The organism is Kitasatospora cystarginea (genome assembly GCF_039533515.1).
Taxonomy (GTDB): Bacteria; Actinomycetota; Actinomycetes; order Streptomycetales; family Streptomycetaceae; genus Kitasatospora; species Kitasatospora cystarginea.
Window position 1 is genome coordinate 1 of the sequence record NZ_BAAATR010000014.1, and the last position, 57196, is coordinate 57196.

At 72.6% G+C, this 57196-nt stretch carries 50 protein-coding genes, 2 tRNA genes, 1 pseudogene and 1 riboswitch (1 of these 54 cut by a window edge); of the genes and pseudogenes, 30 read left to right on the forward strand and 23 right to left on the reverse strand.

Going from position 1 to position 57196, the window contains the following annotated elements:
* Window positions 1-588: 588 nt before the first annotated feature.
* Window positions 589-1881, reverse strand: a pseudogene (locus ABD369_RS17165) (PP2C family protein-serine/threonine phosphatase); the annotation flags it as partial.
* 337 nt (window positions 1882-2218) lie between these two features.
* Entirely contained in the window at window positions 2219-3577 is a 1359-nt protein-coding gene (locus tag ABD369_RS17170) for an NAD(P)/FAD-dependent oxidoreductase (protein WP_344637442.1), read from the reverse strand.
* 381 nt (window positions 3578-3958) lie between these two features.
* On the opposite strand from ABD369_RS17170, the gene ABD369_RS41160 reads away from it, so the two are divergent.
* Together ABD369_RS41160 and ABD369_RS17180 are read left to right on the forward strand one after the other, a co-directional pair.
* Window positions 3959-5305, forward strand: a complete 1347-nt coding sequence (locus ABD369_RS41160; RefSeq protein WP_425557639.1) for a TetR/AcrR family transcriptional regulator — start codon at window positions 3959-3961, stop codon at window positions 5303-5305.
* Between the two features lie 268 nt (window positions 5306-5573).
* On the forward strand, window positions 5574-7766 hold the full coding sequence (locus ABD369_RS17180; RefSeq protein ID WP_344637290.1) for a sigma-70 family RNA polymerase sigma factor: 2193 nt from the start codon (window positions 5574-5576) through the stop codon (window positions 7764-7766).
* Window positions 7767-7781: 15 nt separating this feature from the next.
* Here the strand turns inward: ABD369_RS17180 and ABD369_RS17185 are convergent, their stop codons facing one another.
* The 3 genes from ABD369_RS17185 to ABD369_RS17195 form a co-directional block, all read right to left on the reverse strand.
* Window positions 7782-8510, reverse strand: coding sequence for a DsbA family oxidoreductase (locus ABD369_RS17185; RefSeq protein ID WP_344637291.1), 729 nt, complete (start codon window positions 8508-8510; stop codon window positions 7782-7784).
* A 118-nt stretch (window positions 8511-8628) separates the two neighbouring features.
* Window positions 8629-9123 carry a universal stress protein gene (locus ABD369_RS17190; protein ID WP_344637292.1) on the reverse strand — a complete coding sequence of 165 codons (495 nt, stop codon included), beginning with the start codon at window positions 9121-9123 and terminating at the stop codon, window positions 8629-8631.
* Between the two features lie 150 nt (window positions 9124-9273).
* The gene (locus ABD369_RS17195) at window positions 9274-11553 is read right to left on the reverse strand and encodes an asparagine synthase-related protein (RefSeq protein WP_344637293.1); all 2280 of its coding nucleotides are present in this window, start codon (window positions 11551-11553) and stop codon (window positions 9274-9276) included.
* Window positions 11554-12511: 958 nt separating this feature from the next.
* Here ABD369_RS17195 and ABD369_RS17200 point away from each other — a divergent pair.
* The 9 genes from ABD369_RS17200 (at window position 12512) to ABD369_RS17240 (ending at window position 22467) form a co-directional block, all read left to right on the forward strand.
* Window positions 12512-13933, forward strand: a complete 1422-nt coding sequence (locus tag ABD369_RS17200; RefSeq protein WP_344637294.1) for an NsdA family TPR-like regulatory protein — start codon at window positions 12512-12514, stop codon at window positions 13931-13933.
* A 223-nt stretch (window positions 13934-14156) separates the two neighbouring features.
* Window positions 14157-14218: transfer RNA gene (locus ABD369_RS17205), tRNA-Ser, on the forward strand.
* 418 nt (window positions 14219-14636) lie between these two features.
* On the forward strand, window positions 14637-16214 hold the full coding sequence (locus ABD369_RS17210; protein ID WP_344637295.1) for a TROVE domain-containing protein: 1578 nt from the start codon (window positions 14637-14639) through the stop codon (window positions 16212-16214).
* 162 nt (window positions 16215-16376) lie between these two features.
* On the forward strand, window positions 16377-17615 hold the full coding sequence (gene lhgO / locus ABD369_RS17215) for an L-2-hydroxyglutarate oxidase (protein WP_344637296.1): 1239 nt from the start codon (window positions 16377-16379) through the stop codon (window positions 17613-17615).
* Between the two features lie 166 nt (window positions 17616-17781).
* Entirely contained in the window at window positions 17782-18612 is an 831-nt protein-coding gene (gene trmB, locus ABD369_RS17220; protein ID WP_344637297.1) for a tRNA (guanosine(46)-N7)-methyltransferase TrmB, read from the forward strand.
* A 377-nt stretch (window positions 18613-18989) separates the two neighbouring features.
* Window positions 18990-20342, forward strand: coding sequence for a PrsW family intramembrane metalloprotease (locus ABD369_RS17225; RefSeq protein WP_344637298.1), 1353 nt, complete (start codon window positions 18990-18992; stop codon window positions 20340-20342).
* Between the two features lie 74 nt (window positions 20343-20416).
* A tRNA-Met gene (locus ABD369_RS17230) sits at window positions 20417-20490 on the forward strand.
* Window positions 20491-20958: 468 nt separating this feature from the next.
* Window positions 20959-21183: a hypothetical protein gene (locus ABD369_RS17235; RefSeq protein ID WP_344637299.1), complete on the forward strand. Its 225-nt coding sequence runs from the start codon at window positions 20959-20961 to the stop codon at window positions 21181-21183.
* Window positions 21184-21318: 135 nt separating this feature from the next.
* Window positions 21319-22467, forward strand: a complete 1149-nt coding sequence (locus ABD369_RS17240; RefSeq protein ID WP_344637300.1) for a hypothetical protein — start codon at window positions 21319-21321, stop codon at window positions 22465-22467.
* 21 nt (window positions 22468-22488) lie between these two features.
* On the opposite strand, the gene ABD369_RS17245 is transcribed toward ABD369_RS17240, so the two are convergent.
* Together ABD369_RS17245 and ABD369_RS17250 are read right to left on the reverse strand one after the other, a co-directional pair.
* On the reverse strand, window positions 22489-23232 hold the full coding sequence (locus tag ABD369_RS17245; RefSeq protein ID WP_344637301.1) for a sensor domain-containing protein: 744 nt from the start codon (window positions 23230-23232) through the stop codon (window positions 22489-22491).
* Between the two features lie 70 nt (window positions 23233-23302).
* Complete coding sequence (locus tag ABD369_RS17250) at window positions 23303-23911, reverse strand: GNAT family N-acetyltransferase (RefSeq protein ID WP_344637302.1); 609 nt, start codon at window positions 23909-23911, stop codon at window positions 23303-23305.
* An 86-nt stretch (window positions 23912-23997) separates the two neighbouring features.
* Here ABD369_RS17250 and ABD369_RS17255 point away from each other — a divergent pair, with 86 nt between their 5' ends.
* A complete protein-coding gene (locus ABD369_RS17255; RefSeq protein WP_344637303.1) occupies window positions 23998-24861 on the forward strand; it encodes a hypothetical protein in 864 nt (287 codons plus the stop codon).
* A 108-nt stretch (window positions 24862-24969) separates the two neighbouring features.
* Here ABD369_RS17255 and ABD369_RS17260 read toward each other — a convergent pair whose 3' ends face one another.
* Window positions 24970-25848, reverse strand: coding sequence for a M23 family metallopeptidase (locus tag ABD369_RS17260; RefSeq protein ID WP_344637304.1), 879 nt, complete (start codon window positions 25846-25848; stop codon window positions 24970-24972).
* 11 nt (window positions 25849-25859) lie between these two features.
* Window positions 25860-26016, reverse strand: a riboswitch (cyclic di-AMP (ydaO/yuaA leader).
* A 171-nt stretch (window positions 26017-26187) separates the two neighbouring features.
* Window positions 26188-26391, reverse strand: coding sequence for a tautomerase family protein (locus ABD369_RS17265; protein WP_344637305.1), 204 nt, complete (start codon window positions 26389-26391; stop codon window positions 26188-26190).
* Between the two features lie 199 nt (window positions 26392-26590).
* Here ABD369_RS17265 and ABD369_RS17270 point away from each other — a divergent pair, with 199 nt between their 5' ends.
* The 10 genes from ABD369_RS17270 (at window position 26591) to ABD369_RS17315 (ending at window position 35411) form a co-directional block, all read left to right on the forward strand.
* Window positions 26591-27415, forward strand: coding sequence for an alpha/beta fold hydrolase (locus ABD369_RS17270; RefSeq protein WP_344637306.1), 825 nt, complete (start codon window positions 26591-26593; stop codon window positions 27413-27415).
* A complete protein-coding gene (locus tag ABD369_RS17275) occupies window positions 27415-27981 on the forward strand; it encodes a TetR/AcrR family transcriptional regulator (RefSeq protein WP_344637307.1) in 567 nt (188 codons plus the stop codon). The genes ABD369_RS17270 and ABD369_RS17275 overlap by 1 nt, the downstream gene beginning before the upstream one ends.
* A gap of 328 nt (window positions 27982-28309) precedes the next feature.
* On the forward strand, window positions 28310-28513 hold the full coding sequence (locus ABD369_RS17280) for a hypothetical protein (RefSeq protein WP_344637308.1): 204 nt from the start codon (window positions 28310-28312) through the stop codon (window positions 28511-28513).
* Window positions 28514-28688: 175 nt separating this feature from the next.
* The gene (locus ABD369_RS17285) at window positions 28689-29822 is read left to right on the forward strand and encodes a PP2C family protein-serine/threonine phosphatase (protein WP_344637309.1); all 1134 of its coding nucleotides are present in this window, start codon (window positions 28689-28691) and stop codon (window positions 29820-29822) included.
* A 319-nt stretch (window positions 29823-30141) separates the two neighbouring features.
* Window positions 30142-31440: a sensor histidine kinase gene (locus tag ABD369_RS17290; RefSeq protein WP_344637443.1), complete on the forward strand. Its 1299-nt coding sequence runs from the start codon at window positions 30142-30144 to the stop codon at window positions 31438-31440.
* Window positions 31424-31837, forward strand: a complete 414-nt coding sequence (locus tag ABD369_RS17295; RefSeq protein ID WP_344637310.1) for a roadblock/LC7 domain-containing protein — start codon at window positions 31424-31426, stop codon at window positions 31835-31837. Before ABD369_RS17290 ends, ABD369_RS17295 begins: the two co-directional genes overlap by 17 nt.
* Entirely contained in the window at window positions 31834-32208 is a 375-nt protein-coding gene (locus tag ABD369_RS17300) for a DUF742 domain-containing protein (protein ID WP_344637311.1), read from the forward strand. The genes ABD369_RS17295 and ABD369_RS17300 overlap by 4 nt, the downstream gene beginning before the upstream one ends.
* Window positions 32186-32788 (forward strand): GTP-binding protein, encoded by a 603-nt coding sequence (locus ABD369_RS17305; RefSeq protein ID WP_344637312.1) that lies wholly within the window; start codon window positions 32186-32188, stop codon window positions 32786-32788. Before ABD369_RS17300 ends, ABD369_RS17305 begins: the two co-directional genes overlap by 23 nt.
* Window positions 32785-34317: a cytochrome P450 gene (locus tag ABD369_RS17310; RefSeq protein ID WP_344637313.1), complete on the forward strand. Its 1533-nt coding sequence runs from the start codon at window positions 32785-32787 to the stop codon at window positions 34315-34317. Before ABD369_RS17305 ends, ABD369_RS17310 begins: the two co-directional genes overlap by 4 nt.
* Window positions 34278-35411, forward strand: coding sequence for a cytochrome P450 family protein (locus ABD369_RS17315; RefSeq protein WP_344637314.1), 1134 nt, complete (start codon window positions 34278-34280; stop codon window positions 35409-35411). The genes ABD369_RS17310 and ABD369_RS17315 overlap by 40 nt, the downstream gene beginning before the upstream one ends.
* A 164-nt stretch (window positions 35412-35575) precedes the next feature.
* Here the strand turns inward: ABD369_RS17315 and ABD369_RS17320 are convergent, their stop codons facing one another.
* Window positions 35576-36406, reverse strand: a complete 831-nt coding sequence (locus ABD369_RS17320) for an isocitrate lyase/PEP mutase family protein (RefSeq protein ID WP_344637315.1) — start codon at window positions 36404-36406, stop codon at window positions 35576-35578.
* Between the two features lie 120 nt (window positions 36407-36526).
* Window positions 36527-37006, reverse strand: coding sequence for a carboxymuconolactone decarboxylase family protein (locus ABD369_RS17325; RefSeq protein ID WP_344637316.1), 480 nt, complete (start codon window positions 37004-37006; stop codon window positions 36527-36529).
* Between the two features lie 50 nt (window positions 37007-37056).
* On the opposite strand from ABD369_RS17325, the gene pdxR reads away from it, so the two are divergent.
* The gene (pdxR, locus tag ABD369_RS17330) at window positions 37057-38502 is read left to right on the forward strand and encodes a MocR-like pyridoxine biosynthesis transcription factor PdxR (protein WP_344637317.1); all 1446 of its coding nucleotides are present in this window, start codon (window positions 37057-37059) and stop codon (window positions 38500-38502) included.
* A 17-nt stretch (window positions 38503-38519) separates the two neighbouring features.
* On the opposite strand, the gene ABD369_RS17335 is transcribed toward pdxR, so the two are convergent.
* Window positions 38520-38651, reverse strand: a complete 132-nt coding sequence (locus tag ABD369_RS17335; protein WP_344637318.1) for a DUF6126 family protein — start codon at window positions 38649-38651, stop codon at window positions 38520-38522.
* Window positions 38652-38703: 52 nt separating this feature from the next.
* On the reverse strand, window positions 38704-39288 hold the full coding sequence (locus ABD369_RS17340; RefSeq protein ID WP_344637319.1) for a helix-turn-helix domain-containing protein: 585 nt from the start codon (window positions 39286-39288) through the stop codon (window positions 38704-38706).
* A gap of 111 nt (window positions 39289-39399) precedes the next feature.
* On the opposite strand from ABD369_RS17340, the gene ABD369_RS17345 reads away from it, so the two are divergent.
* Window positions 39400-40176, forward strand: a complete 777-nt coding sequence (locus ABD369_RS17345; RefSeq protein WP_344637320.1) for a helix-turn-helix transcriptional regulator — start codon at window positions 39400-39402, stop codon at window positions 40174-40176.
* 284 nt (window positions 40177-40460) lie between these two features.
* On the opposite strand, the gene ABD369_RS17350 is transcribed toward ABD369_RS17345, so the two are convergent.
* From ABD369_RS17350 to ABD369_RS17375, 6 genes are all read right to left on the reverse strand, one after another.
* Complete coding sequence (locus tag ABD369_RS17350; RefSeq protein WP_344637321.1) at window positions 40461-42194, reverse strand: pyruvate dehydrogenase; 1734 nt, start codon at window positions 42192-42194, stop codon at window positions 40461-40463.
* Between the two features lie 195 nt (window positions 42195-42389).
* Window positions 42390-43625: a S53 family peptidase gene (locus ABD369_RS17355; RefSeq protein WP_344637444.1), complete on the reverse strand. Its 1236-nt coding sequence runs from the start codon at window positions 43623-43625 to the stop codon at window positions 42390-42392.
* A gap of 372 nt (window positions 43626-43997) precedes the next feature.
* Window positions 43998-46394: a glycoside hydrolase family 65 protein gene (locus ABD369_RS17360; protein ID WP_344637322.1), complete on the reverse strand. Its 2397-nt coding sequence runs from the start codon at window positions 46392-46394 to the stop codon at window positions 43998-44000.
* A 2-nt stretch (window positions 46395-46396) separates the two neighbouring features.
* Window positions 46397-47161: an HAD family hydrolase gene (locus tag ABD369_RS17365; protein WP_344637323.1), complete on the reverse strand. Its 765-nt coding sequence runs from the start codon at window positions 47159-47161 to the stop codon at window positions 46397-46399.
* A 113-nt stretch (window positions 47162-47274) separates the two neighbouring features.
* Complete coding sequence (locus tag ABD369_RS17370) at window positions 47275-48063, reverse strand: VOC family protein (RefSeq protein WP_344637324.1); 789 nt, start codon at window positions 48061-48063, stop codon at window positions 47275-47277.
* A gap of 101 nt (window positions 48064-48164) precedes the next feature.
* Window positions 48165-49349 carry a M23 family metallopeptidase gene (locus ABD369_RS17375; protein ID WP_344637325.1) on the reverse strand — a complete coding sequence of 395 codons (1185 nt, stop codon included), beginning with the start codon at window positions 49347-49349 and terminating at the stop codon, window positions 48165-48167.
* 586 nt (window positions 49350-49935) lie between these two features.
* Here ABD369_RS17375 and ABD369_RS17380 point away from each other — a divergent pair.
* Both ABD369_RS17380 and ABD369_RS17385 read left to right on the forward strand, forming a co-directional pair.
* Entirely contained in the window at window positions 49936-50436 is a 501-nt protein-coding gene (locus tag ABD369_RS17380) for a hypothetical protein (protein WP_344637326.1), read from the forward strand.
* Window positions 50437-50479: 43 nt separating this feature from the next.
* Window positions 50480-51805, forward strand: a complete 1326-nt coding sequence (locus tag ABD369_RS17385) for a hypothetical protein (RefSeq protein WP_344637327.1) — start codon at window positions 50480-50482, stop codon at window positions 51803-51805.
* A gap of 13 nt (window positions 51806-51818) precedes the next feature.
* Here the strand turns inward: ABD369_RS17385 and ABD369_RS17390 are convergent, their stop codons facing one another.
* From ABD369_RS17390 to ABD369_RS17405, 4 genes are all read right to left on the reverse strand, one after another.
* A complete protein-coding gene (locus ABD369_RS17390) occupies window positions 51819-52145 on the reverse strand; it encodes a hypothetical protein (protein ID WP_344637328.1) in 327 nt (108 codons plus the stop codon).
* Between the two features lie 5 nt (window positions 52146-52150).
* A complete protein-coding gene (locus ABD369_RS17395) occupies window positions 52151-52396 on the reverse strand; it encodes a hypothetical protein (RefSeq protein ID WP_344637449.1) in 246 nt (81 codons plus the stop codon).
* Between the two features lie 95 nt (window positions 52397-52491).
* On the reverse strand, window positions 52492-52986 hold the full coding sequence (locus tag ABD369_RS17400) for a TrmO family methyltransferase domain-containing protein (RefSeq protein ID WP_344637329.1): 495 nt from the start codon (window positions 52984-52986) through the stop codon (window positions 52492-52494).
* Between the two features lie 21 nt (window positions 52987-53007).
* A complete protein-coding gene (locus ABD369_RS17405; protein WP_344637330.1) occupies window positions 53008-54396 on the reverse strand; it encodes an NsdA family TPR-like regulatory protein in 1389 nt (462 codons plus the stop codon).
* A gap of 392 nt (window positions 54397-54788) precedes the next feature.
* Here ABD369_RS17405 and ABD369_RS17410 point away from each other — a divergent pair, with 392 nt between their 5' ends.
* The 4 genes from ABD369_RS17410 to ABD369_RS17425 all read left to right on the forward strand — a co-directional run.
* On the forward strand, window positions 54789-55169 hold the full coding sequence (locus tag ABD369_RS17410) for a hypothetical protein (protein ID WP_344637331.1): 381 nt from the start codon (window positions 54789-54791) through the stop codon (window positions 55167-55169).
* Window positions 55166-55741, forward strand: coding sequence for an ATP-binding protein (locus ABD369_RS17415; RefSeq protein ID WP_344637332.1), 576 nt, complete (start codon window positions 55166-55168; stop codon window positions 55739-55741). The genes ABD369_RS17410 and ABD369_RS17415 overlap by 4 nt, the downstream gene beginning before the upstream one ends.
* Window positions 55742-55997: 256 nt before the next feature.
* Complete coding sequence (gene rfbB, locus ABD369_RS17420) at window positions 55998-57008, forward strand: dTDP-glucose 4,6-dehydratase (protein ID WP_344637333.1); 1011 nt, start codon at window positions 55998-56000, stop codon at window positions 57006-57008.
* An 11-nt stretch (window positions 57009-57019) separates the two neighbouring features.
* Window positions 57020-57196, forward strand: the 5' end (the start) of a protein-coding gene (locus tag ABD369_RS17425) for an ATP-grasp domain-containing protein (RefSeq protein WP_344637334.1). Its footprint extends 804 nt past the window's final position; 177 of the gene's 981 nt are visible here — the first part of the coding sequence; its start codon is at window positions 57020-57022; its stop codon lies beyond the right edge, outside the window.

Below are 57196 nucleotides of genomic sequence, written 5' to 3' on the forward strand. Positions count from 1 at the left end.
GCGTCCTCGCTGTGTATTTCAAAAGGAATCTCCAACCACGAACCACAAGGATCCGAGGCCGGGGATGTCAACATATCTGGCGTTGACTTTTGGCACGCTGTTGAGTTCTCAAGGAACGGACGCTTCCTTCGGACCGCCTTCCAGCGGAACCTCCGGGCGCTTCGTTCTTTCGTATTTCCAGCTTATCAGATGTTTTCCGCTCCGTTTTCCAGAGCCTCATTCATCCGATTTGCTTTCCTTCGGCCTTTCGGCGCTTCCGACTCTATCAGATCCCTCTGACTCGTCTTTCACGCTTCCCGGCTTTCAGGAGGCTTTTCACCGGACCCGGCCTGACGGCCCGTCCGACGTTTCAAACCTTAGCCGATCCCCGCTCCACGAAGCGAATCCCGGCCGCAATCCAGAAAAACACAACAACAATTCGCACCGAGCCGCGACAAGGCACGACCCAGCCCGAACAGAAGAAGTGGTGTTTCAGAGGATTGGCCGCCCCGGGACCGTCCGCGCCGATGCGTGTCCGGTGCTCCCTGCCAGGCAGCTCGAAGAACTCTAGACCTCTGCTTCGGTCGAGTCAAGGAGCGGCTCGGGGCTCGCGGCCGGCGGAACGTGGAAGGCGAGGACCGCGACGTCGTCGTCGTGCTCCGAGGTGACACCCATGGCTCGGAGCAGGCGGGCGCACACGATCTCCGGGTCCCCGATGGCGCCGCCGAGAGTGCGGGCCAGCAGGTCGAGGCCCTGGTCGATGTCCTCGTCGCGGCGTTCGACCAGGCCGTCCGTGTAGAGGACACCGGTCGTACCGGGGAGGAGGCGGAGGGTGTGGGAGTGGTGGGTGCCACCGCCGGTGCCCAGTGGTGGGCCGTTCTGCTCCTCGCCGCGCAGGACGGTGCCGTCGGGGCAGCGCAGCAGTAGGGGGAGGTGGCCGGCGGAGGCGTAGAGGAGGGTGCCGGGGGCCGGGTCCCAGACGGCGTAGGTGCAGGTGGCGATCTGGTTGGCGTCGATCTCCATGGCGAGGCCGTCGAGCAGGGTCATGACCTCGTGCGGCGGCAGGTCGAGCCGGGCGTAGGCGCGGACCGCCGTACGCAGCTGGCCCATGACCGCGGCGGCGCGCAGGCCCCGGCCCATGACGTCACCGATGACGAGTGCGGTCCGACCGCCTCCGAGGCCGATGACGTCGTACCAGTCGCCGCCGACCGCGGCGTCGGCTCCACCGGGCTGGTAGGTGGCGGCGACGCGGAGGTCGGCGGGCTGTTCGAGTTTCTGCGGGAGCAGGCTGCGCTGCAGGGTGACCGCGGCCGCCCGCTGACGGTGTTCGGCCTCGCGGACGCGGCTGGCGGCCTGGACCTGGTCGGTGACTTCAGCGGCGAAGACCAGGACGCCGACCGGGGCCGGCCGCTGTTCCAAAGATGCCTTCGGCTGAGATGTCCTCGCCGGGGACGCCTTCTCCTCTCCGCCGCCCAACGGTACGCAGGAGATGTTGTAGTAGCGGTTGCCGCTGAGGCCGAGGATGCAGCGGGCCTTGACGCTGCGCGGCCGACGGCTGCGGATGACCTGGTCCAGAAGGGGGAGCACCCCGAGCGCGGCGAGCTCGGGAAGGGCTTCGCAGGCCGGGAGTCCGTTGGCGCGCTCGCCGAAGAGCTCACGGTAGGCGCGGTTGGCGTAGCCGAGCTGGTGCTGCGGACCGTAGGTGACGGCGACCGGCGCGGGGAGCCGGGCGAGTACGTCCCGGAGGTCGTACAGGTCCTGGATGTCGCGCGGATCCAGCAGGCCGGGTGTCGCACTGGGGTCGCGGGGTGCCGGGACGGTGACCGGGTCGCCGGGCGGGATGGTGGGAGCGGCACGCCACGGGGCTCCGGTGAGCCGGGCGCTCCAGCGCATGAGGTTCAACTCGGCCGCTTCCTCGGTCAGTTTCCAGATGGACAATCACACTTCGTGTGTACATCGACACGCGTCGTGATGACGCGGTTGGGCAGATCCTGTCAGGCCGGGACCCGGTTTCGGAAGTCGTATGACCATTGCGGCGCGTACGGCCCGCCACGGGGCCGCCGCACGAGAAGGGTGGTGCAGATCAACAGACCGGTTCCGCCGCCGGTCACTCGCCGGCTTCGCCGACAGCGCGGCCGGCAATGCAGACGACGGGCCGGTCCGACGGATCTACGGCCCGGTCCACGCCGGTCGACTCGCCCGGCCGGGACCGGGTACGGCGGAGCGGGTCCGACCGGTTTCAGTGCTCCCGGAAACCCGCCTCGAACTCCGCGCGCGGGTGCTCGATCGAACCGAGCGAAACCACTTCCCGGTTGAAGAGGCCACCGAGCAGCCAGTCGGCCAGCACCCGCACGCGCCGGTCCAGGCTGGGCAGCCGCTGGAGATGGCGGGCCCGGTGCAGCCACCAGGCCCGACGGCCGGTGAGGTGGCCGCGTTTGGTGCGCGCGACGCCCCGGCGCAGGCCGAGAGAGGTCGAGCAGTCCTGGCGGGCGGGCCGGTAGGGCTGCTGCGGACGGCCGGCGAGCCCGGCGGCGATGTTCGCGGCCAGCAGCTCGGCCTGCGCCGTCGCGTGCTGGGCGTTGGGGGCGCAGAGTTCCACGACCGCAGGGTCGGCGGTGCGGGCGACGGGGGTGCCGACGGCGGAAGCCGGCACGGCCGCGCAGTCGCCCGCGGCCCAGGCGTCCGGGAGCGGGGCGCCGTCGGAGCCGGCGATCTGGAGCGTGGGCAGGCAGCGGACCCGTCCCACGGCGTCCAGCGGGAGGTCGGTCTCGCGGAGGAACGGCGCCGGCCGGACGCCGGCCGTCCAGACCAGGGTGCGGGCGGCGAAGCGGCTGCCGTCGGAGAGGGTCATCACCCGGTCCGCGGCGGAGTCGAGGGTGGTGCCCAGGCGTACGTCGACGCTCCGGTCGCGCAGTTCGGCGAGGGTGTGGGCGGCCAGTTCCGGGGACTCCTCGGGGAGGATCCGGTCGGTCGCCTCGACCAGCACCCAACGCAGGTCCTCGACGGCCAGGTTGTGGTAGCCCTTGACGGCGTGGCGGGCCATGTCCTCCAGCTCGGCGGTCGCGCCGACGCCCGCGTACCCCGCGCCGACGAAGACGAAGGTGAGTGCCGCCTGACGGAGGGCCGGCTCCCGGGTGGAGGAGGCGAGGTCGAGCTGTTCCAGCACGTGGTTGCGCAGGCTGACGGCCTCGCCGACGGTGGCGAAGCCGAGGCCGTGCTCGGCCAGGCCCGGGACGGGTGCGGTGCGGGAGACCGCACCGGGCGCCAGCACCAGCAGGTCGTAGGCGAGTTCGGCGGGAGCGCTGTGCTCGCCGCGCGCGGCGGTGTCGATCCAGGCTCGGCGCGCTGCGTGTTCGATCCGGGTGACCCGGGCGGTGAGGACCCGGCAGTGCGGCAGCAGCCGACGGAGCGGTACGACCACGTGCCTCGGGTCGATGGAGCCGGCCGCGACCTCCGCCAGCAGCGGATGGTAGGTCAGATAGGGTTGCGGCTCGACCACGGTGATCTCGACCCGGCGGTCGTCGAGTTGGGGCCTGAGCAGCTGCTGGAGACGGAGTGCGGCGGACGTTCCGGCGCAGCCGCCGCCGGCGATCAGGATCCTGATGAGGGCACCTCCTGCCGATTGGCTGCCGATGTGACCTGCTTCCCGGATCCATGACGCCCTGTGGGAAGGGTTTTGTCCACAGGCCGTGCCGGAAGTGGTACGGAATGCTCCGTTACGGATGGGCGAGATCTGTCCTGGCATTCGGTTTTAGGGCCACTTCTCCCCCGAACTTCCTTGAACTATGGTCGGATTGTGCGCCAGCCCGGAATCGGCCGACGCCAACCACCGTGATGGCCGACTGCGTCAGGGCCAACCGGGGAAGGGTGATCCAGGAAGGCCGCCCTGTCCTGGGCGGCGGAACTGCGCGCACCGGGGGGTGCGAACTGGCCAGGCAGCGACGCCCGATGCCGGGCGCCTGCGGGGGGAGGTTTTGGGATGACGGATCAGGAACGAGTGCTCGGCCACCAGGTGGCACCGGGAACCGGGGACGGCAGCAGCGGTCTCGACGGCACCGGTGGTCTCGGCGGAATCTCTTCGGGCCGGGCCGGCCTGCACAGCGCCGGGCAGGACCCTGGCGGTAGCGGCGCACCGGACGGCCCCGGCGGTCTCGGCACGGCCGGCGGTGTCGTGCCCGAGCAGCGCGGGCCCGGCGCAGGCGAGTTGTACGGCTCCGCCGCGCACGGCGTACAGGGCGCATACGGTACGCACGGCGCGTACAGCGCGCAGACCGGGCACGGCGCGCCAGGCAGTCAGAGCGCGTACGGCGCAAATGGCACCGCAAGCGCCCCGGGCGCACACGGCGGTTACGGCGCATCCGAGGACTCACCGCGCGCTGGCGCACCCTCCCGGCTACGGGTGGACGCCCGCCGGAACCTGGAGAGCGTGCTGCGCGCGGCCCGCCAGGTCTTCGGTGAACTCGGCTATGACGCCCCGATGGAGGAGGTCGCCCGGCGGGCGGGGGTCGGGGTCGGCACGGTGTACCGGCGGTTCCCGAGCAAGGAGGTGCTGGTCCAGCGGATCGCGGCCGAGGAGGTCACGTGGCTGACCGAGCAGGCGCGCGAGTCGCTTTACGGGAGCTCCGAGCCGTGGGAGGCGCTGGCCGGCTACCTGGCGCGAGCGGTCGGTTCGGGCGCCGGCCGGCTGCTGCCGCCCTCGGCGTTCCGCTACGCGGAGGAACTCGGCGAGTCACCCGTACCGCACGTGTCTGAGCAGCGGCTGCCCGAGCACACCGTGCCGGAGCAGCACTTCGCCGAACAGCGCCTCGGCACCCCGGGCTTCCCGCCCCCGCAGGGCATCGAGGCAGCGCACCTGGGACCGGACGGCTTCGGGGCGAAGGGCTTCGGAACGCAGAGCCCGGACCGGCCGGGCTTCGGTGTTCAGGGCGGCGGCGAGCGCCGTGTCGGGGAGTTCGGGTTCACGGAGCCGTGGGTGCCCGAGCAGCGCGCCGCGGAGGCCGATGCCCACCCGGCCTACGACGCCGACCCCCGGCTGCTGCTGCACCTGCTGGCGGCGCTGGTCGCACGGGCCGGTGCCGCGGGTGAACTGCGGCCCGGAGTCACGGTGTCGGACGTGGTGCTGGTGCTGACCGCAGCCGTACCGGTGCATGTGAGCCAGGGTCATCCGGCCCGGGGCACGGCGGCCGGCTCCGGCGGTCTCGGGTCCGCAGGTGAGCGCGGCACCGGCGCGTGGGAGCCGGACGGCCGGGCGGCCGGGGAGTTGACGGAGGGTTCCCCAGGTGACCGGCTGCTGCAAATCCTGTTGAACGGTCTACGGGCCCGCTGACACACCACAGTTCCTACCCGAACGCACCCGCCAAAGGCTGCCCGGAAGGGTGGGGCGCGGACGGTCGGCTACCAGTGGCCGCTGCACTATGCCATTCTTTGGCCGTGGTTGGAGCCATTGTCCCGTTGCGTACAGTTCGCCCGACTGTGGGTGACCAGGATGCGCCCTCGGATCGGCGCACCGTTCCCTGCGGTCGCGCCGGGGGGCACGGCTCGCCGAGCCATGGCGGCGTCCGCGCCCTGGGCCGTGCCGAGCGCTGGAGGCCGCGTTGAGCGCCGAGGAGCAGAACGACCACGGCTACGGCCGCGACCTGCCGGGGCAGCAGACCCCGCCCCAGTCGTCCCAGCCGCCCCAGGTACCGGGGCCGGCACCGGAGCAGACCCCGCATCAGCAGCCTGGCCGGGGGCCCGGCCATGGGGCCGGCGAGGTCCCGGACCAGGCCGGTGCGCCGATCCGGGAGTCGCTCTCCGGGCGAGTGCCCGGACAGGCACCGGCCGGGCAGGGCGGCGTCACCCCGGAAGCCTTCGTCGCCGGCGGCCGGGACCGGAGCACGTCCGGGGACGGTGTCGCCCGCGCCGTGGTACCGGCCCCCGCCGACCCGGTGGACGGTGAACGGCCGCCCTCCGACGCCGAATTGACCGCCCTGGTACGGGCCGGCGACGACGGCGCGTACGAGGAGATCTACCGGCGGCACGCCGACGCGGTGCGCCGCTACGCCCGGACCTGCTGCCGGGACAGCTTCACCGCCGAGGACCTGGCGGGCGAGGTCTTCGCCCGCACCCTGCAGGCCCTGCGCTCGGGCAAGGGCCCGGACTTCGCGGTCCGCGCCTACCTGCTGACGGCGGTCCGGAACGTCGCCACCGCCTGGACCCGCAGCGAGCGGCACGAGCAACTCGTCGACGACTTCGGCGCGTTCGCACAGACCTCCCCCGCCACCGTGGACCTCGACCTGGCCGACCCCGGCGCGGACGCCTGGGCGATGGCGATGGCCGACCAGCGGATGGTCATGCAGGCCTTCGTCGGACTCCCCGAGGACGACCGGGTGGTGCTCTGGCACACCGAGGTCGAGCGCGAGTCCCCGAAGACCGTCGCGGTGATGCTCGGCAAGACCGCCAACGCCACGGCGGTCCAGGCGCACCGGGCCCGCGACCGGCTGGCCGTCGCCTTCCTGCAGGCGCATGTGTCGGGCAGCCAGACCCGGGACTGCGAGACGTACGCCAGCCGGCTCGGCGCGTACGCCCGCGGCTCGCTGCGCAAGCGGGGCGCGGCGGAGGTGGGCAGGCACGTCCAGGAGTGCGACCGCTGCACGGCCGCCTACCTCGAACTGACCGAGATCAACACCGGGCTGCGGGCGATCCTGCCCGGCGGCGTACTGGTCTGGGTCGGGGCCGGGTACTTCACGGCGGCCGCGGCCGCGGTCGGCCTGGGCGCCGCCGGTACGGCGGCGGTGGCCGGCGGCGCCGCGGCCGGCACGGGGGCGGCGGGTACGCCGGGCGCGGCCGGAGCCGGTGGTGCCGCGGGTACCGCCGGTGCCGGCGGGACGGCGGGAGGCGGCGGGGCTGTCGGGGCTGCCGCCGGTGAGGGCCTCGGGGTGGTCGCCAAGGCGGGCATCGCCGCCGGGGTCGCGGTGGCCGCGGCCGCGGTGGCCGCCTACGCGCTGACCGACTCGCCCACGCCGAAGGAGCCCAAGGCCGCGCCGGCGGTCTCCTCGCCCGCGCGTCCGCCGGCGGCACCCAAGCCGAGCCCGGCGCCGTCCGGCACTCCCTCGGCCGCGCCGGCGCCGGAGCCCACGCCCACCCCCGTCCCCAGCCGGAGGGCAGCGGAACCCACGCCCCGGCCGAGCCGGGCCGCCGTCGCGACGCCGGTCCCCGGACCGAGCGTGGAGCGGTCGCCGAGCCCGCAGCGGACGGCGTCGCCCACCCCGGCACCGTCCGTCCAGCCGACCACACCCCCGGAGACACCGGAACCGACTCCGACTCCGACTCCGACCGTCGAGCCGTCACCGCCGCCGTCGACCGACTTCTGGGTGAACGACCTCCCGTTCGGCCAGGGTTCGGACCGCCTGCCGTCGGCCGGGCCGAGCATCCAGGGCAGCGCGACCGACTGGGTCTGGCAGCGCGACCAGGTCTGGATCGGCGGTCAGCGCTACTGGCACGGGCTGAGCATGCACCCGTTCTCGACGGTGACCGTGGACCTCAACCGCGGCTGCTCGTCCTTCCGGGCCGTCGCCGGTCTGGACGACCTCACCGCGCGGTTCGGGGAGGTCGTCTTCAGCGTCCAGGACCGGGACGGTACGACGCTGTGGCGCTCGGCCGAGTTCGCGCAGGGCGACGACCCCGTCCCGGTACGGGTCCCGCTGGACGGCCGGCGGACGATCCGGCTGGTGGTCGCCCCGGTGCACGGCGGCTGGGGGCTGCTCACCCTGGCGGACTGGGCCGACGCGCGGTTCAGCTGCGGCTGAGCGCCCGGTCGGCCGTCAGATCGCGCAGGTGCCGTCCGCGCAGGCGGCGGTCCCGGCGGCATCCGGCCGGGGCTGCGCGGCTTCGGCGACGGCCTGCTCGGCAGCCTGCCCGGCCATCTGCTCCGTGACCTGCTCCAGGACGCGGAGGAAGGTGGACGCCTCCTGGCCGCCCTGGACGGCCCACCTGCCCTCGAAGACGAAGGTGGGCACGGCGGTGATACCGAGTGCACGGGCCTCCGCGAGCTGGGCACGGACCTCGGCGGCGCCCTCGTCCCCCGCCAGGTAGGCGGACACCCGGGCGCCGTCCAGGCCAGTGGCGACTGCGATCTCGGTGAGCCGCTCCCGGTCACCGACGTCCACGCCGTCGCTGAAGTGCGCCTTCAGCAGGCTCTCCTTGAGCTCGACCTGCTTGCGGGCGCCGTACTCGGTCTCGGCCAGGTGCAGCAGCCGGTGGGCGAGGAAGGTGTTGACGTGCAGCGCGGCGTCGAAGTCGTAGTCGATGCCGTCCGCCTTGCCGAGCTCGGTGACCCGCGCGTCCATCGCGACCGACTGCGGGCCGTAGCGCTCGGCCAGCCAGGCGCGGTGCCCGGTCGCCTGCTCGGGAGCGTCCGGAACCAGCTGGTACGGGCGGAAGACCACCTCGACCTCGCCCCCGCCCGGGAAGCGGTCGAGGGCCTGCTCGAAACGGCGCTTGCCGATGAAACACCAGGGGCAGGCGATGTCCGAGTAGATCTCGACCTTCATGACGTACGGCTCCTGTCGCGGGGCGTGGCTTGACGGAACGGGTGAACCATCAGTGACCTGCGGGAATTCCCGCTCGCTCCGGGAGTGTCCGGGAACCAGCGGAGCGCGGGCGCCGGTGTCAGCGCGCCGGCGGCGCCGGAACCACCAGGACCGGGCAGGCCGCGTGGTGGACGGCCGCCGTACTGACCGATCCGAGCAGCAGCCGGGGGAAGCCGCCGTTCCCCCGGGCGCCGACCACCAGGGTGTGCTGGCCCGGGGTGCAGGACAGCAGGACCTCGATCACGCTGCCGAGCACCACGTGCAGCGAGAGCACGCCCGTGTAGGGCCGGGTACGGGCCGCCTGGACGGTGGCGACGGACCTGCGCAGCCCGTCGGCCGTGCTGGCGGTCAGCCGCGTGACGCTCTCCCGCACCAGGTCGGCCATGCCCGGCGGGTAGCCGCCCGGGGACGGGTCGGCCACCGCCAGGACGTACAGCGGCAGGCCGAACAGCTGCGCCTCCGTCATCGCGCGGTCCAGCGCCCAGAGCGAGCCGTCCGAGCCGTCGCAGGCGGCCAGCACACCGGGCGGATCGGCGGTGGGGGGCGCACCGAGTACCGGGAGGGGTTCGGGCACGTGGGGCTCCTCTGACGGGTCCCTCCATCATGCTCGACCGCCGCGAAGCTGGGCGGAAGCACCCCCGGGGACTCGAAGGGGCGTGCCGTCGAGCCGGGGGACCGGTGCCACGCTCCCGGCGGCCCCCGCCTGCCGGGTGTGCCGCGCCGGTCAGGCCGGGCGCGGCAGGGCGGGCCGGTCGGGTTGGGGGAGGCCGGTCCAGCTGGAGCCGTGGCGACGGGCGTGCACGCGACGCAACCAGAGTTCGGTGGCCACCAGTTCGGCGAGGCCGGCCAGGGTGCCGGGCGGGAGGTCGGCCGATGGGTCGGCGGCGCGGGCGAGCGCGGCCCGGACGGCGGGCAGGTCGATCAGGCCGGCCTCGGCGAGCAGCGGGCTCCGGAAGAGTTCGCTGATCCCGTCGGCGGCCTGGCGCAGGCCGGTGCGGGCAGCGCCGGTTCGGTCCGGGCGCGGTCCCCGGCCCCAGTCGGCCGGCAGGTCGGTACGGCCCGCGCCGGCCAGGACGGACCGCAGCAGGGCGTGCCGTGCGCCGGGCTGCAGCCGTATCCGGTCGGGCAGCAGCCGGGCGGCCCGCACCACCTGGTTGTCCAGGAAGGGCGCGTGCAGCCGCTGCCCGTGCTGTTCGGCGGCCTGTAGCAGGGTGCGGTACCCGGCGGCGTGCCGGTGCAGGGCGAGCCTGGCACGGCGGGCGCCGGGCTGTTCGGTGGGCACCGGGCCCCGGGCGGCGAGCCGCAGGCGCTGCGCGACGGCGGAGAGGGCGTCGTCGGACAGGAAGCGTGCGGCCGGTCCGGGGACGCACCAGGCGAGGTCGGCGGCCGAGCTCTCGCCGGCCGTCCGGCCGCGCCGGGCGGGGCGGCGGGCGACCAGCCGGACCGCGATGTCGTCGAGGGCCTCGGCGTACTGGGCCCTGGCCAGCCGGTGCGCGGCGCGCAGCACGCCGACGGGTGTGCGGACGGCGCCGTCGAAGGCGCCCGCGGTGGCGAGGTCGGTCCCGGCCAGTGCGACCACCGGGGAGAGCAGTTCGCGGGAGCGGCCGTCCCTGACCAGGTCGGCGAGCCGGGCCGGGTGGCCGTCGAGGACGTGCCGGGCGCCGTAGCCGGTGAGGTGGTCGGCGCCGCCGAGGCTGAACCGGCCGTCCAGGCGGGCGGTGGCGATCAGGGCGGGCCCGGGTTCGTCGGTGAGCGGTCCCGGCGGCGGGTCGCCGGGACCGGCCGGTGCGGTGGAGCCCGCCGGCTCGGCACCGCCTTCCGTGGGCCCGGTGAGTCCGGCGTACGGGAGCACCGGGGGCAGCACGACATGGCGCAGGCGCGGGGCCTCCACCGCGAGCGCCACCTTGTGTTCGCCCACGCCGGTGCCTGCGCCCGCTCTCGCGCCGTCGGCTCCGTCGAGGCCGTCCTCGGCGACCGTGACGGCGGTGAGCGGTTCGCCACCGGGCTGCTCCCCGGCCTGCCGGCGGCTCACCGCGGCCGACGGGCGGGCCCAGGAGCCCTTGACCGCGCCGCTCCGCGCGGCGGCGGCCGGGTGGATGGGCCCCGGTCCGGCGGGGGCCGCCGAGGGCCCGATCGGCACGGCGGCGGCGAGCAGTGCGACGGTCGCGGAGGCGGTGCCGTACGAGAGGTCCACGCCGAGCCGGGGGCGGTCGCCGGGAGGTGTCGAGGTGCGTACCCGGCAGCGGACGGACTCCAGCAGCGTGCGGGTGAGTTCACGCACTGCCGGTGCCTCCTCGCGCCGTCCGGGGGCGGGTTCCGGCTCGTACGAGGCGGTGTGGGGTCGCCCGCCGCGGATGCCCAGCACGTGGCCGGGCGGGACGCGTTGCACGCCCAGGTACGGAGTGCTCGTACCGAGCGCCTCGGGCGACTCCGGGCAGGCCAACCGGGCGGCGAGGTGGCCGGTGTCGATCGGGGCGCCGATCAGGTCGGCGAGGGGGAGCGCGGCGGTGGCGTACGCCGTCCCGCCGTACCAGGGCGTGTGGAACACCGGGAGTGCGCCGGCGAGGTCGGTGAGCACCAGGGTGCTGCGGGTGCCGGTGCGCAGCACCACGGTGTAGCTGCCGGGCCAGCTGGTGAGGTGGCGGACCGCGCCGCCGCGGGCGGCGGCCAGGCCGGCGGCGAGTTCGGCGTCGGAGGCGGCGCAATGGCCGATGACCGCGAGGCGGGTGGTGGCCGGGGTGTCGTCCTCGGTGGCCTCGGGTGCGGTCGGAGCACTGGTGACCACGACCGGGGCGCCGGGCCTGAGGGTGACCAGGCGGATCTCCTCGGGGCGCCAGTCGCCAACCGCCCAGAGCGGGTTGGGCCCGGACCAGAGGGTGGTGGCGGCCAGCGGACGGACGGCACTCGGAGGCGCGGAGGCCGCGGGGTGCGCCGTGGTGGCACGCGGGAGAACGGGAGTTGAGGGTGTGCCCGTTCCTGATGCGCCAACAGGCGTGCGCGCCATGGAACGCGCCTGCGATCCGCTACCGGTTGCCTGGCGCACGCCACGTACCGCGGCAGCGCTCGCCGTGGACGCGCTCCCGCTCCAGCCCGTGAGCCACCGCATCGCGCCTCCGCCTGACGAGGAACCAGGTACGCCGTTCCACCGCCAGACGTCGACGCACCGCCTGGAGAACATGGTGCCACCGGATCCGCCCGGGTTGGCCGCTGTCGCCCGCAGAGCCCCCGGGAGCGGGACGTGGGGCCTTTCCGAGAGGGACGGGGAGCGGGCCGGGCCTCCCCCTCCGTGGCCCGGAACCGCCCTCGCGCGGCCTTCTGGCATGGACATCGACGGATGGCCGAAAGGCGTCGCACTGCCCGGGAGGGCATCCGCATGCCCTCCCGGACCCACCACCGCCCGCGGGGATGGAGGCGGCGGCGTCCCCCGGCCCGCCGGGTCCTCGACGACGGGCCGACCCACGGACACCAGCGAATCGCCCACCTGCCGCTCCGGCCAAGGGGCACAACCGGGCGCACGTCTGCACAGGACCGGAGCACGGCGATCCGCGGCGTGCGGCCTCCGGCGCCGGGCCTGCGGCGGGCCGCCCCGGAACCGCCGCCGACAGTGCGTGATCCCGCCATCCGGAATGCAGGCTCTTAACCCTCGGAACCCGGACGACTACTCTAGGTGCAAGCACCATCCAGGCTCAGTGCACCGCTTTTCCATACCCCGAGCGGACTTCCGTCAGCCGCATCGACCCCACCCGCCGCCGGGGCCGACGGAAGTCGCACCCGAGCCACCCCGGCACCGCGGCAGCCGCACCGCCGGGAGCACCATCGAAGAGTCGCCCGAGTACCGCCCGCACGGCGCCGGTTGACCGGCGGGGAGCACCGGGCACTACTGACGTACCACCGAAGCACACCGGGAAAAACCACCGAAGCCCAGCCGCCGCACGACGCCGCCAGGGGGTGCCGCCGCCACCATGACCATCAGCTCACGAGGGCCGAACGAACGGCTCGGCGCACTCCTCACCCTCGCCCAGATCAGCAACGCCGGCCTCGCGCGCCGGGTCAACGACCTCGGCGCACAACGCGGACTGACGCTTCGCTACGACAAGACATCGGTCGCCCGCTGGGTCGGCAAGGGCATGATCCCGCAGGGCCCGGTACCGCATCTGATCGCCTCCGCGATCGGCAGCAAGCTCGGCCGCCCCGTCCCGCTCGAGGAGATCGGCCTGGGCGACACCGACCCGACCCCCGAACTCGGCCTCGCCTTCCCGCGCGAGGTGCCGGAGGCGGTGCGCTCCGCCACGGACCTGTGGCGGGTCGATCTGGACCTGCGGCGCGGCCCCGGCGGCGGTCGGTGGAGCGACAGTCTGGCCGGCACCTTCTCGGTCGCCGCGTACGCCACCCCGGTCTCGCGCTGGCTGATCACCCCGGCCGACGGTTCGGTGGCCCGCGAGGCGCGGATCCCGGACCTGACCGGCTACCGGGTGGGCCACTCGGACGCCGCCAAACTGCGCGAGGCGGCCCAGGAGGCCCGCCGCTGGGACTCCAAGTACGGGGGCGGCGACTGGCGTTCCTCGATGGTGCCGGAGTGCCTGCGGGTGGAGGCGGCGCCGCTGCTGCTGGCCTCGTACAGTGACGCGGTCGGGCGGGCGCTGTTCGGCGCGACGGCCGAACTCACCCGGCTGGCCGGGTGGATGGCCTTCGACACCGGCCAGCACGAGGCCGCCCAGCGGTACTACATCCAGGCGCTGCGGCTCGCCCGCGCGGCGGCCGACGTCCCGCTCGGCGGCTACGTGCTGGCCTCGATGAGCCTGCAGGCCAGCTACCGGGGCTTCGCCGAGGAGGCGGTGGACCTGGCCCAGGCCGCGTTGGAGCGGAACCGGGGGCTGGCGACCGCCCGCACCATGAGCTTCTTCCATCTGGTGGAGGCACGGGCCCAGGCGAAGAGCCGCAACGCGCAGGCGTGTGCGACCGCGCTCGCAGCGGCGGAGGGCGCGCTCGAACGCTCGCGCGCCGGTGATCCCGATCCGGCGTGGATCGACTTCTACGCCTACGACCGGCTGGCCGCCGACGCCGCCGAGTGCTTCCGCGACCTCGGAATCCCTTCCAAGGTCCGGCAGTTCACCCGCGAGGCGCTGGCCCGTCCGACCGAGGGCTTCGTCCGCTCCCACGGCCTGCGGCTGGTCGTCTCGGCGATGGCCGAGGCCGAGGCGGGCGACCTGGACGCCGCCGTCGCCGCCGGCGAACGCGCGGTCGAGGTGGCCGGCCGGATCTCCTCGCAGCGCAGCCGCGACTACGTGGCGGAGCTGCTGCGCCGCCTCGAACCGTTCCAGGACGAGCGCAGGGTGCGGGAGTTGGCCGAGCGGGCGCGACTGGTGCTGGTGGCGCCGGCGTGACCTCGGCCGGATAAGACCGACCGGCATTAGGGAGCGTGGGAGAAGAAGGGGCACCTCCCGGCCGAAGGCTGGGGGAAGAGAGCGCAGCGGCGCTGCGCGCGACGAGGGATGTGCGTCCAGGCGAGAGCCTTCGGCACGCGACGCCGCGGGCCCTATTGCCGGTCGGTCTAAATCAGATGCGGGCCCGGCGGCCCGCTGGCTACCGTCGTACTCGTCCAGGTGCGCAGGTAGAGGTTACTTCCACTTCTAATGGGCGGGTCGCGGGTTCGAGTCCCGTCACCGGCTTCGGGCCGGTGTAGCTCAGTCGGTAGAGCAGCTTGTCACCTCAACCGCTTCAGTCCTCTGGACACCCATACGTGAATAGTTCTGCCGCACCTCCCGGTGCGCAGGCGGCGGTTACTTCTCTGGTAGGTGCCCCCAGCGGGGCGCTGCGGTTCGAGCCCGCAAAAGACACCGCCACCGCTCTTGATCTCGGGAGGCACAGCACCGGGGCGCCCGGTGCGCAGGCGGGGGTTACTTCTGGATCGGGCGGTTCCGGGTTCGAGTCCCGGCCGGCCGGAGCCGCAGGCTCGGCCGGTAGCTCAATCGGTAGAGCACCTGACTGTCACCTCCACCGACGCCGGTTCGCCGGAACCGGCACCGATCTCGGGCGCCCCGTTCACCGTGCCCTCCCCTTCTCGCCGTTCAGCAGGGGGACTTCAGCATGTCGCGCTTCAACATCCGCAGGGCCAAGCCGGTTCCGTCCTCACCCGTGCGGACCACCGGCCGCACGGTGGCCAACCACCAGGGCGGCACCGGCTGGCTGCGCGACGAGAAGTCCGAGCTCTTCCTGCTCGCGGTCACCAACATGGTCGGGCAGAACACCTTCTACGAGCGCGGCGGCGACCGTGACGACCGCTTCACCGCGCTGGTCCGCCGGCTCGCCGTCAGCGAGCCCGACTGGACGCTCGGGCTGCTCCGCTGGCTGCGCGCCGACGCGCACCTGCGGACCGCGTCGCTGGTCGGAGCGGCCGAGTTCACCCGTGCCCGGCTGGACGCCGGGCTGCCGGGGCACTCCCGCCAGGTCATCGACGCGGTGCTGCAACGGCCCGACGAGCCGGGAGAGTTCCTCGCCTACTGGACCTCCCGCTACGGCCGCCGGCTGCCTCAGCCGGTCAAGCGCGGCGTCGCCGACGCCGTCCGCCGCCTCTACAACGGCCGGGCCCTGCTCAAGTACGACACCGCCGCCAAGGGGTACCGCTTCGGCGACGTACTGGAGCTGACCCACCCCGCGCCACACCCCGAGAAGCCGTGGCAGGGCGCCCTGTTCAAGTACGCCCTGGACCGGCGCCACCGCCCGGACGAGGCGCTGCCGCCCGCCGGCGACCGGCTGCTGACCGCCAACCGCGAACTGCTCGGCCTGCCCGTGGAACGGCGCCGCGCCGCCGTCACCGCCGAGGGCGGCGCCGAGCGGCTGGCCGCGGCCGGGTTCACCTGGGAGGCGCTGGCCGGCTGGCTGCAGGGCCCGCTGGACGCGGCCGCCTGGGAAGCGGTCATCCCGTCCATGGGGTCGATGGCTCTGGTGCGCAACCTGCGCAACTTCGACCAGGCCGGGGTCTCGGACGAGGTCGCCGCCGAGGTGGCCCGGCGGATCAGCGGCAAGGAGGAGGTCACCCGCTCCGGGCAGTTCCCGTTCCGCTACCTGGCCGCGCACCGCAACGCGCCGTCGCTGCGCTGGGGACACGCCCTGGAGCAGGCGCTCGGGCACTCGCTGGCCAACGTGCCCGCCCTGCCCGGCCGGACGCTGGTCCTGGTCGACCGCTCGGGTTCGATGTTCGACCGGCCGAGCGCCCAGACCCAGCTCAACCGGGCCGACTCGGCGGCGATCTTCGGCACCGCGCTCAAGATCCGGGCCGAGCGGGCCGACCTGGTGGAGTTCGGCAGCACCAGCCGACCGGTCGAGGTGCGGCGCGGCGAGCCGGTGCTCCGGGTGCTTGAGCGGTTCCACAGCCTCGGCGGCACCAACACCGCCGAAGCCGTCGCCGAGCACTACGCGGGCCACGACCGGGTGGTGGTGATCACCGATGAGCAGGCATACGGCAGTTGGGGCGGCGACCCGCTGGCTCCCGTGCCCGACGAAGTCCCGGTCTACACCTGGAACCTCGCCGGTTACGCCACCGGCCACGGCCCGTCCGGGACGGGCAACCGGCACACCTTCGGCGGGCTCAGCGACGCGGCGTTCCGGCTGATCCCGCTACTCGAGGCCGGCCGCGACGCCGACTGGCCGTGGCTCCAGGCCTAGGCGCATCGGGACGCTCCCCGGGCACACCCGGACGCTCCCCGAGGGCAGCGGGGGCGGGAGCCGCACGGCTCCCGCCCCCCTGGTGATCGCCCGACGCCCCTGGGAACATCGCTGGCACGGGCACCTGGGCGGCGGGTGCCGGGGGAGGAAGAAGGTGCTGCTGTGGCGTACGACTTCGATGTGACGGTGGTGGGCGGCGGGATCGTCGGACTGTCCACCGTGTACGCGCTCACCCGGCAACGGCCGGATCTGCGGGTACTGCTGCTGGAGAAGGAACCCGGCTTCGCCGCCCACCAGACCGGCCGCAACAGCGGAGTCATCCACAGCGGCGTGTACTACCGGCCCGGCTCGCTGAAGGCCAGGTACGCCACCCGGGGCGCCGCGGAGATGGTGGAGTTCTGCCGTGCGCAGGGCCTCCCCTACGAGGTCACCGGCAAGCTGATCGTGGCCACCGGGCGCGAGGAGCTGCCCCGGCTGCACGCCCTGGCGCGGCGCGGTCGGGAGAACGGCATCCCGGTCACCGAGCTGGACGCCGCCGGGATCACCGCGTACGAGCCCGAGGTGACCGGCATCGCGGCGCTGCACATCGGCACCACCGGCATCTGCGACTTCCCGGCGGTCGCCCGCCGGTGCGCGGCGCTCGCCGAGGAGGCGGGCGCGGTGCTGCGCACCGGCTGCGGTCTGGAGGGGGTCGAGCGACGCACGGACGGGATCGCCGTACAGATCGAGGGCGGTGCGGAACTGCGCACCGCGGTACTGGTCAACTGCGCCGGGCTGCACAGCGACCGGATCGCGCGGATGGCCGGGGACGACCCCGGGGCGCGGATCATCCCGTTCCGCGGCGAGTACTACGAACTCACCAAGGAGCGGCGGGAGTTGGTCCGGGGACTGGTGTACCCGGTTCCCGATCCGGCGTTCCCCTTCCTCGGCGTGCACCTCACCAGGGGTGTGCACGGCGACGTCCACGTCGGCCCCAACGCCGTCCCCGCGCTGGCCCGCGAGGGTTACGACTGGCGGACGGTCCGGCCGCGCGACCTCGCCGAGACGGTCCGCTTCCCCGGCACCTGGCAGATCGCGCGCCGGCACTGGCGGTACGAGCTCGGCGAACTGCACCGCTCGCTCTCCAAGCGGGCGTTCACGGCCGCCGTACAGCGGCTGCTTCCGGCGGTCACGGCGTCCGACCTGGTGCCGACCACGGCCGGGGTGCGGGCACAGGCGGTGGCCGGGGACGGCTCACTGCTGGACGACTTCGCCTTCGCCGGCTTCGACCCGGACGACCCGTCCTCGCCTCGGCGCACCGTCCATGTGCTCAACGCGCCCTCGCCGGCCGCCACCGCCTCGCTGCCGATCGGCCGCGAGGTCGCCCGCCGGGCGCTCGCCGCCCTGGAGCGGGAGGGCTGAGCTCCCAGCAACGGGACGGGAGCAGGACCGAACCAAACCGAACCGGGTCAGGAGCCGGGACAGGGACAGGAAAGGGGCGGGACGGGGTGGGGACAGGACGGGGGCTCTCAGGGGCCGTCGCTCTCCCCTGGGGATCCCGGGCGCACCCCCGTAGAATGGGGCGATTGTGACTGCCACCGCCTCCAGCACCCAGCCCTCCCCGTCCGCCCGGCTCTCCGCCGCTCCGGCCGCGTACCCCGCGCCGATGTACCCGCACAAGGCCACCGAGGCCCAGCACAGCGAGCGCCGGATCCGCAGCTTCCAGCCCCGCCGGGGCCGGATGACCAGCGCCCAGGCCAGTGCGCTGGACCGGGGCTGGGAACGGTACGGCCTGGCGATCGACGGCAGCCCGCTCGACCTCGGCAGCCTGTTCGGCGGCCTGCCGGTCACCCTGGAGATCGGCTTCGGCATGGGCGAGACCACCGCCGCGATGGCCGCCGCCGACCCGGCGACGGGCATCCTGGCCGCCGATGTGCACACCCCCGGCCACGGCAACCTGCTGCAGATGCTGGAGCGCAACGGCTCGGAGAACGTCCGCCTGGCCGCCGGCGACGCGGTGATCCTGCTGCGCGACATGCTGCCGGACGCCTCGCTGGCCGGCCTGCGGGTCTACTTCGCGGACCCGTGGCCCAAGCCCAAGCACCACAAGCGCCGCCTGGTCCAGCCGCACTTCCTCGACCTGGTGCTCCCCCGCCTGGCGCCCGGCGCGCTGGTGCACTGCGCCACCGACTGGGAGCCGTACGCCGAGCAGATGCTCGCCGTGCTCTCCGCCTCGCCGGAGCTGGAGAACCTGCACCCCGAGGGCGACGGCACCGGCTGGCTGGAGCCCGCCGACCACCCCGCGGGGAGCGTACCGGGTTACGCGCCGCGGCCCGAGTGGCGTCCGGTCACCAAGTTCGAGCGCGCCGGGATGGTCAAGGGCCACGTCGTACACGACCTGCTGTTCCGCCGCCGCTGAGACCGGCCCGACGACCGGCACCCGGCGGCGGGTACCAGCAGCGGATACCCGCCGCGGGTACCGATCGAGAGGTTCCCGCGGCAGGTTCCGACGAGGGGGCCGGCGGTAGGGCCCGACCGCGGGCCCGACCGCGGGCCCGACCGCGGGCCCGACCGCGGGCCCGACCGCGGGCCCGACGGCGACACCTGGCGGCAGGACCCGACGACGGGCTCCGGCCACGCGGAACTCCCGGACTGCGACGCCACGATCACGGCGACGCCACGATCACGGCGACGGCACCCCGAGCAACCTGAAGCAGCGTCACCCGCGGTGACCCTCCCGACACCGATCGTGCCGCGAGGCTCCCAGGAATCGCGCCGTTCCCCTACCCTTTCCGGGTGAGCAGTCCGTCCAGCGACGGCCCATCCCCCGACGCAGCGCTCCCCGCCGCAGCCGCCTCCCCCACCCTGGCCGCTGCGCCGGACGCCGCCGAACCACCCGGGTCCGCCGCCAGCGCGTCCGCGCACTCCGCCGGCACCCGACCGATCCCGGGGCCCCGGGTGCGACGGGCCGACCGACTGCTGGCCTGGCCCCCGTACGTCCGGCTGGAGAGCCTGCTCCGGCGGGCCGCCGAGCTGCGCTATCCCGCGCTCTCGTCCGCACTGGCCGCCGCCGCGCTCGCCGCCTGCGGCGTGCTCATCCTGGACCTGGTGCACCGACAGACCGGCACCACCGGACTGCTGGTCGGTCTCGGGCTGGCGCTGCTGCCACTGCCCTTCGTGCTGGGCGCGCTCGCCTGGCTCAACCAAACCGCCCGGGTGCCGTTGCGGCACGCCCTGTTCTGCCTCGCCTGGGGCGCCTTCGCGGCGACCACCGTGGCGATCATGGCGAACGGCTGGGCCAGCGACTTCCTGATCGCCCACCAGGGCAGCGCGCGCGGCGAGACGATCGGCGCCGAGTTCGCCACCCCGCTGATCGAGGAGAGCGCCAAGGGCGCCGCCCTGGTCATCCTCCTGCTCCCGCTGCACCGGCGGCTGCGCTGCCGAGCCGAGCGCACCTGCGCCGTCCTGGCCCGGCGGTCCCCGGCGCCGCTGCGCCGCTCGGTGCGCCGCCTGCGCAACGCCCCCCGGCTGCGCCGGTACCTGCGTCCGCTGCCGTACTTCCGCCCGGTCACCTACCACGGCCCGCACCCGCGCGACGGGCGGCGCCGGGCCCGCTCCAGTCCGCGCACCCTGGCCGCCGGGGTGGTCCTCGGCGGGGTCACCGCCTGCGGCTTCGGGTTCACCGAGAACGCCCTCTATCTGGGGCGGGCCTTCACCGACGACCAGCAGACCAGGCTGGACGGCATCGGCCTCGGCGAGCCGCCCAGCCTGCGGGACTTCGACACCACCGTGCACACCTTCGTCCTGCGCGGCCTGCTCTCCCCGTTCGCCCACCCGCTGTTCAGCGCCCTCACCGGGCTCGGCATCGCGATCGGCCTGACCACCGGCCGCCGCTGGGCGGCCCGGCTGGCCGCACCGGTCGGCCTGTTGCTGGCGATGGCCCTGCACGGCGCCTGGAACGCCGCCGCCGGTCTCGGCACCCACGGCTTCCTGCTGGTGTACGGGGCAGTGATGGTGCCCGCCTTCGTCGCCCTGGTCTGCTTCGCGGTCTGGGCCCGGGCCCGGAGCCTGCGGATCGGCCGACACCCGGACCACCCGGCCGGCAATCCGGCTGCCGGGCGCTCGGCCAGACGGAGGAAGGCTGCATGAGCCACCCGCGGCCGGGCCCGTGACGGAACCGATTTCCCTTATCGGCGACTCTCCCGTACTGTTGTGTTCACCGACGCGGGGTGGAGCAGCTCGGTAGCTCGCTGGGCTCATAACCCAGAGGTCGCAGGTTCAAATCCTGTCCCCGCTACTCAGTAGCCAGAAGGCCCGGCAGATTCGTCTGCCGGGCCTTCTGCGTTCCCGCTCCGCTTCTCAGCGCGCCCGCTCCGCACTCCCGCGCGGATAATCCGTTGCCTCCGGTCTTCGGCCTGCCTATCGTTGGGCTCAGAACACGGAAGGAGGTGATCCTGAGTTGAGTACACACGCTACTGCGCACGTATGCGCGTCTGACTCGCTCGGGCGCGCCTCCGTGGCGGCCGCCTACTAGGTTCGGCCCCCGCGGACGCGTTACCGCGCAGATGTTGTCGTTCCCCCGGGAGACCCTCAGAGCGAGGCCCCGGGGGTTCGGCATTTCCGGGCCTGGGTCGGATTCGATCCGGTGATCCCAATCTTTCGATCCAGTGATCCCAATCTGTGGAACGTTAGGATCGCCCGAAGGTGAGCCGGGAAGACTGGTCGGCACTGTGATCCGCCATGCGCCACTGCCCGGGAGCCCCAGATGACCAGACACCTCCGCCGAGTGCTTCTGGTCGCCGGTCTCGCCCTGACGGTGGTGCTCTCCTGGGCGTCCGTCCGGATCGCGCACCAGAGCTGGGCCAGGAACACCCTGCTGATCACGGGCCCGTGGCTGCTCCTGCTGCTGCTCACCCAGCTGCGGACCTCGGCCCGGGAGGTCCGCCGACGCTTCAGGGACCGGCCGTACTCCCGGTCCGGCAAGCGTTAGACCGCCTCCTGAACCCCGCCACGCTCCAACTCCCTGTCCGGCTCCGGCGATGACCGCTACAGTCGCTGCGACTCACGGGTGAATCGGGGGAGGCCGTCAGTGATCGGTTCGGAGTCCGGATCAGTGTCAGGTGCGATGTCCAGGCCGAAGGCCGGTGCGCGCCGCAGGGCGGTCGGCCGCGGGCACGGAGGCTACGAGCACGGACTCGCCCCTCAGGTGCAGTACGGCCTGGGCGGCGTGGTCGCCGCCGGCCTGGCCGGGCTGGCGCTCTGCTCGGCGGCGAGCGGGCACTGGATGGGGATGCTCGGCGGGGGCCTGCTGGTGGCCGCGATGTCCACGGCCGTCGGCGGCGGACTGGGCTTCCTGTTCGGTATCCCGCGCCTGCTCAGCAGCGGCGCGGCCGCGCACCCCGGTGATCTGAGCGCCACCTCCACCGCGAGCTATGCGCCGAACACCAACCTGGAACGGGCCTCCGACTGGCTGACCAAGATCCTGCTGGGTGCCGGGCTGACCCAGCTCGGTGCGGTGCCGCACCGGCTGCGGCAGTTGGGCGACGCCCTGGCGCCGCTGGTCGGGGGCGGGAACAGCGCGTCCGTGTTCGTGGACGTGGTGGTGGTCTACTTCGGCGTGCTCGGGTTCCTGTCCGGGTGGTTGCTCACCCGGCTGCTGCTGGCCCGTGCACTCTCCACCGCCGACCGGCAGACCCTGGCGGACTCGGTGGCCCAGACCTCCAACTCGGCGAGCAACCTCGACTACACCTCGACCGAGGTCCGGAAGATGTTCGACACCGGGGTCGAGGGTCTGCGCGTACAGGCTCTCGCCCTGCTCCAGGGCAAGCCCGACCCGGCCAACCTCGATCTGATCATCCGGGCGGTCGACCGCAACCTCTCACCGTTCGAGCTGCTGCAGGCGCTGCTCGCCGCCCGGGAGATCGCCACCGGCGGGACGCTGACGGACGAGCAGCGGGCGATGCTGCGGGAGGCGGTCGACTACAAGCTGCGCAACGTGCGGGCGGTGCCGCCGTACTCGCGGCGGCGCGTGGTCGGCGAGGAGATCCTGCGGCTGCTGGCCACACCCGAGGGGACCGGAACGGGAGCGGCCACCGTGCCCACACCCGCGACCGGAACCGGAACCGCCGGAGCGGGCACCCCCACCGTGCCCACACCCGCGACCGGAACCGGAACCGCCGGAGCGGGCACCCCCACCGTGCCCACACCCGCGACCGGAACCGGAGCGGGCCCGGACGAGACCGCGGCCGGGGCGCGGGCGACGGCACAGGCTTAGCCGGTCACGGCCGGCCCGCGCTCAGCGGTCGGAGAGCAGGCCCCGGATGGCCGCTCGGCTGACGCCGTTGAGCGTGCGGACCAGGCCCGCTGCGAGGTAGAGGAACGCGATGCCGAGGAGCGAGACGCCCGCGATCTGCCAGGCCGAGGTTATGTAGTACTCGTAGTGACCGCTCTCGGTGGTGAAGTCGACCAGCCGCATGCCCGGCCAGCCCACGTACTTGCGGAACACCCAGTGGTAGGCGGGATAGAGCGCGAGCGACCAGCCGACCGCCAGGAAGACCGTCGAGACCACGAAGCTCAGGATGCTCCAGGGGAACATCACCACCTGGTACAGCGCCGCCTTCCAGCCCGCCGGGTCGGCCAGCTGGGCGGTGATCCGGCCCCAGAGACCGGGACGGCCGGGCCGGACCGGGGCCGGCTCCGCTATCTCGGCGCCGAGCAGCGTACGGGCCCGGAGGCGCTCCAGGGCCCCGAGCCCGCGGGCGCCGACGAGCAGCAGCGCGAGCACCGGCAGGCCCAGTGCGGTGACCGCCAGACCGACACCGGCGCTGAAGAAGGCGATGACGAAGCTGAAGCCCACCGCGGCGAGGGGCAGCGAGGTCAGCGCGAAGCCGGCCTGCCGCCAGGTGGCGGCGGTGACCGGGGCCAGCCAGAAGGACCCCCGCGGCCCGGCTCCGTCCCCCGAGGGGCGGCCGGCGGTGCGGTGGATGCTGTCGGTGGCGGTGCTGCTCATCGCGGTCCCCCTGGTGTCGTCCGTGCTCACACCTCAACGGTGTCAGTTCCGGGCCGCCGCCGTAATGCAGCCCGCTGCCGAGTCGGGGGTGGGGTTGTCCCTACCCCCGTCCTGCAGCGGGCGCCACCCACTCGTCCTCCAGCAGCGAGAACAGCAGTGAGTCGTACCAGGTGCCGCGCAGCCACAGGTCGTGCCGGATGCGACCCTCCCGTTGGAAGCCGGCCTTGGTGAGCACGCGGACGGAGGCGGTGTTCTCCGGGTCGACCCGGGCGGCGAGGCGGTGCAGTCCGAGGGTCCGGAAGCCGAACTCGCAGAGCAGCGCGGTGATTTCAGTCGCGTACCCGTTGCCCCAGGCGTCCCGGCGCAGCGCGTAGCCGAGGGTGGCGGAGCGGTGGTCGCCGAGGTCGAGGACGGCGGTGCCGATCGGCGTGGCGTACTCGGGTTCGTCGGCGGCGAGCACCGTGACGGCGAGCCGGTAGACGGTGCGCGGCTCGGCCTCGGCCTGTTCGACGTAGAGCTCGATCTGGTCGGCGCACGTCTCACGGTCGCGTGGTTCGAAGGGCAGGTACCTGGCGGCCTCCGGGTCGCCGAAGACTGCGTGCAGGGCGTCCACGTCGCGGGGCGTGTGGTGGAACTCGCGGAGGGCGAGGCGCGGGCCGGTCAGCAGCACGGCCCGCCCCGACCCGGCCGGTCCCGGTTCTGGCTCCATGCCGTCCGACCCTACAGCGGGCCCCGGCTACGGGTGCGGCACCCGCACGGAGGCCGTACCCCCTGGCACCGGCTACGGTACGTAGCGTGAACCACGATCTGCAGCTCACCCCGGGTACCCGCACCACCGATCTGCTCGCCTGGGCGGCCGAGCACGGGTACGAGCCGGTGCCCGAAGAGGCGCTGCGGACGGTGCTCACCCTGCTGGAGCTCGGCGGCGCGTCGATGCACGAGGGCTTCCCCGAGCTGAGTTCGCCGCTGCTGGAGCAGCTGCTGCACGAGCAGCTCCACCTGTACGTACAGCCCGTGGCCGAACCGGAGGCGTACGGGCGGGCGGTGCGGCTGCTGATCGACCATCAGCGGGCGACCCGGCGGCTGAACGCCAAGCGGCACGCCAGGCTGCACGCGGAGGCCGAGTGGCAGGGCGAGCTGCTCTGCGACCTGCTGCGCCGACCGCACCTGCTGACCTGGCCCCGGCTGTACACGCTGCTGCTGCGCGCGGACGGCGTGGACGTCAGCGACGCGGCGGCCGTACGGGCCTGGCTGGAGGAGTTCCGCGCACTGACGGAGGACCAGCGGATCGCGTGCTTCGTCTGGCTGGAGGAGCTGGGGCCGATGGAGCCGGTGCAGGGGGACGAGGGCTGGAACCGGGCGCGAGTGCTCTCGGTGGGGATGGCCACCGACGGGGCGCGGCTGCTGCTGGAGAACCGGCTGATGCGGCGCAGCTACCGCAATCTGGCCGGGCGGAACGCGCTGGGCCTGCCGATGCCCGACGAACTCGCCGGTGACTTCGAGGACTTCGAGGCGGCGGTGGCGGCGGAGGCGCTGCGGCTGTGCGGGGAGTGGACGGTACCGGGGCTGCCCGAGCTGCTGGTGGCGGAGTTCGCGGACCTGGCGCCCGAGCCGGAGACGGCGGAGATCGAGGAGTACCTGGCGGGCACGGACGCCTGACCGGCCGGCCGCCGTACGCCCGGCGACCCGCCGCACCGCGCCCCTGCACCAGGGTGTACCGGGCCCGGCCGGGCCGGCCGCCGGGGCGCGCCCGGCGGCCGAGGGCCGTTACGGCTGGAGGCCGTGGGAGTGGAACCAGGCCAGCGGGTCGACCGGGGCGCCCCCGGCGGGGCGGACCTCCAGGTGGACGTGGGGGCCGAGGGGCACGCCCGACGGCAGGACGCCGCGGGAGTGCCCGGTCGCGCCGACCCGGCCGAGCTGGGTGCCCGCGGTGACCTGTCCGGACACGGCGGAGATGGCGGAGAGGTGGCAGTACCAGATCTCGGTGCCGTCGGGCAGGGTCTGGACCACCCGGTAGCCGTACGCGCCGGACCAGCCGGCCGCGGTGACGGTGCCCGCGCCGACGGCGGTGACCGGGGCGCCGGTGCGAGCGGCGAAGTCCAGGCCGGTGTGCGGCTGGGACCAGTGCGAACCGGCCTGGTCGAACCGCGTCGCGAGCGTGTAGCCGTCGACCGGCGGCCGGAGGGTGCCGAGCCGGGCGCGTTCCCCGGCGGCCTGGGCCTCGGCCTGCTGGACGGCCCGCTTGGCCTCGGCCTCCTGGGCGGCGGCCAGCCGGGCGGCCTCCTCCGTGCTGGTGCGCTCTCCGTCGGCCTGCTGCTGGATCCGGGCGGTGAGGGTGAGTCCGGGGTCGGCGGCCAGGACGTGGTCCGAGGCCGTGTCGGGGACGGAGAACGCCGGCGCGGGAGCGGGCGGCTGGGTGGCGGTGGCCGCGGCGGCCGGTCCTGCGGTGGCGAAACCGGTGGCGCCGAGTCCGGCGGCCATCGCGGTCACGCCGAGCAGCGAGCCGCTGCGCGACTGGCGGGGCATCCGGTGCCGGGCCGCACCGTCGGCGTCGGCGGCCGGTTCCGGCGGAAGGTCGAGCAGCTGGGTGCCGACCCCGACGCTGCCGACCCCGAGGTTGGCAGGGCTGTGCGACAAGGACGCCACCGGGCGCGCTCCTTTCCTTCCTTCGCGCCGACCGGGTTAGCTGACGGGTTCGGAGCAGGAAGGTCTCCTACGAGTGGGCGGGCCCACCCGATTCACCCCAGGAACGTGGTTCCCCGGCTCCCGGACCCACCCACGGGGCAGATCTTGGGGATTGGGCGACGGCGCACGGTGCCGTTCGGGTACGGCGTTGCCGACCGCGCTGCGTTATCAAACGTTAATCCGAGAAGGCCATGATTCCAAGCTGCACGCCTGGTGAAGTCCTTGGCTCCTGAGGCGCAATGGGCGATTTGTGACTATTGACCAGCTCGCCCCATGACAGCCCGTTATCCACCAGGGGGATCAGCCCTGGGCCCGGCGGTCCCGCTCGGCGAAGGTCGCACCGGCGATCGCCCAGTTCTCGCGCGGCACCTCCTCGATCGCCACCCAGATGCTCTCCGGCTGCACGCCGGTCGCCCGGGCGTACGCCTCGGTGAGCTCGCGGGCGATCTCGGCCTTCTGCTCCTCGGTGCGGCCGGCCAGCTGCTTGACGTTGATGAACGGCATGACAGCCCCTCAGGTTCGGGTTCTGCGGTCAGCCGCACCGTATCGCACGACCCCGGAGCACCGACGCCCGGAAGACCCCGGGCGGCGAGCACCCCACCGGAGTCCGCGAGTGCAGTCACCGCAGACCCCTTGACGGCTAAAGCTATTAGCCATAGCTTTTGGGCTACAGGAAGCAGCCACACAACGGCGGAGGCTCACCATGCCCGGCACCCAGCACCCCGACACCCGGTTCCTCGACGTCCCCGGCGGCCGGATCGCGTTCGACGACAGCGGCACCACCGCCGGCGGCGCCCCCGTGGTGCTGCTGCCCGGCATGCTCGACTCCCGCGCCTCGTACCGGTACCTGCGGCCGCTGCTCGTCGCGGCCGGCCACCGGGTGATCACCATGGATCTGCGCGGCTTCGGCGAGTCCTCGATCGCCTGGGACGACTACTCGCCCGACGCCGTCGCGCACGACGTGTTCGCCCTGCTGGACCACCTGGGCATCGCGCGGGCCGTCCTGGTCGGCAACTCCTACACCGGCGCCACCGTGGTCAAGGCGGCCGGAACCGCTCCCGAGCGGGTTGCCGGGATCGCCCTGATCGACGCCTTCCTGGAGCACTCGCCGAACGCCTTCGGGCGGGCGCTGATGAAGGCGCTCGGCCCGCTGGTGCTGGCCTTCCCCGGAAGCTGGGGCGCCGCCCAGCGGTACTACTACCCCTCGCGCCGGCCCGCCGACTTCGGGGCCTACCGGGCCGGTCTGGTCGCCGCGCTGCGCGCCCCCGGCCGGAAGAACGCCACCCGGGGCCAGCTGGGCGGCGACTCCGTGGCCGCCGGGTCGGCGGCGGCGGTCCGCTGCCCGGCGTTGGTGATCATGGGCAGCAAGGACGTCGACTTTCCCGACCCGGCCGCGCTCGCCGACCGGCAGGCCGCCGCGCTGAAGGGCCGTAAGGTGATGATCGACGGTGCCGGACACTACCCGCAGGCGGAGTTCCCCGGAGCCACCGCCGACGCCCTGCTCCCCTTCCTGCACGAGGTCGCCTGATGCCCAGGGTCGGACTCACCCCCGCCGCCGTCGTGGGCCACGCCCTCGAACTGATCGACGAGGAGGGCCCCGAGGCCCTCACCCTGGCCGCCGTGGCCGCCCGCGCGGGCGTCGCCACCCCGTCCCTGTACAAGCACGTCAGCGGCGGCCTGGCCGAACTGCGCCGGCTGATCGCCGTCCGGGTCACCGAGGAACTGGCCGAGCAGCTGGCTGCGGCGGTGCTGGGGCGCAGCCAGGACGAGGCGGTCGAGGCCCTGCTGGCGGCCTACCTGGACTACGCGGGCCGCCACCCGCGCCGGTACGCCGCGCTGCCGCAAGCGCCCCAGGAGGACGAGGACCTGCAGTACGCGGCCGGCCGGCTGGTCGGGGTGATCCTGGCGGTGCTGCGCGGATACGGCCTGGAGGACTCGGAGGCGATCCACGCGGCGCGCACCGTGCGCTCGATGGCCCACGGCTTCGCCTCGCTCTGTGCCGGCGGGGCCTTCCAGCTGGCCGAGGACCTGGCGGTGACCCGGGAGCGGCTGATCCGGGTGCTGACCGAGGGGCTGCGGGCCTGGCCCGCCTGAAGGCGGCTTCAGGGAGGGCGGCGGCTTGACGCCGACCGTGCCCAGGGCACAGGGTGGCCCAACGGGGCGGAGCCGTGCGGCGGTTCAGCGGCGGGGGCCTGCCGGGGGGAGCCCGCAGCGGGTCGCGTACCGTGGCAGGGCCGATCCGGATGGACGCCGCGCACGTACCGGTGCGGACCCGGGGATTCGAGACCGAACTGTCGCATACCGCCGGTCGCACCGGGGGTGGGCCTGGGTAGGTACCGTCCGGGCGGCCCGCATCGCGCCGCCGGGGGCGTGGGCCGCGGAGCAGGCGGCCCCGAGGCACGATCACGAGGAGGAGGGCGGCATGACGCAGACCACGCGGACCACCCGTCCCGGTACCGGTCCCATCCCGGAGCAGCACCGCCCGGCCGCGGCCGTACGGCCACCCCTCGGCAGCGGACTGGCGGACACCGCGCGGCGCGCCTTCGCGATCGCCCGCGGCCTGCGCTCGCTGCGGCCGGTCCCCGCCCGCGCCCAGGAGCCGTACGGGGAGAGCGACGGCCATTGACGCGCTCTCCGGGCTGAAGCCCGGTGCGCTGCGGACAATCTCGGTAGCCGCGCCCCGACCGAAGGGACGCCCCTCGCGCCGACGCGGCATTCACCGGGATCCGGACCTGCGACGCTAGATTGACCTGAGCCAACGGATGGTCAGTGGCCTGGCCCGAGTCTCGGCGGAGGTCCTCGTGCCCGCAGTCACCACGGTGGCACGACAGCTCGCCGGAGCGCTGCGGCGCGGCCCCTACGGACGCTGGCTGAGCCGCCTGCTGGACGGCGACCCGCAGGCCGAGTGGCTCGCCCTCGTTCTGCTCACCATCAGCAGTGCGCTGCTGACCCTGCTCGCCATCGCCGCGCCGAACGACTGCCCGCCGTCGGCGCTGTCGCTGCCGCTGCTGGTCGGCGGCTTCCTCCTGCACATCCGCCTGCAGGCCATGCTGCTGGTCCCGGTCGGGCTCGGGCTGCTCGCCCAGCGGCTGCTGCGCGTGCCCCTCGGGGTGCGGCTCGGCTCGGCGCTGATGGTGGCGCTCGCCGCGGTGATCGGGCTGCTGATGTCCCGCCACCGCAGCCGGCTCGGACTGCGCGGCACCCGGGGCGACACCATGCTGCTGGAACTCGCCGAGCGCACCCGGGACCTCGGCCGCCTCCCCGACCGCCTGCTGGACTGGCGTTTCCACCGGGCCCTCTCCCCGGTCAGCGGCGCGTTCTTCGCCGGCGACTTCCTGCTCACCTCGCAGCGGCCCGACCGGGACCTGCTGGAGGTGGTCCTGGTCGACGTCTCGGGCAAGGGCAGCCGGGCCGCCGCGCGGTCGATGCACCTGTCCGGGGCGTTCGCGATGCTGCTCGGCTCGGTGCCGCCCGAGGCCTTCCTGCCCCGGGCCAACGACTACCTGGCCGCCGGCGACTGGGAGGACGAGTTCGCCACCGCCGTCCACCTCGCGCTCAGCCCATCGACCGGGCGCTACCGGCTGTTCAACGCCGGGCACCCGCCCGCCGCGCACTACCACCGCGCGAACGGCGGCCGCTGGGAGCTGCGCGGCGAGAGCGGACCCGCGCTGGGGATCTTCGCGGGGACGCGCTACCCCCCGACCGCCGGGCGGCTCGCGTACGGGGACTCGCTGCTGCTCTACAGCGACGGCCTGGTCGAGGTGCCCGGCGAGGACATCGACCAGGGCATCGGGCGACTGCTGGAGGCGGCCACACCGCTGCTCCGGTACGGCGGTGCGGCCGATCCGGCGGCGGAGCTGCTGCAGACGGTCGCCCGCAACGTCGCCGACGACCGGACGGTGGTGATCGTGCGCCGGCTGGGCGCGGGCAGCTGAACCGGCCGGGGCGGCCGGGCGGTGCCGCGATCCGGCGATCCCCCGTCCGCCGGCCCGGCACCGGATCGCCGGATCGCCGGATCGCCGGATCGCCGGATCGCCGGATCGCCGGATCGCCGGATCGCCGGATCGCCGGATCGGACGAAATTACCGACAGGTACCCGGATTTGAGCTGTCTCGGGGGTGAACTGGAGCCCGATCCGGCCAACCTTGGTCCCAGTTGAGCTGTCCAGCAGCAGAAATGTCGCGATCGGGTCACTGAACGTCAGATACGTTCACACATACGTAGGATCATCCCCCTAGAATCCCCCGCGTGACGATGACTCAGTGGTGCGGTCCGGCTGCCGGCGTGCTCGCCGCCCTCTCCCTCCTGGCCGCCGCACGGTACCGCGCGGTCAGTCGTACCCTGAGGGCCCGGCTCCACACCCAGGAGCAGGAGTTCGCCGCCCTGCGCGCACAGTTGCAGAACGAGACCGAACTGCGCAGCAGCGAGCACGCCGCCATCGAGCGCGAGCAGGAGCTCAACGCCTCCACCCGCCGGGCCTTCCTCAGCGTCGCCCGGCGCATCCTGGTGATGGCCCACGACCAGCAGGCCGGCCTGGACGAGATGGAGCGCCGGCACGACGACCCGGCCCTGCTGGAGGGGCTGCTCAAGGCCGACCACGCGGCCGCCCAACAGGCCCGCCTGGCACAGACCCTGGCCGTGCTCTGCGGCGCCCGGGCCGGACGGCACTGGCCCGAACCGGTCGCGCTTGAGGACGTGGTGCGCGGCGCCCAGTCCCGGATCCTGCCGTTCCAGCGGGTGGTGATCCGCAGCCGGATCGAGACCGCCGTGGTCGGCGCCGCCGCCGAGGCGCTGATCCACGCCGTCGCCGAACTCCTCGACAACGCCACCCGGTACTCGCCGCCGAGCACCCAGGTCCACGTCACCCTGATGCCGGTGCACAACGGCACGGTGATCGAGATCGACGACGCCGGGGTCGGCATGTCCGAGCAGGCCGTCGAGAAGGCCGCGGCCGCACTCGCGGGCGGCGGCGCCATGGAGGTCTCCCGGCTCGGCGAGGTACCGCAGTTGGGGCTGGCGGCGGTCGGCCGGCTCGCCGAGCAGTACGGCTTCCGGGTCACCCTCAGCTCCGCCCCCTCGCCCTACGGCGGGGTGCGGGTGGTGGTACTGCTGCCCACCCCGCTGCTCACCGACCCGCTGCCCGGGCCCGCCACCGGACGGCGCACGGACGCCTTCGAGCGCCCGGCGGGAGCGGGGACCGGCCACCGGGAGCCGCCGGTGGACCGGGTTCCCCGGCAGCAGCGGCCCGCCCCGCAGGAGCAGGTACCCGCGCCCCCGCCCACCCCCGGCGGCCTGCCGCGCCGGGCCAACCGGCGGCACGCCGCCCCCGCGCCCGCCGACGGCCCGGACGAGACGACCCTCGAACTGCCCGTGCCGCCGCGTTCCGCACGCGACGCACAGACCTTCATGTCCCTCTTCCAGACCGGTACCGCCGACGGCCGCTCGGCGGCCCGCGAGCAGACCCGGCCCGACGGCCTCCCCGTTTCTCCCCCCGCTTCCCCTTCCCCCCAATCCCCCCAGCACTCCGGAGAGTTCCATGACCACCACTCCTGACCTCGGCTGGCTGCTGGCCGACATCATCAGCGTTCCCGAGGTGCAGCACGCCGTCGTGGTGTCCAGCGACGGCCTGGAGATCGGCCGCAGCGAGCGGATCGCCCGCGACGACGCCGAGCGGTTGGCCGCCGCCTGCTCCGGACTCCAGTCGCTGGCTCGCGGAGTGGCACAGGGCTTCGGCGGCCGGCAGAGCACCACCCGCCAGATCATCATCGAGTACGGCGGCGGCTACCTGTTCATCGTGGCCGCCGGAGCCGGCGCCCACCTGGCCGTGGTGACCAGCGAGGCCGTGGACGCCGGCCTGGTGGCGTACCAGATGCAGATGCTGGTGGAGCGGATCGGCACCCACCTGACCAGCCCGCCGCGGGTGGAGGCGGCCTTGGGGGACGCGCGTTGAGCGGCCCGGTCCGGCCGTATGTGATCACGGGCGGCCGGAGCCGGCCCAGCGGACCCGATCAGGAGCTGGCGCTGGAGAGCCTGATCAGCGTGGACCCGGCCGTCCTGATCGACGAACTCCTGCAGCGGCAGCCCGGGTTGAACCGCGAGCACCGGCGCATCCTGCTGCTCTGCCGGGAGTTGCTCTCGATCGCCGAGGTCGCTGCCCACCTCGGTCTGCCGCTGGCCGTGGTCAAGGTGCTGGTCGGCGACCTCCGGGACCTCGGCGCCGTCCAGGTCCTGCCCCCCGCAGTCCCACCCGTACCGCAGGCCAAGCGCCTGCCCGCAACCCTCCTGGAAGAGGTGCTCGTTGGCCTCCGCCAACTCCGCTGAGCCGGTCTACCTGCCGTCCACCGTGCAGGGCGCGGTGAAGATCCTGGTCACCGGTCCGTTCGGGGTGGGCAAGACCACCCTGGTCGGCTCGCTGAGCGAGATCACACCGCTGCGCACCGAGGAGACCATGACCGCCGCCGGCGTGGACGTGGACGACCTCACCGGCCGGCCCGAGAAGACCACCACCACGGTCGCGCTGGACTTCGGCCGGATCACGCTCAACCCCAGGCTCGCCCTCTACCTCTTCGGCACCCCCGGGCAGCAGCGGTTCTGGCCGCTGTGGGATGACCTCTCGCGCGGCGCGCTCGGCGCGATCGCGCTGGTCGACGCCCGGCGGATCGAGGAGAGCTTCGATGTGCTCGGGCAGCTGGAGGAGCGGCGGATCCCGTTCGCCGTCGCCGTCAACGCCTTCCCCGACACGCCCGCCTACCCCGAGGAGGAGCTGCGCGCCTCGCTCGACCTCCTGCCCGAGGTGCCGATCCTCAGGTGTGACGCCCGGGACCGCCGGGCCGCCTACGACGTCCTGATCGACTTCGTCGACCACCTGCACTCCACCGCGGCCCTGGAGCTGCAGCCATGACGACTCCCCAGCAGGACAGCCGGGTCCAGCCGCCGGAGCCGGCCGGCGCGCCGCCCGCGGCGGACGTGCCGGGCCACCCCGCGGGCGCCCCCGGCGGCCCGGAACAACCCGGGGCGGGCAGACCGACCGGCGCCCGGGTCCCGCTGCCCGGCTGCCCGATGCACGACAAGCTCGGTACCGCACCGCTGTACGGCGCCTCGGTCTCCGACGACCCGCACGGCCTCTACGCCAGGATGCGGGCGGAGCACGGCGCGGTCGCCCCGATCGAGCTGGAGCCCGGAGTCGAGGCGTGGCTGGTGCTTGGCTACGCCGAACTGCTCGAACTCACCCGCAACGAGCAGCTGTTCTCCAAGGACTCACGCCGCTGGCGGGTACCCCGGGAGGGCAGGCTCAAGCCCGAGTCGCCGCTGCTGCCGATGACCTCCTGGCGGCCCACCCTGCTCAACCTGGACGGAGCCGACCACCAGCGGCTGCGGGGCGCGGTCGCCGACACCCTGGCCCGGATCGACCACCGACAGCTGCGGCAGCTGACCGAGAACGCCGCCAACTCCCTGATCGACGGCCTGGGTCCGGACGGCACCGCCGACCTGATCGCCCAGTACGCGCGCCGCCTGCCGCTGCTGGTCTTCACCCAGCTGCTCGGCCTGCCCGCCGAGGCCGGACCGCACCTGATCGATCTGATCAGCCACTTCGTGGACAGCAGCGAGGAATCGGTCCGGGCGAACGCCGAGTTCCAGGCCATCCTGGTCGACCTGGTCCGCCGCTGCCGGGCCACGCCCGGAGCCGACCTGACCTCCTGGCTGCTGGCGCACGAAGCCGGGCTGAGCGACGAGGAAGCGCTCCACCACCTGGTGGTGATCCTGGTCGCGGGCAACGAGACCGCCATCAACTGGATCGGCAACACCCTGCGCCTGCTGCTCACCGACCGCCGCTTCAGAGCGACCCTCGCGGGCGGGCGGCTGACCGTCCCGGACGCCCTGGACGAGGTGCTCTGGCGCGACCCGCCCACCCAGAACTTCCCCGGCCGCTGGGCCACCGGCGACACCGTCCTCGGCGGCCAGTACATCAGCGCGGGCGACATGCTGGTGCTCGGCATCGCCGGTGCCAACGCCGACCCGGCCGTGCAGAGCCCCGACGGCATCGGCGGCAACCGCGCCCACCTGGCCTGGGGCGCCGGCCGGCACGTCTGCCCGGCCCAGCACCCGGCCCGGCTGATCGTGGAGACCGCGGTGGAGACCCTGCTGCACCGACTGCCGGACCTCCAACTCGCGGTACCCGCCCATGAGCTGGCCTGGCGGCCGTCACCGTGGTCGCGAGCGCTGGTGTCCCTGCCGGTGCTCTACAGCGCCTTCACCCCACCGCGCATCCCCGCACCCGAAAGGCCCGTATGGACACCTCCGACCCCCGTACCGCACCCGTCCGGCTCGACCCCTTCGGACGCGACCAGCACGCCGAGAACGCAAGGCTCCGGGCGGCGGGACCCGCGGTCGTGGTGGAACTCCCTGGCGGGGTGGTGGTCTGGGCGATAACCCGCCACGACACCCTCCAGCAGCTGCTCACCGACCCCCGGGTCGGGAAGAACCCGCAGCTCTGGGACACCTTCAGGGAAGGCCGCCTGCCCAAGGGCTGGCCGCTGCTCAACTTCGTCACCGTGCCCGGGATGACCACTGCCGACGGCGAGGACCACCGACGGCTGCGCGGCCTGGTCAGCCAGGCCTTCACCCCGCGCCGGGTCAGCGCGCTGCAGCCCGGGATCGAGCGCCTCACCGCCCGGCTGCTGGACGGAATCGCGCAGTTGGACGGCGAGTTCGACCTTCGGAAGCACTTCGCCTACCCGCTGCCGATGCAGGTGATCGGCGAACTGCTCGGACTCCCGCCCAAGCAGCAGGACGAGCTGCACGAGCTGTCCGACACCCTGGTGAGCAGCTCCGCCACGCCCGAGGAGGCCGTCGCCGCGCAGGCCTCGCTGTTCGCGCTGCTGGCGTCGCTGGTCGAGGCCAAGCGGGCCGAGCCGGGTGACGACCTGACCACCGACCTGATCGCCGCCCGCGAGGACGAGGACCGGCTCAGCGAGCAGGAGCTGGTCGGCACGCTGCTGCTGATGCTGATCGCCGGGCACGAGACCACGCTCAACCTGATCACCAACGCGGTGCGCGCGCTGCTCGCCCACCCCGAACAGCTGCGGCAGGTACTGGACGGCACGTACTCCTGGTCGGCGGTGGTCGAGGAGACCCTGCGCTACGACTCGCCGGTGGGGCAGTTCCCGCTGCGGTACGCGATCGAGGACATCGAGGTGGACGGGGGCGAGCTCGGCAGCGTGGTGATCCGGCGCGGGGAGGCGATGCTCGCCTCGTACGGTGCCGTCGGACGGGACGCGAGCCACTACCCCGACGCGGACCGCTTCGACCTCTCCCGGCAGCAGCCCCTCCGGCACCTCTCGCTCGGCCACGGCCCGCACTTCTGCCTCGGCTCGGGCCTGGCCCGGTTGGAGGCGGAGACCGCGCTGCGCGGCCTGTTCGAGCGCTTCCCCGGCCTTTCGCTCGCGGACGGGCCCGAGCCGGAGCCGATCGCGTCCTTCGTCAGCAACAGCGTCCGCGAGCTGCGGGTGCGGCTGAACGGTTGAGGAGGCGGTTGGAGGCCGTCGGGGTACGGGAACCGACGGCCTCCAACCACGGCCGGCCGAGCTTGTGAAGATTCGGTGACGACGGGCGGACCTCCGGCTGCGGGGACCGGCGCCCCGTGACGCCGGTAGTAGCCGCAGCCGGAGGACGACCTACTGATTCCCGGTCAGTCCTGGAACAGACCGTTGAGTTCCGGATAGCTCAGCCCGTCCGCGAGCCCGCCGAAGGTGCCGTCGGCGTAGACCTCGCGGGCGGCGCGCCGCACCGCCGCGTACGCGACCTCGGCGAGGCCGGGTCCGAGGCTGATCCGGCCCACGCCCAGGGCGGCGAGCTCGGCGACACCCGGCGCGGCGGCGTGGCCGGACACGTTGAGCGGGACCGGCAGGGCCTCGGCCAGCACCGCGATGACCGCCGGGTCGGCCGTGCCGGGGACGAACACGCCGCTCGCGCCCGCGTCGACATAGGCCAGTCCGCGGGCGAGGGCCGCGTCCAGACGGCTCTCGGGCTCGCCGACGCCACGCAGGAAGACGTCCGTCCTGGCGTTGATGAACAACGGCACGTCGGCCGCGTCGGCCGCAGCGCGGGCGGCCGCGATCCGCTCGGCCTGCTCGGCGACCGGGCGCAGCTCGCGCGCCCCGCCGGCGGGGCCGTCCTCCAGGTTGACGCCGACCGCGCCGGTCGCGAGCAGGGCGGTGATGGTCTCACCCACCCCGGCGGCGGTCTCGGCGAAGCCGTCCTCCAGGTCGGCGGTGACGGGCAGGTCCACCGCACCGGTGATCAGTGCGGTCTGGGCCAGCGCCCGGTCCCGGTCGAGACCGCCGCCGTCCTTCGCGCCGAGCGTCCAGCACACGCTGGCGCTGGCGGTGGCGATCGCCCGCGCACCGGCGGCGGCGACCAGTCGCGCGCTCGCGGCGTCCCAGACGTTGGCCAGCACCAGCGGGTCGCCGGGGCGGTGCAGATCGGTGAAGAGCTTGGCCTTGTCGTGCTGAGTGGTCATGGTGTCAGCCTGTCAGTGAGACGCGACGGTGGACTGGCGGAGATCGGACCTGGACAGCCGAACCCTCACGGGGCGGGGTGGGCCCTCCGGGGCCCACCGATCGGCCCCGGAGGGCCCTGTTCACGCCTCCTTGGGCGCCGGGCTGAGCCGGGTGGAGATGGCGATGCGGTTCCAGGAGTTGATGGTGATGATCATCGCGAGCAGCTGGGCCAGTTCCTTCTCGTCGAAGACCTTGGCGGCCTCCTCGAAGACCGCGTCCGGCACATGCCCCTCGGTGACCTTGGTGACCGCCTCGGTCAGGGCCAGGGCGGCGCGCTCGCGGGCGGTGAACCACGGGGTCTCGCGCCAGGCCGGGAGGCTGAACAGCCGGTGGGCCTGCTCGCCGATCTTGCGGGCGTCGGTGGTGTGCATGTCTAGGCAGAAGGCGCAGCCGTTGATCATCGAGGCGTAGGTCTTGACCAGTTCGGCGATGATCGGGTCCAGCCCGGCGGAGGCGGCCCGGTCAAGGTCGATCATGGCCCGGTAGAACTCGGGGGCCTGCTGCGGGAGCGAGATGCGCTGGACGGGGGCGGGGGCGTAAGCGTTCTGGTTCGTCGTCACGTGGACAACCGTAGATGCCGAGTGGCCCGCCCATGTGGTTCATTTGGCGCATGGAATCCTGGGCCACTTTCGGCGGCGACCTGCTTATCGACCTGACCTCCGGGCGAGCGCGCGGACTCGGCCTGCGCGCGGCCCTGGAGGACGCGCTGCGCGCCGCGGTCCGCGACGGCCGCCTGCACCCCGGCACCCGGCTGCCGTCCTCCAGGGCCCTGGCCACCGACCTCGGCATCGCCAGGAACACCGTCGCCGAGGCGTACGCCCAGCTCGCCGCCGAGGGCTGGCTGGCCTCCCGGCAGGGCTCGGGCACCGTGGTGGCCGAGCGCGGCACACCGTCCGAGGCCGGCGCGCCGACGGTACGGCCGCGCCGCGCCGCGGTCCGCTACGACCTGCTCCCGGGGCGCCCCGACGTCTCGCTGTTCCCCCGCTCGGCCTGGCTGGCGGCCTCCCGGCGGGCGCTGACCGCCGCACCCAACGAAGTGTTCGGCTACTCCGACCCGCGCGGGCGGATCGAGCTGCGCCGCGCCCTCGCCGAGTACCTGGCCCGGGTCCGCGGGGTGCGTACCGACCCCGAGCGGATCCTGATCTGCGCCGGCTACACCCAGGGCCTCGGTCTGCTGTGCGGCGCGCTGCGCGAGCGCGGCGTCCGGGCGGTCGCGGTGGAGGAGTACGGGCTGCCGCCGCAGCAGCAGGTGATCACGGCGTCCGGTCTCGACACCGTGGCGCTTCCGCTGGACGAGGGCGGCGCGCGCACCGACCTGCTGGCCGGCTCGGGCGCCGGCGCGGTGGTGCTCACCTCGGCGCACCAGTTCCCGACCGGCGTATCGCTGAGGGCCGCGCGCCGGTCCGCCGCCGTCGCCTGGGCCCGGGAGACCGGCGGGATCATCATCGAGGACGACTACGACGGCGAGTTCCGCTACGACCGGCAGCCGGTCGGCGCGATGCAGGCGCTGGACCCGGAACGGGTGGTGTACGCGGGCACCGCCAGCAAGAGCCTCGCCCCCGGACTGCGGCTCGGCTGGCTCGCACTGCCCGGGGAACTGGTCGAACCGGTGGTCCGGCAGAAGGAGTTGGCCGACGGCCAGTCCGGCGCCCTGGAGCAGCTGACCCTCGCCGAGCTGATCACCTCGGGCGGCTTCGACCGGCACATCCGCCGCTGCCGGCTGCGCTACCAGCGCCGCCGCGACCAGTTGGTGGGCACGCTCGCCGAACGGGCCCCGGACGTCCACGTCACCGGCATCGCGGCCGGACTGCACGCGGTCCTGCAGCTGCCCCCGGGGTCGCTCAGCGAGGGCGAACTCCGGCACCAGGCCGCCTGGTTGGGCCTCGCGCTGCAGACCATGTCGGAGTGCCGCACCCAGGCCGCCGGGCCCGCACCCGACGCACCCTCGTCGCTGGTGATCGGGTACGGCACCCCGCCGGAGCACGCCTTCTCCGCCGCGCTGGACGCGCTGTGCACGCTGATCGGCCTGTCCGCACCGCGGGCCGACGCGACCTGAGCCCTACCGGTTCCGGTCTACCGCTTGCCGAGTTCGAAGAGCAGGAAGAGGAATGCGGCGAACACGTGGCCCGCTGCGGTGTAGAGGACTATGCGCACCCAGATTCCGCGGTTCGGGAGTCGACGGGCGTCGATGGGTTGCCTGGCCATGATGGGCCTCCCTTCAGAGGCGTACGTGGGGTGAACCCGGGATCCTGGGACCTCAGTGGCCCCCGCCCAGGCAGAGTTCGCCACCCGGGCTCTGCAGCAGGGTGTGCATGAAGAGCAGCTCGACGCCGTCGGTGGAGTCGGCCGCGATGCGGTGCGGAGTGAGCGAGTCGAAGTGCGCACAGTCGCCCACCTCCAGCAGGTGGATCTGCTCACCGAGGGTCAGCCTCAGCCGCCCCTGCAGGACGTACAGCCACTCCTCGCCGGGGTGCACCCGGACGACGGCGTCCTGCAGCCCCGGCGGCACGTGGACCCGCAGCGCCTGCATCGCCCGCCCCGGGGCACCGGCCCGCCGGTAACCCCAGCCGCCGGCCCGGCCGGGCTCGATCGCGCCGCCCCTGATCACCGGATCCGGCTCGCCCGGCAGTTCACCGAGCAGCCCGGCCACCGTCGTGCCGTACGCCCGGGCCAACCCGAGCAGTACCGGCAGCGAGGGCTGCCGCTGCCCGGTCTCCAGGCGCGACAGATACGCTGGGGAGAGGCCCACCCGGGCCGCCGCCGCTTCGAGCGTGTGCCGGCTGCTCAGCCGGTGCTCCCGAAGTCTGGCGCCGAGGCCCTCGACCTCCTGGTCCGCACTCATGTGCCCAGTCCACACCCGGCCTGCCTCCTAGGCAAGAAATTTGCCTGCTTGGCAATCTCACTCCGGGTGCGGCATCGACGACGGACCGTCCCAAAGGCGATGCTGAGGGCCATGACGAAGTCGGACACCCTGGAGTACGGGCGGGTACTCGATCTGGTCGTGGCGGTTCTGGAGACCGACGAGCCGGAGAGCCTGTGGAACCTGCTTGCGGAGCACCTGCTCGACGTCTTCGCCAGCCGCACCGTGAGCATCACGGAACTGCACCCGGCCGACCGGACGGCCCGGGCCGAGGGATGGGCGCCGAAGCGGATCGGCACGGCGATCAGCAGGCACGTGGAACTGCAGGTGCGGCAGCAGCACCCCCTGATCGGGTACCTCACCACCGGAGGGTTCCGTCCCGTGACGGTGGCCGGGATCTGCGACGGGTGGCGGGGCTCGGCCTGCTACGACCAGGCCTACCGGGCGTTCGGCACCACCCAGCAGTTGGGCCTTCCGCTGGCCGCGGCGCACCACACCGCCCGGATCGTCGTCTTCAGCCGCCGCGGCACCGACTTCGGCCCGCGGCCGCTCGCCATGGCCGAGCGGATCCAGCCGCTGCTGATCGGTGCGGACCGCCAGCAGCGCAGGCTGCGGCAGCTCCGCGACGCCGCCGGCGCGGCCGGGGTCGACGACGTGGTGCACCGGGCCGCCGAGCACGGGCTGACGCCGCGTGAACTGGCGGTGCTGAGCCTGCTCGCCGAAGGTCTCACGGCCACGGCCATCGCGCGCCGCCTGGCCATCTCCCCGCACACGGTCAAACGCCATCTGGAGCGGATCTACCGCAAGCTCGACACCGACAACAAGGTCTCCGCCGGGCTGGCCGCCCGCCGGATGGGCCTGGTGTGCTGAGAGCGGCCGACACGCCCCGAAGGCGGCGGACAGCACCCTCGCGGGGCCGGCAGTAGGAAGTTCGTCCCATGGCACCGAGGCGGCGCGGTTGCCAGGATCTTGGTTCGGGGGCGGGAGTGACCTCCGCCGGCGGCCCGCCCCGACCACGCATCCGGCGGGACGGCACCTGAGCCTGCACTCCCTGGACCGCAGGGGAGTCCAGGGAGTGCGGGGACGGGTGCGGCACCCGATCGCACCTCAACGGCAGGGCGCTTCAAGGACACCGCGCCCCAGGGCCTTGCGCCTCAGGGGCGGGGGACGTTGCGCAGGTTGCTGCGGGCCAGGTCGACCATCTTGCCGACGCCGCCCGACAGCACGGTCCGGCCCGCGGCCAGGGCGAACCCCTTGACCTGGGCGGCGGTGATGCGCGGCGGGATGGAGAGCGCGTTGGGGTCGGTGACCACGTCCACCAGTACCGGGCCGGGCCTCTCCAGCGCCTCGGCCAGCACCTCCCGCACCCTGGCCGGTTCCGTCACCCGCTTCGCCTGGATGCCGATCGCGCGGGCGATGGCCGCGTAGTCCACGTCGCCGTTGTCGATCTCCCACTCGGGGTAGCCGGAGACCAGCATCTCCAGCTTGATCATGCCGAGCGCGCCGTTGTTGAACACCACGATCTTGACCGGCAGCCGGTGCTTGGCGACGGTGAGGAGTTCGCCGAGCAGCATGCCGAGCCCGCCGTCACCGGACATCGAGACCACCTGCCGTCCCGGGAAGGCGAGTTGGGCGCCGATCGCGTGCGGCAGCGCATTGGCCATCGAGCCGTGGAGGAACGAACCGATCACCCGGCGGCGGCCGTTGGGCGTCAGATAGCGGGCCGCCCAGACGTTGCACATCCCGGTGTCGACCGTGAACACCGCGTCGTCGGTCGCGAGTTCGTCCAGCACGGCGGCCACGTACTCGGGATGGATCGGCACCTGTTTCTCGATGTTCCTGGTGTAGGCGCCGACCACGTCCTCAAGTGCCTTGCAGTGCTTGGCCAGCAGGCCGTCGAGGAAGCGCCGGTCCTGCTTCTGCTCCAGCAGCGGCATCACGGCCCGCAGGGTGGCCGACACATCGCCGTGGACGGCGAGTTCGAGCGGGGTGCGGCGGCCGAGCCGGGTCGCGTCGTGGTCGACCTGGATGGTGCGGCCCTGCGGCAGGAAGGTGTCGTACGGGAAGTCGGTGCCCAGGAGCAGGACCAGATCGGCCTCGTGCAGCGCCTCGTGGCAGGCGCCGTAGCCGAGCAGGCCGCTCATCCCGACGTCGTACGGGTTGTCGTACTGGATCCACTCCTTGCCGCGCAGCGAGTGCCCGATCGGCGAGTTGAGCTTCCCCGCGAGCTCCATCACCCCGGCGTGGGCGTCCCGGACTCCGGCCCCGCAGAACAGGGTCACCCGGTCCGCCGAGTTCAGCGCCGCGGCAAGCGCCTGCACCTGCGACCACGGCGGGGCGGCCACCGCCTGCTCGTCGAGGAAGTGGCCGCTCCCGGTCGGCCCGGCGGCAGGCAGCGCGGCCACGTCGCCGGGGAACGCCAGGACCGAGACCCCGCGGGCGCCGATCGCGTGCTGGATGGCGACCCTCATCAGGCGCGGGAACTGGGCGGGGGCGCCGGCCAGCTCGCAGAAGCCGCTGCAGTCGGTGAACACCCGGTCCGGGTGGGTCTCCTGGAAGAACCCGGTGCCGATCTGGCCGGACGGGATGTGCGAGGCCAGCGCCAGCACGGGCACGCCACTGCGCTGGGCGTCGTACAGGCCCTGGATCAGATGGGTGTTGCCGGGGCCGCAGGAGCCCGCGCAGACCGCGAGCCGGCCGGTCAGCTCCGCCTCGGCCGCGGCGGCGAAGGCCCCCGCCTCCTCGTTGCGGACATGCACCCAGTGCACGTCCGGAGCCCGGCGGATGGCGTCCACCACGGGGTTGAGGCTGTCCCCGACCACACCGTAGACCCGCTCCACCCCGGCCTGCCGGAGTACCTCCACCATCTGCTCGGCCACGCTGCCCATCGGGCCACCTCGTCTCACCGGCTGGTCACGGGACGCCACCAGCCTGCGGGCAGGGCGTCCGCCGGGCACCCGGGGGTACGGCGAACGGGTCGCCCGGGAGAACGGCCCGCCCGGGAGAGTCGGACGGGTCGCCGAAGGGGCGCGGGGGACGGCGCGACCGGGTCGCTCCCGCCGTTCCCCGCGCCCCTCGTCCGCTCAGCCCGCGAAGGCGGTGAGGCCGTTCGGGGTGCCGAGACCGGTCGGGCCGTCGTAGCCGGTACCGGCCGTGCAGAGGTAGGACGGGGAGCAGCTGCCGTTGGAGCCCGTGGTCACGTCGTTCAGGGCCGAGGTGTGGGCGTACGGGAAGGACGCGGGGTAGCTGCCGGTGGACGGGGCCCCGGCCAGCGCGTAGACGCCCGCGATGATCGGGGAGGAGGCGCTGGTGCCGCCGTAGACCGCCCAGCCGCTGCCGCCGTAGGTCTGGTAGACCGCCACACCGGTGGCCGGGTCGGCGACCGCCGAGACGTCGGAGACGGTGCGCTTGCCGCAGCCGGTGTCCTTCTGCCAGGTGGGCTTGGCGTCATAGGCCGAGCAACCGGAACCGGTGCCCTCGGTGCTGCTGGTGGACCACACCGACTCGCTCCAACCGCGCGCCCCGGAACTGCGCTTGAGCGCCGTGCCGCCGACCGAGGTGACGTACCTGGAGGAGGCCGGGTACTGGGCGCCGTACGCCGAGTCGCCCGCGCTGACGGTGATGGCGACACCCGGGTGGTTGAAGTACGAGGTGTCGTACGAGGTGTCGGCGGAGGACTCTGAACCGCCGTAGCTGTTGGAGACGAACTTGGCGCCGAGCTTGACCGCGGTGTTCACCGAGGTGCCGAGGTTGGTCATGCCGGCGGTGTTCGCCTCCACCAGGATGATCTTCGCATTGGGGGCGATCGCGGAGACCATGTCGAGGTCGAGCGAGATCTCACCGGCCCAACCCGAGTTCTTGGACGGGTACTTGGTGCCGCCGGTCTGGTTGACCTTCTTGAAGCACCCGTTGGCAGTGGTGCAGGCCGGCAGGCCGTACTGGGCGCGGTAGACCGCCATGTCGGACTCGGCATTGGGGTCGTCGTAGGCGTCCACGATGGCGATGGTCTGGCCCGCACCGCCGCCCACCGGCAGGTTGTACGCACTGAGCAGGTCACTCGGCCCGTAGCCGGACGGCGTCGCGTTCGGGGTGACGCCCATCGGGTGGACCCGCTGGATGGTGTTGGTGACGCGCAGCGCGTTGCAGGCCATGGTGTCGCCCTTGGCGAGCGTGTCACAGGCTCGCACCCATGACGCACCGCCCTTGCTGTGAGCGGTGATTGACGTGGCGCCGGCGGGAGCGGCGGTCGAGATCGCGGACACGGCGAGGGCCGCGGTGCCGGCGAGCGCCAGGACGAGCCGGCGGGTGGATGCGGGCATGGTGGGGGTGTGCACCGAACTGCCTCCTGTGGCTGGGCTGGTAGCCCTTCGAGGGCCGGGGGCTGTGCGTGGGGGACGGTCGCACGGAATCGGTGTGGCTCCGGCAACCGGGCAGGCGGAAGTGACGGCCGTTCAGGCCGTCGCTCACCACCGGAAACCGGCGCCGACGCTAGCCAGCCATGGGCAGGTCAAACAACGGGCGGTACAAGATTCGACCAGCCCTTTACCCCTCGGGGGGAAAGGGCTGGTCGAACTCACAGGAAGCCACGGGAACTCACAGCTCCCGGGCATTGCGCCAAGGGCACTCGGCCGCCCCGGCGGCGGCCGTCACCGGAGCCCGCCGAGCGGCGGGCTCCGGGCGGCGACGGGGTGTCACTCGGCCGGCAGGTGCTCCACCACGCCGATCGGCAGACCCGCCTGCGCCTGCCGCCTGGCCGGCTCGCGCCCCGGCGGCTGGATGCACAGCTCCGACGGGGTCACCGGCACGGTGGTCGGCCGGCTGACCGGCCTGCTGTGCTCCAGCTTCAACTGCTCCCCCTCGTGCAGCAGGGTCATCGGCGCACCCCGGCGCAGTGTGTAGGTGGTGCGCTGATGGGTGATCTCCACGTGCAGCAGCCGGTCCCGGACCACCATGGCGAAGGCCAGCCGCCGCAGCCCGGCGGGCAGCCGGGGCCGGAAGGAGAGTTCCTCGTCGCGGTCGCGCAGGCCGCCGAGCCCCGCCACCAGGGCGATGCACGCCCCGGCCAGGGAGGCCATGTGCAGGCCGTCCTTGGTGTTGCCGCCGAGGTCGTGCAGGTCCATCAGGGCCGCCTCGGCGGTGTAGTCGTACGCCAGGTCCAGGTGGCCGACCTCGGCCGCGATGACCGCCTGGGTGCAGGCGGAGAGCGAGGAGTCGCGGACGGTGAGCCGCTCGTAGTAGGCGAAGTTGCGGGCCTTCTGCTCCTCGGTGAAGGCATCGCCGCGCACCTGCATGGCCAGCACCAGGTCGGCCTGCTTGACCACCTGCTTGCGGTACAGGTCGAAGTACGGGTAGTGCAGCAGCAGCGGGTACTTCTCCGGCGGGGTGTTCTCGAAGTCCCAGAACTGGTGGTCGGTGAAGCCGTCGGCCTGCGGGTGGATGCCGATCTTCTCGTCGTACGGGATGTACATCGCCGCGGCGGCGTCCCGCCAGGTCGCGGCCTCCTCGGTGTCCACGCCCAGGGCGGACGCCTCGTGCATGTGGCGGGTGGCGGTCTCGGCGGCGACCCGCAGGTTGGTCTGCGCCATCAGGTTGGTGAAGACGTTGTTGTCCGCGATCGCGCTGTACTCGTCGGGTCCGGTGACGCCCTCGATCCGGAACCGGCCCTCGGAGTCGTGGTGGCCGAGCGAGCGCCACATCCGGGCGGTCTCCACCAGCAGTTCGAGGCCCAGGGTCTTCTCGAACTCGGTGTCTCCGGTGGCGCGGCAGTAGCGGGCGACGGCGACGGCGATGTCCGCACCGATGTGGAAGGCCGCGGTGCCGGCCGGCCAGTAGCCCGAGCACTCCTCGCCGTGGATCGTCCGCCAGGGGAACAGCGCGCCGGCCAGGCCGAGTTGGGCGGCGCGTTCGCGGGCCAGCGGCAGGGTGGCGTGCCGCCAGGTGAGCACCTGTTTGACCGCCGAGGGCATGGCGTAGGTGAGCACCGGCAGCACGAAGGTCTCGGTGTCCCAGAAGCTGTGCCCGTCGTAACCCGGGCCGGTCAGCCCCTTGGCGGGGATGGCCCGTTCCTCGCTCCGCGCGCCCGCCTGCAGCACGTGGAAGAGCGCGAAGCGGACGGCCTGCTGCAGCTCCACGTCGCCGTCCAGCTGGATGTCGCTGGTGTCCCAGAACTTCTTGAGGAACTGCTGCTGTTCGGCGAACAGCCCGTCCCAGCCGGTGAACCGGGCGGCGGTCAGCGCGGCCTCCACCTGGTCGCGGACGGCGGGCAGCGAGCGGGTCGCCGACCAGCCGTACGCGATGAACTTGACCAGCCGCAGCCGCTCGCCCGCCTTGAGCACGGTGGTGACGCTGAACCGGCCCTGGTTCTCGGTGTACTCGGCGGTGGCGTCGAAGTGCTCGGGCCCCTCGACCAGGTGGTCCATCCCGGCCGCCACCCGCAGGCCGCTGAAGCGGGTCCGGTGCACCAGGACGGCCTTCGTCCCGTCGGCGTGCGCCGCCTCACTGAGCAGCGGCGCCTCCAGGGCGGCGGCGGCGCGGGGGTCGCCCGTGCTCTCCGGCAGCTGCTCGTTGGCCACCAGCTCGGACTGGAGCACGATCCGCACCGGGCCGTCCACCGCGGTGACCTGGTAGTCGATCGCGGCGATCGCCCGCTGGGTCAGCGAGACCAGCCGGCTGGAGGTGACCCGCACCGTCCGCCCGGCGGGTGAGGTCCACTCGGCCTCGCGCCGCAGGACCCCCTCGCGGAAGTCCAACTGCCGCTGGTGACTCAGGAGTTTGCCGTAGCGGAGGTCGAAGGGCTCGTCGTCGACCAGCAGCCGGATGATCTTCCCGTTGGTGACGTTGATGACGCTCTGCCCGGACTCCGGGAAGCCGTAGCCGCCCTCGGCGTACGGCAGCGGCCGCAGCTCGTACACGCCGTTGAGGTAGGTGCCGGGCAGGCCGTGCGGTTCGCCCTCGTCCAGGTTGGCGCGCAGGCCGACGTGGCCGTTGGAGAGCGCGAACACCGACTCGGCGCGGGCGAGTCCCGGGATGTCCAGGCCGTGTTCGGCCACCCCCCAGGGATCGATGGTGAAGACGTTGGTCGCGGCCATGGCTAACTCCCCTCGTCCGTTCCCGTGTCGGGCCCGATCAGTTCGGCGAGGTCCTTGACCACGATGGTCGCACCGTGTTCGCGCAGTGCGTCGGCCTGTCCGACCCGGTCCACGCCGACCACCGCGCCGAAGCCGCCGGCCCGCCCGGAGGCCACCCCTGCGAGGGCGTCCTCGAAGACGGCGGCGTGCTCGGGCGGGACCCTCAGGGCCCGGGCGGCGGCCAGGTAGGTGTCGGGCGCGGGCTTGCCCGGCAGGTTCTCGCGCTTGGCGACCACCCCGTCGATCACCACGTCGAACAGCCCGTCGATGCCCGCGGCCCGCAGGACGTCCCGGCAGTTGGCGCTGGAGGAGACCACCGCGCGCGGCAGGCCGAGCACCCGCAGCCGGTGCAGGTAGTCCACCGAGCCCGGGTACGGCTGCACGCCCTGCTCCTGGATCATGCGCAGCACGGTGAGGTTCTTGACGGCGCTCAGCCCCTGGACGGTACGGGTGCCCGGCGGGTCGGCCGGGGTGCCCTCGGGCAGCCGGATGCCCCGGGAGGCGAGGAATTCCCGGGTGCCGTCCAGCCTGGGCCGGCCGTCGACGTAGGCGTCGTAGTCCTCGACCGGGTCGAACGGGACGAACTCCTCGCCGGTGCGCTCGGCCTCGGCCCGCAGGAAGGAGTCAAACATGTCCTTCCAGGCCGCCGCGTGCACCTTCGCGGTCTGTGTCAGCACTCCGTCGAGATCGAAGAGGAATGCTCGGATGTGGTCCGGAAGTCCCAACATGCTTGCCAGTGTGGCGCGAAGCGGCGCTCGAAGCCGCCCATTTGCGCCATCTCTGCGCGTCGCGAACGGGCGGCTCCGGCGGCTTGCCGAGGGGGTCCTTGGACCGACCGGTCCTACTGCATCGGCTTCGGCTTGATCATCGCGAAGATGGCGCCCTGCGGGTCGGAGACCACCGTCATCCGCCCGGCCCCCATGTCGAACGGCGGGGCCAGCACATCGCCGCCGCGCTTCACCAGCGCGTCCACCGTGCTGTCCACGTCGTCCACCGAGAAGTAGGTCAGCCAGTGCGCGGGCATGCCGGGCGGGTCGTTGGCCAGGTTGGCGACGCCGCCGACCGGACGGTCACCCACCTTGATCACGTGGTAGTCGCCCGCCTCCGGCATGCCCATCGGCTCGATCTCGGCGCCGAAGACCGCCCGGTAGAAGGTCTTCGCCTTGGCCAGGTCCCCGGTGTGCAGCTCGTTCCAGGTGAGCGCACCGGGCTCGTTGACCACGTGCGCGCCGAAGAAGTCCACCGGCTGCCAGACACCGAACACCGCGCCGGTCGGGTCGCTCGCGATCAGCATCCGGCCGACCGTGCCGACGTCCATCACCGGCACCATCACACTGCCGCCGTTGGCGGTGATGGCCGCCTGGGTGGCGTCCGCGTCGTCGGTCGAGAGGTACGTGGTCCAGACGGTGGGCGGGGCCGGCTGCCCGGGGGGAGCCATCGCGGGGCCGATGCCGCAGACCGGCTTCCCGTTCAGCGTGCACATCGCGTAGCCGCCGAACTCCGCCGGGCCGGCCTCGCCCTGCCAGCCGAACAGGTCCCGGTACAGATCGAGCGCGGCCTGCTGCTCGGGCGCCATCAGGTCCACCCAACACGGGGTACCGGGCGCGTACTTCTCGGTAACTTCGGGCATCTCGTCTCCCTCGTGGTGACCCCCGTCGCCCACCCTGACCGCAGCCGCCCGATCCTGCCACCGGAGGGGCGCTTCCGCGCGGCGACGCGGCGGAGACGGGGTCAGGCGCGGACCGTACGCCCCCGGTGGAGCCGCGGGCCGACGTCCGCGAACACGAGGTCCAGACCCTCCCCGTGGCGCTCGGCATGGAGGTGCAGATGGGGCTCACTGCTGTTGCCGGAGTTCCCGACCTGCCCGAGCGGCTGCCCCGCCCTGACCTGCTCGCCGACGGCCACCCGTACGGTGCCGGGACGCAGATGGGCGAGCTTGACGGTCTCCGTACCGGTGTCGATGAAGACGTGGTTGCCGTACAGCGGCCCGTACCGGATGACACCGGGGACCTGGTCCGGCAGCCCGTCGACCGCCGCGACGACCAGCCCGTCGCACGGGGCGAACACCTCTGCCCCGTAGGCGTGGTAGGAGGTGAGCAGCCGGGAGTCGCCCCGGTAGGTGCCGCTTCGGCCCAGCCGGACCAGGTCGACGGCGCCGCGCTGCTCGTCCACGTCGACGTGGTGGTTCAGCCCCCGACCCCCGCCCTGGCCGACGTACCAGCTGCCGCGCAGCGGGAACCGGGCCAGCGGCACCGCCGGACCCGTCCCCCAGCTGTGCCGGCGGGACCTGACCAGCGCGACCCCGCTCACCGCGAGCGGCACCGCGGCGGACGCGAGCTGCAGCCAGTGGCCGCCCAGGGGCAGTCCGGGCAGCCGACAGGCCGAGCCCAGCGCCACCAGGGCGCCGGCCTGGACCGGCCGGCGGACCCACCACGGCTCCATCGCCGCGTTGCCGAAGCCCTCGATCAGGACGCCCCCGCAGGCGAGCGCGAACACCGCGCCGGTCCAGCCGAGGACGTCCGGCGCGGTCCAGCACCAGAAGACCAGGAAGCCGGCCAGCAGGAAGCAGGCGACCCGGCCGCCACTGCGGCCCACCGCCAGCGGAAGCCTCCTGCGCCGCTGCTGCACCGGGGAGATCAGCAGACCGGTGATCAGACCGTCCCGGCCGACGTGCACCCACGCGAGGACCCGGCCGCCCGGCCCCTCGACCACCAGCCCCTCCGGGCTGTCGGACACCTCGTGGAAGCCGCCCAGCCGCTCCCGGGTGGCCGCCACGATCCGCTCCAGCCGATCGGCACCCACCTGCTCCACCAGCCGCGGCGCCAACTCCGCCCACCGCTCGGAAGAGGCCCGCAGGAACTCCCGGAGCGCCTCGATCTCGGCACGGCGATCACTCTCGTACGCAACGGACGGCATCCGGGCAACCTACCGGACGGGCACCGCCGGCCTGTCGCCCTGTCAGATCGGGGGCCGAGGCCCCGGGTCCACGCCGCACCGCCGACTGCGGAGAGAGCGGAGCCTCAGGGCGATCCGGGAGCCTCACGGCGATCGCGCGCCCGGGAAATGGAGCAGCCGGGTCGAACGCTCTCCGACCCGGCCCTCGAAATGGTGGGCCGCCAGGGGCTCGAACCCTGAACCTACGGATTAAAAGATCAAGCCGGATCGTGATCCGACCGGCTGAGATCGGTTACTTGGTGTTATTTCTGCTGGCTGGCGTGCTGCATAAGGGTTCCGCGTCCAGCTCCGAGCCGATGCTGACGCACGGTCCGCTCACGCATCGCTCACGCATCTGGCCAGTCAACGGCCAGCCCTCGGCCCTCTACGGCCGCAATGGCCCGGCAAGGTGCCAGCCGGAAGCCGCGGCGAATTGGGTGGCGTCGCCGGTCGGCCAGGGTGTGGGCTGTGCACCGTGGAGTCGACATGGGGTATCGAGGGATGGCAGCCGCGGTGGTACAGCAGCCCGGCTGATGTTGCCGAGCGTGAAGGCGCGCAGCTCCAGGAGTTGGTCGGCCGGACGGTCGCCAGGGCCTGGGGCGTGTGGATCGTTGAGGAGAACGAGTGGTTCGCCGACCTGCCCGTGATCCTGGAGATCGGCAGTCAGCGCGTCACGGTGTGCGTGAACCGGCTGGAAGATCTGTCCATCACTTGGGACGACCCGATCGACACCACCACGGGGCCGACCTGGTGGAACGACTGGACCCTACAGTGGCGCAGTGACGTACATCCGGCTCTGCAGGACGCCGTCGGGCGGACGGTGACCGCAGTGGGGCTCACCGAGTACGACTTCCGTCTGACCGACCTGTCCAATGGCCAGGTCTCGTCGGCCTGGGTCCTCACCGGCCTCGCCCTCGCTCTGGGCGATACCGGGCTGTGGGTCCACAACGCGTGCGACGAGAACGGTCTACAGACCGGGCTGCCACCCGAGGATCACGAACACCGCACCACATGGCTCGATCCCGCGCCCCGAGCGACGCCACCTCATGGGGCACCGTTCTTCCGGTGAAAGTGGCTGGTGACTGAGAGGCGCAGACGGACATCATGGGCAGATGCGAACTCTCTACACCATGACCGGCCGGGAAATGGGACTTGCGATAGACCATCCCGCCCAGCGACGCCTTCTGCCGGTGCTCGCCGAGCTGATTACCGACCTTCGGGCCTGCCGGGACGACGCGGACTACTTCGCCTTGCAGATGAAGCTTCTTAGCCACCGGCAGCAACACGAGGGATGGCGGGCCGAAAGCGCACGAAGCGCCAAGCGCGTAAGGCAGAAAAAGCTACCGACAGCGGCTGCACCTCCGCTCGAGGTGGCCGGCGGCAACCCCACGGATAGCGCCTCATGGCAGTTTCAGGCAACCGTCTACACGAGACTGACCCACCAGCTCCGCTCCATTGGCGACGCCCTCGCATGGAGGGTTCTGGACTACCGCCGCGATCTGCTTGTGGCGCTGGCCCGGCATCTGCCACCTGGGCCGATGGACCCGACGAAGACCGGAACTGACGGCGAGATCCACTTCGTTACGAGGCAGTGGGAGGACCATCAGCGCCTCGGCCTCCTGCACGACCTTACGAACTGCCTCCGGATAGCCGACGTCACGGTCCTCGACCCGGAACAGCAGATGTTGGAGCTCTACGAGCTCAAGACGAATCCAGATCGTAAGGATCCTGCGCAGGTGGCACGCATCCGCATGGCCGCCAATGCCGTGACGCGCGGCACTGCACTCCCGGGCGACGACCCGCACCAGCGTCTCCTCGCCGTACCTATCCCGTATGCCACCCACCTGGACAAGCTGCGCATCGGCGCTGAACTGGCGCGCAACCGCGGCGCCCAGACGATAGCCGTGCCGGGCGGGCGCGCCGTCGAGGTCTACAACTTGCCTGCGATCTCTCGGCATTGGGACGAAGAGACATTCGCCTCTGTTACCAACAATCGGAAACGGGAGGCAGCCCGGCGGGCCCAAGTCAGGGGCGATGCCTTCATCCGCAAGTCAAGCGCAGACATCGCCGGCCACGACCCGTTCATCCCGCCCTGGGCCATCTTCCCGCTACCCGCCTCTGACTGCGCCCTGCTCATTGCCAACTACACGGTGTTCAACACCACCCTCAGCCTCCCCATCGTCCAAGACGCGCTCCGCGACGCGGGTGTCTGGTCGGAACTGGCAGTCGGCGAGCTAAAGAACAACGGCGGCACTGTACTGCGCGTCGCGCGAGGGAACAGGCTCGCCGGAATGGGCATCATGAATTTCCATCCGCTGCTAATCGAGTTGACAAACCTGGACATCTGGGCGAAAGGCGTCGCTCACGTTCTGGATGCCGGGCCTGACGGCACCAGGCCATGGCCATTCTTCCAGCCCGAGGCCCAGTGCTGGATGTAACTACGAGACTGTCTCAGTTGGCGGAGTGCGAGCTCTTGTCTGAGATGAGTTGCGCCATCTGGTGATATCGCTGCCAGATACGTGGGTTGTCCTCCTCGGTGAGCTCGGGGAGAACCTGCTCGAGCTCGCGGAGGAGCACTCTGGTGGTGTGCAGATGCCGTACGTCGAAGGAACCACGGTTGTGCAACCAGGTGTGTATGCAGCCCGAGAGCCTGACGTCGAGCGCTGCAAGATCGACACCTGCCGGCTCGGCCTCGTTCAGCCGTGAGGGCCAGGACTCGCTCCTGGATTCCTGCCACAAGCGGCACACCACGGCTTCGGGCTCATCAGTTGCAGGCATGGCGCTCATTGTCGTGCCACCGTTACCTGCATGTCATCCGGGTTGTGGGCATGTCGGTAGCAGATCAGAGCGCTGGCGATGCCGACGAAGGGGAAGGTGTTCAGCTTTGCGCTCGTACCGGCGGTGCGGGCGACGGCAGCCCATGAGCCAGGAGTGGGGTTGGTGCCCTGGGTTCGCGGCACGCGTCGGTAGGTGATAACGCAGCAGGGCAGCTTGAGGAAGGCTTCGCGGATGTCGTCGCGAAGGTCCAATTCGAGCCGGGTCGGACGGCTTCGAACGTCGAGCGGCCCGCTCGGGGCCAGGTGAGCGGGCCGCTGTGTTGAAGTGTGACGTGTGGCAACACCGGTCAGGCGTCCTGTGCCCGGCGGGCGAAGTAGTCGGCGAGCATGTCGGTGGTCCACTGGGCCTGGTGGACTTCGCCGCGCGGCCCGAAGTCGGTGAACCAGGGCTTCACGTCCAGGACGGGGGTGCCGTCCACGGCGTCGAGTTCTTCGACGTGGAGGTCCAGGCCGTCCACCTTGATCAGGCGGCAGCGGGAGACGCCAAGCCAGTTGAGGCGGCGCATGTTGCGGTGTCCGAAGATGCCGACCTCGGGCCAGTCGGGGTTGTCGCGGGGGCGGCGAGCTCCGAGGTTGAGGTCGGTCGGGTCGGCGAGGTGGAACCGGAAGACGATCTCCAGGTGGGAAAAGTCTTCCAGGCCCTTTGTGGCATCCGGGGTGAACCGGTCGGCATCGAGGCGGATGATCGCCCGGGTACCGCCCCAGTAGTCGTCGGTGGGCTCGATTCGCCCGCCGACGACGTGGCCGAGGGCTTCGACCTCGAAGGTCTCACGGTCTGCCATGTGGGTCCTTTCCGTGCGGGTTCAGGAGGTTGCGGCCAGGTAGTCGGCGGCTCGGGCGTCCACGTCGTTGATCGCACGGATGCCGCGTCGCCGAAACGGCGAGAGAGCGGAGCGCATGTCGGCGGCGGCTTGCCGGGTGCGGCCGGAGCGAACGCCGTCCATGGCGTCGAGGGCGGCGGACCACGTACCGCACGCCTCTTCGATGTTGTTCTGGCGGGCCTGGACTTGGCCGAGGTAGCCGAGGGTCACGGCGTGGGTTCGGGTGAACGTGGTGGCCCTGCGGGTGCGGACGCTGCGCTGGAACTCGCGTACGGCCGCGTCCAGCTCTCCTATGTCCCGCAGGGCGGAGGCGGTCTCGTGGGCGAGGGAGGCTTCTTGGAAGAAGAAGACGCGGCTAGGTTCGTCGTCGCCGGGAGTAGCAGCCGCGAGTTGGTCCTCGGCCTTCAGCAGAGCTGCCATTGCGGCCTGATGCTGCCCGGTGGCGGCCAAGCTTCGGGCATGCACGACGCCGAGGAGGGCCTTCTCGCGGGGGCTGGCGAGTGCGTAGCGCTGGCCGTCGACCGAGGCCGTAGCAAGGTCCAGGGCCTGCTTGTTGTGGCCGAGGTCGATCGCCTGGTGGGCCATCGCGCGCAGCACGTGGGCGGCCAGCGGGGGGTCGTCGGCCTCGGCTGCGAGCTTCACCGCGACTGTGAAGTGCCGCTGGGCGGTGGCGTGCTCTCCGTTGTCGAAGGCCATCCATCCGGACAGGTAGGCGAGTTCGCCGGCGGCACCGTAGAGCTCGCGGCGGACGTTGTCGTCCTTGAAGGTGCCCTGCAGGTAAGCGGAAACGTCGGTGGTCAGGTACTGCACGACAGCGGTGCGGGCGTGACCGCCGCCGTGACGCTGATCCATCCGGGAGAACAGGGCCGCCATGTCGCGCACGGCTTCGAGGTCGCCACGCCCGATGCTGCGGCTGCCCGGGGTGCTCCGCCTGCCGCCTCGCTCGGCCATCGAAGTCCACCAGCCGGCACCTGGAAGTGCGAGTGCGGCTGCCGAGTAGGCGACCGCCCCGACTGCGCGCCTGCGGTTTGCGTCCACGTCGATCCTCCGAAGATCGGCCAGCGCGCTCAGCGTATCCGTGCGCCAGTCGAGCAGATCCCGGGAGGGTTCCGGCAGGCCGATCTCGGCAAGGCTGACGAGGCGCTTGAGCTTCCTCGACAGGGCCTCGGCGAGGTAGGTCCCGGTGTTGCCTGAGGGCATGACGCCGTAGCGGACCCAGTGGGTCACGGCAGATTTGTTCGTCTGCTTTGGATCGCCGTTCTCCACGGCGACCCGGCTCACGGCTCGGGCTAACGCCTCGTAGGTGAAACCGGCTTCGGCGATGACCGCCGCCAGCTTTGGGTTCGGGCTGGGCTTCCGCTCGGCTCCCATTCGCACCCCCTTACGAACCGTTAAACCCCTTAAACCGCTTGGCGTGACGAACACCGTACTCCTCGTAGCGGTCCGCGGGTTCACTGGTTGCAGCCGTCAGGGACCTGGAGTGCGCGCCGCACTCACCGGGAGGCCAACCCTGGCGGCCCGAACCGCCCAACTCTCCGCGAGAGCCGTAACGATGATCGGCAACGCCTCAGCTGACTATCGATTGACAGGCGCCTCCAGTGTCGGTGCCTTCAACGACTCCTCGGTGAGCACGCTTTCGGCAGCCGCGACCATCCGCCAACAAGCCCCCCTTCCCCGGTCGCCGCTGCCTCCGCAGACCGCTGTGCCGTCCATGCTCTCCCCGCGCGGACGAGACGGCACTATCCACGATCGGAGCCAACCGCATGCCCACCGAACCGGCCCCCGTGGCCATCTACGTCTGCACCGCCGCCGGCGACCCCGCGTCCGCAGGGCTGCTCTCCGGCTACGTCGCGACCTACGCCCACCATCAGGGCCTGACAGTGGTCCTGGAGGCCGCCGACCATGACGCAGACCGTCCTCTGGCGCAGCGTGCGGGCTGGCAGATCGTCATCGACGCCGTAGCAGCGGGCAAGGTGGGTGGCGTCATCACCTGGACCCGCTCCATGGTCATCCCGGGTGTGATGACCGGCCAGCAGATCCGCGCCCAGTTCGGCCTGTTGGCCTCCCTTCTGGCCGACCAAGGCGCATACCTCGTCTGCGCGGCCAGCGAAGCGGCCGCACCCGTCCTGGAGGCCGCGTCGTGAACCCCGCTCTCATCCGATCGCGCCGTCTGCGGATCAACGCCACCGGCACCTGGGACCAGCGCGCCCAAGCCGCGCACGACGGCCGCACCGAAGTCGCTTCGATCGCCTCCGGCTGGGGCATCACCGGCCCCGATCTGGACACGGTGTCACTGATCGCGTCCGAGCTGATCACCAACGCCGCCATGTACGCTCCCGGAAACCTGCTGGTCGGGGTTCACCTGGCCCCCGAAGGCACAGCCATGGTCGTGGAGGTCTACGACGGCAAGCCCGGCACCCTGGCCCCCACAAGCACGGGCGACCAGGACGAGCACGGGCGCGGCCTGCTCCTGGTGGACGCAATGGCCGCCCACTGGGGAGTAACGGCGACCGCCCACGGCAAGCGCACCTGGGCGCAGATCGAGGTCAACCCGGCCGTCGAGGTGCCCGCCCCCTCCCGGGCCACCCGTCGTGCAGCCCTGATCAACGACCTGATCCGCTGCGGCCAGTACCGCGCCGTCGGCGCAACCACGCACGGCACCGGAACCGTCCCGCCGATCCGTGCCTTGGCCCGGACTCCGGCCCTGGCCCGGTAGCCGCACCAGACTCCCGCCCGGCTGGGGCAGCCCTGGACAGGTCGAGCAGCCGGGTGGGCCACCCCCGTGCCGAGACCGTTCCACCCACGGTCCAGGCTCGGGGCCGGACACCACAAGGCCTCGGTGTTCGCCGTGACACTCAGCTCCGCCAGCCGTGGCCCTGGGTGATTGCGGCGAACTGCGGGGGTTTCCTCCTCGCCCGGCCGCTCCGGGCGGGGCCTTCCGTCAGACAGCTCTCGGAATGAGAGGTGCAGCAATGGAGAAAGTCCTGATCACTGGCGGTGCCGGGTTCATCGGCTCGCACTTCGCCAGGCGGCTGCTGGACGCCGACGACGTGGCTCAGGTGACCGTACTCGACGCCCTCACCTACGCCGGGAACGTAGAGAATCTGGGCGAGGCGATGCTCTCCCCGAAGCTCACGTTCGTCCACGGCAACATCCTTGACGCGCGGCTGGTTGGGGAACTGGCCGAGGAACACACGGCGATCGTGCACTTCGCGGCCGAATCCCACGTGGACCGGTCCTTCTACGAGGCCGGGAACTTCCTCGCCACCAACATCCTCGGCACCCACACCCTGCTGGCTGCCGCCCGTGACCACGGCATCCGCAGGTTCGTCCACGTGTCCACGGACGAGGTTTACGGGCCGCTGCCCACTGGTCAGGCCACTGAGACCGACCCGGTGAGGCCGACTGTCCCCTATGCCGCGTCGAAGGCCGCCAGTGACCTCGTGGCGCTGTCGTATCACCAGACGTTCGGGGTGCCGGTGTGCGTCACCCGGTCCTCGAACAACTACGGGCCGCGCCAGCACCCCGAGAAGATCATCCCCCTGTTCATCACCCGTCTCCTCAAGGGCCAGAGCCCGACTCTCCACGGGCGTGGCCAGCACATGCGGAACTGGCTCCACGTGGAGGACAACTGCCAGGGCATCGACCTGGTCCTCCGCTCCGGTGCCCCGGGCCAGATCTACAACATTGGCGGCGGAACGGACCTGACGAGCCGAGAGCTGACGGACCGCATCCTGCGGCTGTTCGACGCCGACTGGGACTGCATCCAGTACATCCCGGACCGGGCGTCCAACGACCTTCGGTACGCCATGGACTGCTCGAAGATCGCCAGCCTGGGCTATCAGCCCGTCAGGGACCTGGATGACGGGCTCGCCGAGACCTGCGACTGGTACCGGCGCAACCCCGACCGGTGGGCACCGCTTCTGTGCATCCGCGCCACCAATCCCGCGCCCGCCCCGGCGCTGATCGACCACCCCGTCTGATGGAGGCCACCGTGAAGCCGAAGCGCATCCTGGTCACAGGTGTCGGAGCCAACCCCGGATTCGACCTCGCGCGCAGCCTGCTCCGCCTCGGGCACGAGGTCATCTGCACCGACGCGCACCCGCTCGCCCCCGGCCTGCTCCTGCCCAGCACAACACCCCAGGTGACTCCCCGGGCGGACGACCCCGGC

What these genes read in the sequence shown, in the direction of transcription:
- ABD369_RS17210 (WP_344637295.1), top strand. Translation starts at nt 14,637, where the DNA reads ATGTCGCGCTTCAACATCCGCAGGGCCAAGCCGGTTCCGTCCTCACCC.
- pdxR (WP_344637317.1), top strand. Translation starts at nt 37,057, where the DNA reads ATGGAATCCTGGGCCACTTTCGGCGGCGACCTGCTTATCGACCTGACC.
- ABD369_RS17410 (WP_344637331.1), top strand. Translation starts at nt 54,789, where the DNA reads ATGCCCACCGAACCGGCCCCCGTGGCCATCTACGTCTGCACCGCCGCC.
- ABD369_RS17235 (WP_344637299.1), top strand. Translation starts at nt 20,959, where the DNA reads ATGACCAGACACCTCCGCCGAGTGCTTCTGGTCGCCGGTCTCGCCCTG.
- ABD369_RS41160 (WP_425557639.1), top strand. Translation starts at nt 3,959, where the DNA reads ATGACGGATCAGGAACGAGTGCTCGGCCACCAGGTGGCACCGGGAACC.
- ABD369_RS17335 (WP_344637318.1), bottom strand. Translation starts at nt 38,651, where the DNA reads ATGGCCAGGCAACCCATCGACGCCCGTCGACTCCCGAACCGCGGAATC.
- ABD369_RS17320 (WP_344637315.1), bottom strand. Translation starts at nt 36,406, where the DNA reads ATGACCACTCAGCACGACAAGGCCAAGCTCTTCACCGATCTGCACCGC.
- ABD369_RS17360 (WP_344637322.1), bottom strand. Translation starts at nt 46,394, where the DNA reads ATGGCCGCGACCAACGTCTTCACCATCGATCCCTGGGGGGTGGCCGAA.
- ABD369_RS17270 (WP_344637306.1), top strand. Translation starts at nt 26,591, where the DNA reads ATGCCCGGCACCCAGCACCCCGACACCCGGTTCCTCGACGTCCCCGGC.
- ABD369_RS17350 (WP_344637321.1), bottom strand. Translation starts at nt 42,194, where the DNA reads ATGGGCAGCGTGGCCGAGCAGATGGTGGAGGTACTCCGGCAGGCCGGG.
- ABD369_RS17345 (WP_344637320.1), top strand. Translation starts at nt 39,400, where the DNA reads ATGACGAAGTCGGACACCCTGGAGTACGGGCGGGTACTCGATCTGGTC.
- ABD369_RS17265 (WP_344637305.1), bottom strand. Translation starts at nt 26,391, where the DNA reads ATGCCGTTCATCAACGTCAAGCAGCTGGCCGGCCGCACCGAGGAGCAG.
- ABD369_RS17280 (WP_344637308.1), top strand. Translation starts at nt 28,310, where the DNA reads ATGACGCAGACCACGCGGACCACCCGTCCCGGTACCGGTCCCATCCCG.
- ABD369_RS17310 (WP_344637313.1), top strand. Translation starts at nt 32,785, where the DNA reads ATGACGACTCCCCAGCAGGACAGCCGGGTCCAGCCGCCGGAGCCGGCC.
- ABD369_RS17385 (WP_344637327.1), top strand. Translation starts at nt 50,480, where the DNA reads ATGCGAACTCTCTACACCATGACCGGCCGGGAAATGGGACTTGCGATA.
- ABD369_RS17340 (WP_344637319.1), bottom strand. Translation starts at nt 39,288, where the DNA reads ATGAGTGCGGACCAGGAGGTCGAGGGCCTCGGCGCCAGACTTCGGGAG.
- ABD369_RS17185 (WP_344637291.1), bottom strand. Translation starts at nt 8,510, where the DNA reads ATGAAGGTCGAGATCTACTCGGACATCGCCTGCCCCTGGTGTTTCATC.
- ABD369_RS17370 (WP_344637324.1), bottom strand. Translation starts at nt 48,063, where the DNA reads ATGCCCGAAGTTACCGAGAAGTACGCGCCCGGTACCCCGTGTTGGGTG.
- ABD369_RS17195 (WP_344637293.1), bottom strand. Translation starts at nt 11,553, where the DNA reads ATGGCGCGCACGCCTGTTGGCGCATCAGGAACGGGCACACCCTCAACT.
- ABD369_RS17200 (WP_344637294.1), top strand. Translation starts at nt 12,512, where the DNA reads ATGACCATCAGCTCACGAGGGCCGAACGAACGGCTCGGCGCACTCCTC.
- ABD369_RS17365 (WP_344637323.1), bottom strand. Translation starts at nt 47,161, where the DNA reads ATGTTGGGACTTCCGGACCACATCCGAGCATTCCTCTTCGATCTCGAC.
- ABD369_RS17375 (WP_344637325.1), bottom strand. Translation starts at nt 49,349, where the DNA reads ATGCCGTCCGTTGCGTACGAGAGTGATCGCCGTGCCGAGATCGAGGCG.
- ABD369_RS17250 (WP_344637302.1), bottom strand. Translation starts at nt 23,911, where the DNA reads ATGGAGCCAGAACCGGGACCGGCCGGGTCGGGGCGGGCCGTGCTGCTG.
- ABD369_RS17405 (WP_344637330.1), bottom strand. Translation starts at nt 54,396, where the DNA reads ATGGGAGCCGAGCGGAAGCCCAGCCCGAACCCAAAGCTGGCGGCGGTC.
- ABD369_RS17355 (WP_344637444.1), bottom strand. Translation starts at nt 43,625, where the DNA reads ATGCCCGCATCCACCCGCCGGCTCGTCCTGGCGCTCGCCGGCACCGCG.
- rfbB (WP_344637333.1), top strand. Translation starts at nt 55,998, where the DNA reads ATGGAGAAAGTCCTGATCACTGGCGGTGCCGGGTTCATCGGCTCGCAC.
- ABD369_RS17275 (WP_344637307.1), top strand. Translation starts at nt 27,415, where the DNA reads ATGCCCAGGGTCGGACTCACCCCCGCCGCCGTCGTGGGCCACGCCCTC.
- ABD369_RS17295 (WP_344637310.1), top strand. Translation starts at nt 31,424, where the DNA reads ATGACCACCACTCCTGACCTCGGCTGGCTGCTGGCCGACATCATCAGC.
- ABD369_RS17240 (WP_344637300.1), top strand. Translation starts at nt 21,319, where the DNA reads ATGTCCAGGCCGAAGGCCGGTGCGCGCCGCAGGGCGGTCGGCCGCGGG.
- ABD369_RS17290 (WP_344637443.1), top strand. Translation starts at nt 30,142, where the DNA reads ATGACTCAGTGGTGCGGTCCGGCTGCCGGCGTGCTCGCCGCCCTCTCC.
- ABD369_RS17390 (WP_344637328.1), bottom strand. Translation starts at nt 52,145, where the DNA reads ATGCCTGCAACTGATGAGCCCGAAGCCGTGGTGTGCCGCTTGTGGCAG.
- ABD369_RS17400 (WP_344637329.1), bottom strand. Translation starts at nt 52,986, where the DNA reads ATGGCAGACCGTGAGACCTTCGAGGTCGAAGCCCTCGGCCACGTCGTC.